The 54,462-nt window shown below is 41.8% G+C and carries 71 protein-coding genes (1 of these 71 only partly in view); 9 read left to right on the top strand and 62 right to left on the bottom strand.

Translation table 11 applies throughout. The annotated features are described in order from the left end of the window. Nucleotides 1-357, top strand: the 3' portion of a protein-coding gene (locus BM243_RS04960) for a hypothetical protein (RefSeq protein ID WP_074911054.1). The gene continues 18 nt to the left of window position 1, outside the view; only the last 357 of its 375 coding nucleotides appear in the window; its start codon lies off the left edge, out of view; it ends in the stop codon at nucleotides 355-357. 37 nt (nucleotides 358-394) lie between these two features. On the opposite strand, the gene BM243_RS04955 is transcribed toward BM243_RS04960, so the two are convergent. Together BM243_RS04955 and tsaD are read right to left on the bottom strand one after the other, a co-directional pair. Beyond that, nucleotides 395-1,390, bottom strand: coding sequence for an alpha/beta fold hydrolase (locus BM243_RS04955; RefSeq protein WP_074911053.1), 996 nt, complete (start codon nucleotides 1,388-1,390; stop codon nucleotides 395-397). 2 nt (nucleotides 1,391-1,392) lie between these two features. Next, the gene (gene tsaD, locus BM243_RS04950) at nucleotides 1,393-2,415 is read right to left on the bottom strand and encodes a tRNA (adenosine(37)-N6)-threonylcarbamoyltransferase complex transferase subunit TsaD (protein ID WP_431602439.1); all 1,023 of its coding nucleotides are present in this window, start codon (nucleotides 2,413-2,415) and stop codon (nucleotides 1,393-1,395) included. Between the two features lie 270 nt (nucleotides 2,416-2,685). On the opposite strand from tsaD, the gene BM243_RS04945 reads away from it, so the two are divergent. The 4 genes from BM243_RS04945 to BM243_RS04930 all read left to right on the top strand — a co-directional run bounded on the left by BM243_RS04945 (nucleotide 2,686) and on the right by BM243_RS04930 (nucleotide 7,392). Beyond that, a complete protein-coding gene (locus BM243_RS04945; RefSeq protein ID WP_074911050.1) occupies nucleotides 2,686-3,321 on the top strand; it encodes a RusA family crossover junction endodeoxyribonuclease in 636 nt (211 codons plus the stop codon). A 119-nt stretch (nucleotides 3,322-3,440) separates the two neighbouring features. Then, nucleotides 3,441-5,141 carry a CapA family protein gene (locus BM243_RS04940; protein WP_074911049.1) on the top strand — a complete coding sequence of 567 codons (1,701 nt, stop codon included), beginning with the start codon at nucleotides 3,441-3,443 and terminating at the stop codon, nucleotides 5,139-5,141. A gap of 194 nt (nucleotides 5,142-5,335) precedes the next feature. Beyond that, complete coding sequence (locus tag BM243_RS04935) at nucleotides 5,336-6,910, top strand: sensor domain-containing diguanylate cyclase (RefSeq protein ID WP_074911047.1); 1,575 nt, start codon at nucleotides 5,336-5,338, stop codon at nucleotides 6,908-6,910. Next, nucleotides 6,910-7,392: a hypothetical protein gene (locus tag BM243_RS04930; RefSeq protein ID WP_074911046.1), complete on the top strand. Its 483-nt coding sequence runs from the start codon at nucleotides 6,910-6,912 to the stop codon at nucleotides 7,390-7,392. The genes BM243_RS04935 and BM243_RS04930 overlap by 1 nt, the downstream gene beginning before the upstream one ends. Before the next feature lie 36 nt (nucleotides 7,393-7,428). On the opposite strand, the gene BM243_RS04925 is transcribed toward BM243_RS04930, so the two are convergent. The 5 genes from BM243_RS04925 to BM243_RS04905 form a co-directional block, all read right to left on the bottom strand. Continuing rightward, complete coding sequence (locus tag BM243_RS04925; RefSeq protein WP_074911045.1) at nucleotides 7,429-8,340, bottom strand: NAD(P)/FAD-dependent oxidoreductase; 912 nt, start codon at nucleotides 8,338-8,340, stop codon at nucleotides 7,429-7,431. A gap of 19 nt (nucleotides 8,341-8,359) precedes the next feature. Next, nucleotides 8,360-9,601 carry an imidazolonepropionase gene (gene hutI, locus BM243_RS04920; protein ID WP_074911044.1) on the bottom strand — a complete coding sequence of 414 codons (1,242 nt, stop codon included), beginning with the start codon at nucleotides 9,599-9,601 and terminating at the stop codon, nucleotides 8,360-8,362. 10 nt (nucleotides 9,602-9,611) lie between these two features. Further along, nucleotides 9,612-10,505 (bottom strand): glutamate formimidoyltransferase, encoded by an 894-nt coding sequence (ftcD, locus tag BM243_RS04915; RefSeq protein WP_074911043.1) that lies wholly within the window; start codon nucleotides 10,503-10,505, stop codon nucleotides 9,612-9,614. Continuing rightward, nucleotides 10,506-12,512, bottom strand: a complete 2,007-nt coding sequence (locus BM243_RS04910; protein WP_431602438.1) for a urocanate hydratase — start codon at nucleotides 12,510-12,512, stop codon at nucleotides 10,506-10,508. Between the two features lie 389 nt (nucleotides 12,513-12,901). After that, nucleotides 12,902-13,417, bottom strand: a complete 516-nt coding sequence (locus BM243_RS04905; RefSeq protein ID WP_074911042.1) for a hypothetical protein — start codon at nucleotides 13,415-13,417, stop codon at nucleotides 12,902-12,904. Between the two features lie 81 nt (nucleotides 13,418-13,498). Between BM243_RS04905 and BM243_RS04900 the strand changes: the two genes are divergently transcribed. Further along, on the top strand, nucleotides 13,499-13,699 hold the full coding sequence (locus tag BM243_RS04900) for a hypothetical protein (protein ID WP_074911041.1): 201 nt from the start codon (nucleotides 13,499-13,501) through the stop codon (nucleotides 13,697-13,699). 40 nt (nucleotides 13,700-13,739) lie between these two features. Here BM243_RS04900 and BM243_RS04895 read toward each other — a convergent pair whose 3' ends face one another. The 52 genes from BM243_RS04895 to BM243_RS04625 form a co-directional block, all read right to left on the bottom strand. After that, on the bottom strand, nucleotides 13,740-13,997 hold the full coding sequence (locus BM243_RS04895) for a hypothetical protein (protein ID WP_074911040.1): 258 nt from the start codon (nucleotides 13,995-13,997) through the stop codon (nucleotides 13,740-13,742). A gap of 318 nt (nucleotides 13,998-14,315) precedes the next feature. Further along, complete coding sequence (locus BM243_RS04885; protein WP_074911038.1) at nucleotides 14,316-14,516, bottom strand: DUF3006 domain-containing protein; 201 nt, start codon at nucleotides 14,514-14,516, stop codon at nucleotides 14,316-14,318. 16 nt (nucleotides 14,517-14,532) lie between these two features. Further along, a complete protein-coding gene (locus BM243_RS04880; protein ID WP_074911037.1) occupies nucleotides 14,533-15,930 on the bottom strand; it encodes a ComEC/Rec2 family competence protein in 1,398 nt (465 codons plus the stop codon). Nucleotides 15,931-16,423: 493 nt separating this feature from the next. Beyond that, entirely contained in the window at nucleotides 16,424-16,759 is a 336-nt protein-coding gene (locus tag BM243_RS04875) for a type II toxin-antitoxin system RnlB family antitoxin (protein WP_074911035.1), read from the bottom strand. A gap of 28 nt (nucleotides 16,760-16,787) precedes the next feature. Continuing rightward, nucleotides 16,788-17,918, bottom strand: coding sequence for a type II toxin-antitoxin system RnlA family toxin (locus tag BM243_RS04870; RefSeq protein ID WP_074911034.1), 1,131 nt, complete (start codon nucleotides 17,916-17,918; stop codon nucleotides 16,788-16,790). Next, nucleotides 17,911-19,053, bottom strand: coding sequence for a hypothetical protein (locus BM243_RS04865; RefSeq protein WP_074911032.1), 1,143 nt, complete (start codon nucleotides 19,051-19,053; stop codon nucleotides 17,911-17,913). The genes BM243_RS04870 and BM243_RS04865 overlap by 8 nt, the downstream gene beginning before the upstream one ends. A gap of 152 nt (nucleotides 19,054-19,205) precedes the next feature. Next, nucleotides 19,206-20,300: an N-acetylmuramoyl-L-alanine amidase gene (locus BM243_RS04860; RefSeq protein WP_074911031.1), complete on the bottom strand. Its 1,095-nt coding sequence runs from the start codon at nucleotides 20,298-20,300 to the stop codon at nucleotides 19,206-19,208. Nucleotide 20,301: 1 nt separating this feature from the next. Next, on the bottom strand, nucleotides 20,302-20,787 hold the full coding sequence (locus BM243_RS04855; protein WP_083422625.1) for a phage holin family protein: 486 nt from the start codon (nucleotides 20,785-20,787) through the stop codon (nucleotides 20,302-20,304). A gap of 46 nt (nucleotides 20,788-20,833) precedes the next feature. Continuing rightward, complete coding sequence (locus BM243_RS04850) at nucleotides 20,834-21,493, bottom strand: carbohydrate-binding protein (protein WP_074911029.1); 660 nt, start codon at nucleotides 21,491-21,493, stop codon at nucleotides 20,834-20,836. An 11-nt stretch (nucleotides 21,494-21,504) separates the two neighbouring features. After that, nucleotides 21,505-23,271 (bottom strand): hypothetical protein, encoded by a 1,767-nt coding sequence (locus BM243_RS04845; protein ID WP_074911028.1) that lies wholly within the window; start codon nucleotides 23,269-23,271, stop codon nucleotides 21,505-21,507. A 10-nt stretch (nucleotides 23,272-23,281) separates the two neighbouring features. Continuing rightward, nucleotides 23,282-24,355, bottom strand: coding sequence for a hypothetical protein (locus BM243_RS04840; protein ID WP_074911026.1), 1,074 nt, complete (start codon nucleotides 24,353-24,355; stop codon nucleotides 23,282-23,284). A 2-nt stretch (nucleotides 24,356-24,357) separates the two neighbouring features. Beyond that, nucleotides 24,358-26,148 (bottom strand): phage tail spike protein, encoded by a 1,791-nt coding sequence (locus BM243_RS04835; protein WP_074911025.1) that lies wholly within the window; start codon nucleotides 26,146-26,148, stop codon nucleotides 24,358-24,360. Then, nucleotides 26,148-26,831: a phage tail domain-containing protein gene (locus BM243_RS04830; RefSeq protein ID WP_074911023.1), complete on the bottom strand. Its 684-nt coding sequence runs from the start codon at nucleotides 26,829-26,831 to the stop codon at nucleotides 26,148-26,150. Before BM243_RS04830 ends, BM243_RS04835 begins: the two co-directional genes overlap by 1 nt. Beyond that, complete coding sequence (locus tag BM243_RS04825; RefSeq protein WP_074911022.1) at nucleotides 26,832-30,383, bottom strand: phage tail tape measure protein; 3,552 nt, start codon at nucleotides 30,381-30,383, stop codon at nucleotides 26,832-26,834. Between the two features lie 195 nt (nucleotides 30,384-30,578). Continuing rightward, on the bottom strand, nucleotides 30,579-30,950 hold the full coding sequence (locus tag BM243_RS04820; protein WP_074911020.1) for a hypothetical protein: 372 nt from the start codon (nucleotides 30,948-30,950) through the stop codon (nucleotides 30,579-30,581). Between the two features lie 12 nt (nucleotides 30,951-30,962). Beyond that, nucleotides 30,963-31,547 carry a hypothetical protein gene (locus BM243_RS04815; protein WP_074911019.1) on the bottom strand — a complete coding sequence of 195 codons (585 nt, stop codon included), beginning with the start codon at nucleotides 31,545-31,547 and terminating at the stop codon, nucleotides 30,963-30,965. Nucleotides 31,548-31,558: 11 nt separating this feature from the next. Continuing rightward, the gene (locus tag BM243_RS04810) at nucleotides 31,559-31,963 is read right to left on the bottom strand and encodes a hypothetical protein (protein WP_074911017.1); all 405 of its coding nucleotides are present in this window, start codon (nucleotides 31,961-31,963) and stop codon (nucleotides 31,559-31,561) included. Further along, a complete protein-coding gene (locus BM243_RS04805) occupies nucleotides 31,960-32,316 on the bottom strand; it encodes a hypothetical protein (protein ID WP_074911015.1) in 357 nt (118 codons plus the stop codon). The genes BM243_RS04810 and BM243_RS04805 overlap by 4 nt, the downstream gene beginning before the upstream one ends. Further along, nucleotides 32,313-32,654, bottom strand: coding sequence for a head-tail adaptor protein (locus BM243_RS04800; protein ID WP_083422624.1), 342 nt, complete (start codon nucleotides 32,652-32,654; stop codon nucleotides 32,313-32,315). Before BM243_RS04800 ends, BM243_RS04805 begins: the two co-directional genes overlap by 4 nt. Continuing rightward, nucleotides 32,638-32,952 (bottom strand): hypothetical protein, encoded by a 315-nt coding sequence (locus BM243_RS04795; protein ID WP_074911014.1) that lies wholly within the window; start codon nucleotides 32,950-32,952, stop codon nucleotides 32,638-32,640. Before BM243_RS04795 ends, BM243_RS04800 begins: the two co-directional genes overlap by 17 nt. A 2-nt stretch (nucleotides 32,953-32,954) precedes the next feature. Continuing rightward, nucleotides 32,955-33,212 carry a hypothetical protein gene (locus BM243_RS04790; RefSeq protein ID WP_074911012.1) on the bottom strand — a complete coding sequence of 86 codons (258 nt, stop codon included), beginning with the start codon at nucleotides 33,210-33,212 and terminating at the stop codon, nucleotides 32,955-32,957. A gap of 18 nt (nucleotides 33,213-33,230) precedes the next feature. After that, a complete protein-coding gene (locus tag BM243_RS04785) occupies nucleotides 33,231-34,352 on the bottom strand; it encodes a phage major capsid protein (protein WP_242943511.1) in 1,122 nt (373 codons plus the stop codon). Between the two features lie 2 nt (nucleotides 34,353-34,354). After that, nucleotides 34,355-35,116, bottom strand: coding sequence for a head maturation protease, ClpP-related (locus BM243_RS04780; RefSeq protein ID WP_083422623.1), 762 nt, complete (start codon nucleotides 35,114-35,116; stop codon nucleotides 34,355-34,357). Then, nucleotides 35,116-36,336, bottom strand: a complete 1,221-nt coding sequence (locus BM243_RS04775; RefSeq protein WP_074911009.1) for a phage portal protein — start codon at nucleotides 36,334-36,336, stop codon at nucleotides 35,116-35,118. Before BM243_RS04775 ends, BM243_RS04780 begins: the two co-directional genes overlap by 1 nt. 20 nt (nucleotides 36,337-36,356) lie before the next feature. Next, nucleotides 36,357-37,994: a terminase TerL endonuclease subunit gene (locus BM243_RS04770; RefSeq protein ID WP_207646166.1), complete on the bottom strand. Its 1,638-nt coding sequence runs from the start codon at nucleotides 37,992-37,994 to the stop codon at nucleotides 36,357-36,359. After that, complete coding sequence (locus tag BM243_RS15025) at nucleotides 37,987-38,484, bottom strand: helix-turn-helix domain-containing protein (RefSeq protein ID WP_083422621.1); 498 nt, start codon at nucleotides 38,482-38,484, stop codon at nucleotides 37,987-37,989. Before BM243_RS15025 ends, BM243_RS04770 begins: the two co-directional genes overlap by 8 nt. Before the next feature lie 102 nt (nucleotides 38,485-38,586). Further along, nucleotides 38,587-38,910, bottom strand: coding sequence for an HNH endonuclease (locus tag BM243_RS04755; RefSeq protein ID WP_074911006.1), 324 nt, complete (start codon nucleotides 38,908-38,910; stop codon nucleotides 38,587-38,589). Next, a complete protein-coding gene (locus BM243_RS04750) occupies nucleotides 38,873-39,196 on the bottom strand; it encodes a hypothetical protein (protein ID WP_074911005.1) in 324 nt (107 codons plus the stop codon). Before BM243_RS04750 ends, BM243_RS04755 begins: the two co-directional genes overlap by 38 nt. Nucleotides 39,197-39,244: 48 nt before the next feature. Continuing rightward, a complete protein-coding gene (locus BM243_RS04745; protein WP_074911003.1) occupies nucleotides 39,245-40,105 on the bottom strand; it encodes a hypothetical protein in 861 nt (286 codons plus the stop codon). 406 nt (nucleotides 40,106-40,511) lie between these two features. After that, nucleotides 40,512-40,937 (bottom strand): DUF1492 domain-containing protein, encoded by a 426-nt coding sequence (locus BM243_RS04735; protein ID WP_074910999.1) that lies wholly within the window; start codon nucleotides 40,935-40,937, stop codon nucleotides 40,512-40,514. Between the two features lie 137 nt (nucleotides 40,938-41,074). After that, nucleotides 41,075-41,242 (bottom strand): hypothetical protein, encoded by a 168-nt coding sequence (locus BM243_RS15210; RefSeq protein WP_177213461.1) that lies wholly within the window; start codon nucleotides 41,240-41,242, stop codon nucleotides 41,075-41,077. After that, entirely contained in the window at nucleotides 41,229-41,588 is a 360-nt protein-coding gene (locus BM243_RS04730; RefSeq protein WP_074910998.1) for a hypothetical protein, read from the bottom strand. The genes BM243_RS15210 and BM243_RS04730 overlap by 14 nt, the downstream gene beginning before the upstream one ends. 11 nt (nucleotides 41,589-41,599) lie before the next feature. After that, complete coding sequence (locus BM243_RS04725) at nucleotides 41,600-41,890, bottom strand: hypothetical protein (RefSeq protein ID WP_074910996.1); 291 nt, start codon at nucleotides 41,888-41,890, stop codon at nucleotides 41,600-41,602. A 185-nt stretch (nucleotides 41,891-42,075) separates the two neighbouring features. Next, nucleotides 42,076-42,336 carry a hypothetical protein gene (locus BM243_RS04720; protein ID WP_074910995.1) on the bottom strand — a complete coding sequence of 87 codons (261 nt, stop codon included), beginning with the start codon at nucleotides 42,334-42,336 and terminating at the stop codon, nucleotides 42,076-42,078. After that, nucleotides 42,326-42,715, bottom strand: coding sequence for a hypothetical protein (locus BM243_RS04715; protein ID WP_074910993.1), 390 nt, complete (start codon nucleotides 42,713-42,715; stop codon nucleotides 42,326-42,328). The genes BM243_RS04720 and BM243_RS04715 overlap by 11 nt, the downstream gene beginning before the upstream one ends. Continuing rightward, a complete protein-coding gene (locus BM243_RS04710) occupies nucleotides 42,705-42,899 on the bottom strand; it encodes a hypothetical protein (RefSeq protein ID WP_074910992.1) in 195 nt (64 codons plus the stop codon). The genes BM243_RS04715 and BM243_RS04710 overlap by 11 nt, the downstream gene beginning before the upstream one ends. Then, nucleotides 42,896-43,255 carry a hypothetical protein gene (locus BM243_RS04705; RefSeq protein ID WP_143093538.1) on the bottom strand — a complete coding sequence of 120 codons (360 nt, stop codon included), beginning with the start codon at nucleotides 43,253-43,255 and terminating at the stop codon, nucleotides 42,896-42,898. Before BM243_RS04705 ends, BM243_RS04710 begins: the two co-directional genes overlap by 4 nt. 56 nt (nucleotides 43,256-43,311) lie before the next feature. Continuing rightward, complete coding sequence (locus BM243_RS04700; protein ID WP_074910989.1) at nucleotides 43,312-45,210, bottom strand: PcfJ domain-containing protein; 1,899 nt, start codon at nucleotides 45,208-45,210, stop codon at nucleotides 43,312-43,314. Between the two features lie 5 nt (nucleotides 45,211-45,215). Further along, entirely contained in the window at nucleotides 45,216-45,695 is a 480-nt protein-coding gene (locus BM243_RS04695) for a Cas9 inhibitor AcrIIA9 family protein (protein ID WP_074910987.1), read from the bottom strand. 11 nt (nucleotides 45,696-45,706) lie between these two features. Next, a complete protein-coding gene (locus tag BM243_RS04690) occupies nucleotides 45,707-46,087 on the bottom strand; it encodes a hypothetical protein (RefSeq protein WP_074910985.1) in 381 nt (126 codons plus the stop codon). After that, on the bottom strand, nucleotides 46,084-46,497 hold the full coding sequence (locus BM243_RS04685; RefSeq protein ID WP_074910983.1) for a hypothetical protein: 414 nt from the start codon (nucleotides 46,495-46,497) through the stop codon (nucleotides 46,084-46,086). Before BM243_RS04685 ends, BM243_RS04690 begins: the two co-directional genes overlap by 4 nt. Further along, nucleotides 46,498-46,914: a RusA family crossover junction endodeoxyribonuclease gene (locus tag BM243_RS04680; RefSeq protein WP_074910982.1), complete on the bottom strand. Its 417-nt coding sequence runs from the start codon at nucleotides 46,912-46,914 to the stop codon at nucleotides 46,498-46,500. A gap of 202 nt (nucleotides 46,915-47,116) precedes the next feature. Next, nucleotides 47,117-47,977, bottom strand: coding sequence for a DnaD domain-containing protein (locus BM243_RS04670; protein WP_074910979.1), 861 nt, complete (start codon nucleotides 47,975-47,977; stop codon nucleotides 47,117-47,119). Nucleotides 47,978-48,004: 27 nt separating this feature from the next. Then, nucleotides 48,005-48,415: a single-stranded DNA-binding protein gene (locus BM243_RS04665; RefSeq protein WP_074910977.1), complete on the bottom strand. Its 411-nt coding sequence runs from the start codon at nucleotides 48,413-48,415 to the stop codon at nucleotides 48,005-48,007. Next, nucleotides 48,408-48,710, bottom strand: coding sequence for a hypothetical protein (locus BM243_RS04660; RefSeq protein WP_074910976.1), 303 nt, complete (start codon nucleotides 48,708-48,710; stop codon nucleotides 48,408-48,410). Before BM243_RS04660 ends, BM243_RS04665 begins: the two co-directional genes overlap by 8 nt. After that, complete coding sequence (locus BM243_RS04655) at nucleotides 48,703-49,254, bottom strand: hypothetical protein (protein ID WP_074910974.1); 552 nt, start codon at nucleotides 49,252-49,254, stop codon at nucleotides 48,703-48,705. Before BM243_RS04655 ends, BM243_RS04660 begins: the two co-directional genes overlap by 8 nt. Continuing rightward, complete coding sequence (locus tag BM243_RS04650; protein WP_074910973.1) at nucleotides 49,254-49,487, bottom strand: hypothetical protein; 234 nt, start codon at nucleotides 49,485-49,487, stop codon at nucleotides 49,254-49,256. Before BM243_RS04650 ends, BM243_RS04655 begins: the two co-directional genes overlap by 1 nt. A 253-nt stretch (nucleotides 49,488-49,740) precedes the next feature. After that, entirely contained in the window at nucleotides 49,741-50,064 is a 324-nt protein-coding gene (locus tag BM243_RS04640) for a hypothetical protein (RefSeq protein WP_074910969.1), read from the bottom strand. Next, complete coding sequence (locus tag BM243_RS15475; RefSeq protein ID WP_278335435.1) at nucleotides 50,065-50,190, bottom strand: hypothetical protein; 126 nt, start codon at nucleotides 50,188-50,190, stop codon at nucleotides 50,065-50,067. It lies immediately after the preceding gene. After that, nucleotides 50,165-50,515, bottom strand: coding sequence for a hypothetical protein (locus BM243_RS04635; protein WP_074910968.1), 351 nt, complete (start codon nucleotides 50,513-50,515; stop codon nucleotides 50,165-50,167). The genes BM243_RS15475 and BM243_RS04635 overlap by 26 nt, the downstream gene beginning before the upstream one ends. Then, nucleotides 50,512-50,844 carry a hypothetical protein gene (locus BM243_RS04630; RefSeq protein WP_074910966.1) on the bottom strand — a complete coding sequence of 111 codons (333 nt, stop codon included), beginning with the start codon at nucleotides 50,842-50,844 and terminating at the stop codon, nucleotides 50,512-50,514. Before BM243_RS04630 ends, BM243_RS04635 begins: the two co-directional genes overlap by 4 nt. Continuing rightward, entirely contained in the window at nucleotides 50,845-51,108 is a 264-nt protein-coding gene (locus BM243_RS04625; protein ID WP_074910965.1) for a hypothetical protein, read from the bottom strand. It abuts the gene before it with no gap. A 66-nt stretch (nucleotides 51,109-51,174) separates the two neighbouring features. On the opposite strand from BM243_RS04625, the gene BM243_RS04620 reads away from it, so the two are divergent. After that, nucleotides 51,175-51,375 carry a hypothetical protein gene (locus BM243_RS04620; RefSeq protein WP_074910963.1) on the top strand — a complete coding sequence of 67 codons (201 nt, stop codon included), beginning with the start codon at nucleotides 51,175-51,177 and terminating at the stop codon, nucleotides 51,373-51,375. Between the two features lie 22 nt (nucleotides 51,376-51,397). Here the strand turns inward: BM243_RS04620 and BM243_RS15470 are convergent, their stop codons facing one another. Genes BM243_RS15470 through BM243_RS04610 form a run of 3 tightly spaced genes read right to left on the bottom strand, consistent with a single transcriptional unit; the run spans nucleotide 51,398 to nucleotide 52,511 of the window. Further along, nucleotides 51,398-51,520, bottom strand: coding sequence for a hypothetical protein (locus BM243_RS15470; RefSeq protein ID WP_278335434.1), 123 nt, complete (start codon nucleotides 51,518-51,520; stop codon nucleotides 51,398-51,400). Beyond that, nucleotides 51,520-52,257 carry a phage antirepressor KilAC domain-containing protein gene (locus tag BM243_RS04615; RefSeq protein WP_074910962.1) on the bottom strand — a complete coding sequence of 246 codons (738 nt, stop codon included), beginning with the start codon at nucleotides 52,255-52,257 and terminating at the stop codon, nucleotides 51,520-51,522. The genes BM243_RS15470 and BM243_RS04615 overlap by 1 nt, the downstream gene beginning before the upstream one ends. A gap of 50 nt (nucleotides 52,258-52,307) precedes the next feature. Further along, entirely contained in the window at nucleotides 52,308-52,511 is a 204-nt protein-coding gene (locus tag BM243_RS04610) for a helix-turn-helix transcriptional regulator (protein ID WP_074910961.1), read from the bottom strand. 144 nt (nucleotides 52,512-52,655) lie between these two features. Here BM243_RS04610 and lexA point away from each other — a divergent pair, with 144 nt between their 5' ends. Next, nucleotides 52,656-53,252: a transcriptional repressor LexA gene (lexA, locus tag BM243_RS04605; RefSeq protein WP_074910959.1), complete on the top strand. Its 597-nt coding sequence runs from the start codon at nucleotides 52,656-52,658 to the stop codon at nucleotides 53,250-53,252. A gap of 60 nt (nucleotides 53,253-53,312) precedes the next feature. Then, nucleotides 53,313-54,326 carry a site-specific integrase gene (locus BM243_RS04600; RefSeq protein ID WP_074910957.1) on the top strand — a complete coding sequence of 338 codons (1,014 nt, stop codon included), beginning with the start codon at nucleotides 53,313-53,315 and terminating at the stop codon, nucleotides 54,324-54,326. Nucleotides 54,327-54,462: the final 136 nt, after the last annotated feature.

The raw sequence follows: 54,462 nt of genomic DNA, 5'->3' as shown, positions 1-54,462 counted from the left end.
TTTTTCACATATGATAGCGAAGTTTTTTTATCTGGAACTGAGGTATATGAAACCTTAACTGTAGATAGTATACTGAATTTCGATACAGAACTACGAAAAGAGGGGCAAGAGGACTCCATTATATATTTCAAAATCTATTACAATATTTTGTGTTTAGAAAAAGATTTTGATAATAACAAAAATGAAATAGGATATCTCTATTATCTTTTGGGGTACTATACAGGCATGTTTTATCATCCAGCGAATGGAAAAGATATCGGATTATCATTTTTGAAGAAAGCCCTTACAATAACAAATGATGATACGGTTTTAAAAGAAGTTTTGGTGACAATTACCATGCTGGAAGGTTATCCATAAAGAAGAAAGCACCCGTTTGGGTGCTTTCTTCTTTATGCTACTTCTCATATCCTTTTCGGATGACTTTATCCACCACAGTATATAGAACAGGAGCCACATCTTTGGGCCGTTCCAGAAGGATGTCCCGGACAGAATCCTGCACATAAAAAACCGAGGCGTCCGAAGAATAGGAGAGATATTTATCCTGACTGTACCGCTCCTCTGACAGCTTTGTAGTCACCAGAGCAAAGGGTTTGTCCTCCAGCAGCATGGACTTCACTGGAAGAGGTTCTCCCTCAGTCATATACTGATACTCTGTCTTTAACGCTGCCATGAAGTCTTTGGAGAGTCTGAGATTGGCATATATGTTCTTCTCTTCTTCCGGAAGATCCACATGATCAAAGAAATCCAGAATCCCCGCATTCTGAAGAGCTCTTGGAATACCGAAAAGACCAAGCCCTTCTTTGGAAGGGAAGGATGCTGTGTGAATTCCTTCATATCTTGCCATCTCGCTGCTTCCCAGAGCTTCTCCCATGGGATTCAGAAACACGGCTCCCAGGACTTCATCCGGGTAAAGATGAAGATACTCCTGCATCACCAGGGATCCGTATTCTTCCCCCATCAGTATGAACTCCATTTTCCAGCCGAACCTTCTGAATATAAAATGAAGATCCTCTGCCACTTCTTTCGGTGTTTTATACTCTCCTTTAGTTCCGCCATAACCCGGTCTGTCATAGAAAAAGAGCCTGGCTTTCCCGTCAAAGGCTTCCACAAGCTTCTGCCTGGAAAGCTCCGATTCTCCGGCTGCACCATCTACAATCACCGTATAGTCCCCGTTGCCCACCACCTGATAGTTGTAGGTCACCTGGTTCACGGTGATGGTCTTTCCGTCAAAGGCATCCAGATGCTGCTTCGCTTCATAGTTTTCATAGAGATACCCAGCAAGGAGCGCTGCTGCCAGTAGAAAAAGAATCGCTTTTACGAGATTTTTTTTGTGGAATATTCTACGGAACCTGTATCTTTCCACACTGTTGGAGTCCTCATAAAACTTCATCCTTATGCTTCCCTCCCTAATGATAAGCCGGGAACCGCATTAAGGCTATTGTCTGATCTTTTCCCTTTTATGTACTGAAAATAGGCAGCGCTGCCGATCATGGCCGCATTGTCAGTGCAGAGGATCATCTCTGGAAAGAGTATTTCCACACCTTTTTCCTCGCCTCTTTTCTTGAGCTCCTCCCGGAGACTGGAGTTGGAAGCTACACCGCCTGCCACGGCAATCTTGTCGAGATGTTTGGTTTCTATGGTTTTCATGGCGTTTTCCACCAGCACAGAGACCACCGCTCTCTGGAAGGAAGCCGCCACATTCTCCACATGGATGTCATTTCCTTTTTGGCGTTCACTGTTGAGATAGTTGAGCACCGCTGACTTTAACCCGGAAAATGAGAAGTCCAAAGTGTCCTCATGGAATCTTGCTTTGGGGAAGGTGATGGCATAAGGGTCTCCTTTTTTGGCCGCCGCGTCAATCTTAGGACCACCAGGATAGCCCAGTCCCAAAGCTCGCGCCACCTTGTCAAAAGCCTCGCCCGCCGCATCATCTCTTGTTTCACCCATGACGGTGAACTTATCATAGTCCTCCACATGCACCACAAAGGTGTGCCCTCCAGAAACCACGAGGGAAACAAAGGGTGGTGTCAGATTTTTATATTGGATGTAGTTTGCCGCAATATGCCCTTCAATGTGGTTCACCCCAAGAAGCGGAATCCCTAGAGAGAATGCGTACCCTTTCGCAAACTGAAGCCCCACAAGCAGCGCACCCACAAGACCTGGTCCATGGGTCACTGCCACAAGGGTAAGATCCTCTTTCTTTACGCCTGCTTCAGACAGAGCCATCTCCACCACAGAGGCGATGTTCTCCACATGTTTACGTGAAGCCACTTCCGGTACGACACCTCCGAATTTCTGATGGATGGGAATCTGGGAAGAGATCACATTGGACAGCACTTCCCGTCCATTTTTCACTACACTTGCTGCGGTCTCATCACAGCTGGATTCTATGGCTAATATGTATACATCTTTCATCATCTATCTTTTATGGCAGTCCTTCTTCTCGTCTGCCTTTCCTCCTGCTTCATGATTGGTTCTTTCTTTGACCCAAGAATCTTCTCTTCTTCTCTGGCCACTTTGGGCATCAAGGACTATCCTCATTGTCACTACCTATGATATTATACATTCTTTAGCGCTTAGATACAAAAAAACTTAATTTCTCTTGAAAACTTTTTTCTTCCACCCAGTTCCATGCTATACTAACTTTAGAATACATGTTCGAAAACAGAAGTGAAGGTGAATGTCATGTCCGATTATGCCAAAGTCGTGGTCCCCGGAACCCCCATCAGTAAATCCAATTTTAAAATGGTCAGTAAAGAAGGCCGCTTTTTTCTGCCCAAAAATACGGGAAGCTACAGTGACCGCTATGATGTCTATGAGTCCACCATAGCCCTTCTGGCAAGAGCCCAGAATCCTGGTATTGTCTTCACCGACGCGCTCATTGCTGTCCTCAAGGTCTTCTACAAAAGCGAGAAAAGACATCCGGACACCAACAACATTACCAAGAGCATTTTCGACGGCATTGAGAAATCTGGCCTCATCATCAATGATGCCCAGGTCACAAGGCTTGTCATCGAAGAATATTATGACAAGGAAAATCCGCGATTTGAACTGGAGCTTTATAAGGAAAGCCAGTTCAATCTGGACTTTACGGTCTACAGAAGAGAAACACCCATTGAGGTGAAAAACTATGAACCTCCAGCGAACACCAAAGGAAAGATCTCAAATAAGCTCCCAGCCAAGAAAAAGGCGGTGGAAGAGGATCTGAAGGACAAAAAGCGCTGTGAAGTCTGCGAGAAGCCCCTCAAAAACGGCAACTTCATCAGTGGAAACGGCGGCAGAACCCTCATCTGCAAAGACTGCTTCGCGAAGCTCCGATAAGGATAAGCACTGAATCTCTAGGGAACTGGAGATTCTTTTTTTATGCTTTTCTCCTCTTGAACCTAGAAATATGGTATAATTTTAAAGATTTTGATTGATAAAGGACGTGACTGACGCCTATGCATTTTAGAAAGTACACCGCACTGTTTCTGCTCTTTCTTCTCCTGGTTTCTGCTGCAGGCTGCCGCTATCTCAAGAGTCCTACTGTCTTTACTCCGCCCGAAGAAGTGGAAGCATCTTCAAAGGATCCCGAAATCGTAAATCCATATGAATCCTTTGAAAGGTTCCGTGTGGAAGATGATGCTTCACTGCTGCCATTTGAGAAGCTGACCCTGAGATCCGGAAACGAAGAGTTTCCCCTTTCTTCAGACACATTGGACTTTCTTCAGCTGAAAGAAGGAAGGAATGAAGATTTTCTCACCCTTTGGAATGTTCCCTACGCTTCCTTATCCGTTCTTTCTGGTGTCCTTCAGTACGAATACGCTGACAGCCCAGACGGCTCCTTCCTTCTGAAAAAAGATCTTGGACAGGGGACATCCTATGTGGTTCTTAAAAAGAATGCCCGGGAAGCAAAGCTCCACTATACAGAAGGGGACCATAATTTTGAGAGTGAAATTTCTCTTCATGGAGAGACCTACCTGAAAAATGGTATCCTGTATCTGCCTGTGGCAGATCTTCTGGAGATCACAGGCCATGTGATTCATACAGAGGATACACCTCTTTACTTCTCCTATGAGAAGAGCCAAAATCTCTATCCAGCCTTGTCTTTCATGGAAACCACCGAGAAAAGAAAAGCCGAAGGATATTATGAAGCGCTCCTGAAAAAAGAGAAAGAACAGGACCTGAGCTTTATTCTCCTGGGGGATACTGCCGTTGCCACAACACTCGGTCGAAAGAACGGTTTTGACAAGCTCTGGCAGGAACATGGAGGCGGCTATTTTCTGGCAGGTCTAAAGGAAGAGTTCCAGAAAGCCGACATGGTCATTGCAAACCTGGAAAATGTCTTCACCCAGGAAACCAGAGGACAGAAAGACAAACTATACAACATGAAAGCGCCACGTATTGAATACATCGATGTGCTGCCTCTTGGGGGCATCACCCATGTGAACATCGTGAACAACCATATGGTGGATTTTCTGGAGGCAGGATTTGAGGAAAGCCTCACCCATCTGGAAGCAAATGGCATTGAATACTTCGGCACCAATGAGACCTTTACCGAGAACATTGAAATCGGCAACGTATTTGTAGAATCCTCTTCGGTTTTTGAAAAAGATGGAATTAAAGTAGGCCTTCTTGGCTATCTGGGCTTTAACACCAGCTCTGTATCAGATGAGAGAATCCAGAAGGACATTGACAGGATGCGTAACGTGGAAAAAGTCGACTACATCGTCACCTCCATCCACTGGGGTGGACAGAACACCCATGAAGTGACCTGGAAGCAGAAAGAGATGGGCAGAAAACTCATCGATATGGGGTCAGACCTGGTGTATGGACATCATCCCCATGTGCTCCAGGAAGTGGAAGTTTATCAGGGAAAACCCATTTACTACAGCTTCGGAAACTTTCTGTTTCTGGATTATAAAGGCGTAAAAGATCCCGACAGCGTTCTGGTGCATGTGACCCTGAAAAAAGACCGTTTCGGAAAACTGCACGCTGAGTTCACCCACAAACCCCTCTATTGGGCCGGACACACGTCGAGAAATCTTTATACCCCCATTCTCATGGACAATGAATCCCACATCCGAAGAGCATTGGATAAACTGAAACTTGATACTACAGCACCCATAGATTTTTCCAAAGGATCTTCGGATCCGAAATAACACCACAGAACATCTGAACTTTCGGATGTTCTTTTTTTCTGAATTCATCAACTTTCATTCAAACTTCATCTGTATATTTTGAAAAAAGAAGCAGGACTGAAAACCTTTAACCTTTCTATGGATTTCTACAGTCCAAAATGATACAATGACCCTAGTTTGTCAAGAAAATCAAGTATTACAGGAGGGATAGAATCTTGAAGAATCGCCCTGTTCTATATGTCATTTTTACTGGGTTCATCTTGTACCTTCTTTATCTTCAGGAAGGCCTGAACCTCCGGGAGGAAGGATCCATTCTTCTCCTAGCCTCAGCATTGGGTCTTACTGTGAACTATATCAGAAGCTATCGGCCGAAATTCCATAGACTGGCAGTGGTCGCTGGTTCATTTTCCCTTGTGCTTTATGCACTGCTGGTTCTCTCGAACACCTCTCCTCTTGCACCGCTTCTTTTCCTTTTCCCACTGACGCTGTCCATCCTGGGGCATGGCATCTACGGTGGTGTGATCCTCTACCTTCTCACTGGAGCGGCACTTTCCTATCACCATCAGATCTTTGGTCTCTCGGAGGAAGTGTATCTGGGAACCATGATCATCCTCGGATGTGCCCTGGTTTCGCTTCTTTATTTTTCCAGAATCCATCATCAGGTGGTGAAAAATAATGAGGAGTGGCTGCAGAAGCTTCATGCAAAGATCAACGAAATGACTCTTTTACGAGACATCACCACCTCCATGCAGAGTGTCAAGGATCTGAAAAAGCTGGATACGATTGTGCTCACAGCCATCACTGCAGGATATGGACTAGGATTCAACAGAGGTCTGCTTTTTCTTGTGGAAGAGGATACACTGGTGGGAGAGTACGCCATTGGACCTTCCAGCCGGAAAGAAGCCTACAGAATCTGGGGAGATGTGGTCATCAAGCAGTCCAATCTCCACGAAGTTCTGGACAGTCCTGAGGAAAAGGACGAAACGCTCCTGGAAGTGGTCAGTAAGGTCTCTCTGCCCTTCTCAGAAAATGAGTTCAATCCTCTCATCCGTTGCGTGCGTGAAAAAACACCGCTTCTCATCCGGCAGGGAAATCCGGAAGACTTCGGCCCCATCCTTGAAAAACTCAGTTTTGAGAATTATGCGGTGGTGCCGATGATTTCCAAGGATCAGGTGGTAGGCGTTTATCTTGTGGATAACTGCTTCAACCAGAAACCCATCCAGGATGAGGATCTGGATGCGCTCATCACCTTTTCCGGTCAGGCAGCCCTGGCTTTTGAAAACATCAGGCTTTATGACAAAATCAGAACCTTGGCCATTACAGATGAGCTCACCAGTGTCTATAACCACAGACACTATAAAGATACCATAGCGCGGTATATGGAATCCGGAATCTCTTTTATTCTCATGGTCATCGATGTGGATGACTTTAAGAGTTTCAATGAGCTTTATGGACATGCCACGGGGGACCAGGTCTTGCAAGAGGTGGGCAGAAGCCTTAAAAATGCTGTGAGGTTTGAGGGAGAAGCCTTCCGATATGGAGGGGATGAGTTTACGATCATCCTGCCGGGAAGAACCCGGGAGAAAGCCTTGGATGTAGCAAAGACAATCCAGGACTCCATTCTTTCCATGGCCCTGCATAAAGTGGACCATCCACTGACCCTCTCCATTGGCCTCGCAGCCTATCCGGAAGACACCACCTGTGAAAAGGAACTGTTCATTCTGGCCGACAGAAAACTGAAGTCTGCAAAAGAATCCGGAAAAAACACCATTCATTGGGAGGTGGTCTGATGCTTACCACAGCCTTGTCCTTTCTTCTGTTTCTCGTCCTCATCTATAAAGTGCCGATTTTCAAGAGAGATGGCGCCATCGAGCGAAACATGCTGCCGGAAGAGGCAGAGTTTTCCATTGCCTCCATGCCCTTTCGTGTGGAGCGCATTGTCTACTATGTGCCCATTCCGAATCCTACCTATGGAAAAGACCCTGATCTCAAAGAACATATGACCGTGGAGTATGTGAAAAAACAGAGCTTTGATGCCTCTCCCTTTGCTCTTCAGGTCTATTATCAGCATGGAAGTGAACGGAAGCTTCTGGCAGAGGTCTTAAGTCACCGGTTTGATGTGCCGTATCTAGATACCCTATATGGTGAAAACCTTCTTTCACATAAAGAATATGAGTACCTTCGCCTTTATAAATACAATCACCCCTCCACTATGGAGCTCCTCAGTGAAGAAGTCCAAAGAAAGCTCACAAAAGGAAACAGCAAAACATAAAAGAAGTTCCAGAAAACCTGGAACTTCTTTTATGTTTTATGCTTCATTCAGTTTTATCAAATAGGCTGCGGCAGATTTTCCTGCCCGCTCTCCTTTTTCCACAACCACAGGAAGATCATAGGAGACTTCTTCTGCATTTCCGGCCACAAACATGCCCATCTCATCCATTCCCCGACGGAACTTCTTGAACAGTCTCTTGGAAGGATCCAGGCCTACAGAAAGAAGAAGACTGTCACAGGAGATATTCTCCTCCTGCCCCTCTATGGTTTTGATGACAACCCCTTCAATACGTCCATTTTCTATGATTTGGATGATCTTGGTGTTATAGAGCATCCTGACATTGGGAAATGCATCCAGATAGGCTTTGTATCCATAATCCTCTTTAAGACTCTTGGTAGGTTCGATGATGGTGATTTCCTTTGCGCCTTCCACCAGAAGCATTTTTGCCAGATACAGGCTGTTCACATCCTGACTGTAGATGACCACATGTTTTCCTGGAAGATACCCCTCATAAACCATAAGCTTTCTAGCAGAGCCCACAGACATGATTCCAGCGGACTTGTTGGAGGAGATATTAAGCTCCCCTCTGGGCCTTTCTCTGGCCCCTGTGGCAAAAATTACGGATTTTCCAAGAACTTCCTGGACTCCTTCACTGCCGGACACATATTTGATCCGCTTGTCCCTTCTCACGTCGAGAACCAAGGTCCCCAGTTTTACTTCAATCTTCTCTTTTTTAATCTTCTCTTTGAGCTCTTCAGAAACCTCCACCCCAGTGATGCCTTCTTCGATGAACCCATGACCGACTTCGATGAGTTCATTAAGAATTCCGCCTAGAGAGTCCTCCCGATCCAGGATGAGAATCTTTTCTATTCCCTCTGCTCTGGCACTTAAGGCCGCACTCATGCCGGAAGCGCCTCCGCCGATGATGATGAGATCATATTCTGTCATGCTTTCTCCTCCTCGATTTCTACTGTTTCATATACACTATCTTACCTTTTTTCAGAGTGGTTGTCACCAGATTCATCCCGAAGTGATAGGTGAGGAAACGGTAAGAAGGTGCGTCGATGAGGATGAGGTCCGCCTCTTTCCCTTCTTCAATGGTGCCGATGCGGTCTGCCCTCTCAAGAGCTGCTGCACTGTTCAGCGTCACCGCCGTCAGGGCTTCTTCCGGCGTCATCCCCATATAAAGGGTGCCTAGGGAAAGCATCAGCGGCACGGAGAAGGAATAGCAGCTGCCTGGGTTAAAGTCTGTTCCCATGGCCACAGGAAGTCCAAGTTCAATCATATGCCTTGCCTTGGCAAACTCTTCTTTCAAAGAAAAAGCGGTGAGAGGCAGAAGCACAGGAATGACACCCGCTTCTTTCATCTTCTGGAGCCCTTCTTCATTGGCTTTCAGCAGATGGTCCGCACTGACAAGAGACAGCTCCGCCGCCAGTGCGGCTCCCCCTAAATCATTGATTTCATCTGCATGGATCTTCAGCTTCAGACCAGCTTCTCTCATTTTTTTCAGATACTCTCTGGAATCTTCCACCGTAAAAACATTCTTTTCAGTGAAAATATCGCCAAACTCTGCCAGGTTCTCCTCTTTTACCACAGGAAGCACCTCATCAGCGAGAAAATCCAGGAACTCCCGGTCTCTGCCCCGGTACTCCAACGGAATATCATGGGCACCCATAAAGGTGGAAACAATCTCGATGGGACTCGTTTCTCTGAGCTTTTTTACCACCCTCAGCTGTTTCAGTTCCGTTTCTTTATCCAGGCCATATCCGCTCTTGGCTTCCACAGTGGTGATTCCAAGTTCTGCCATATTCTTCAGGGTTTTGTCCGCCTGAGAGAGAAGCTCCTCAAAGGAGGCTTCCCTGGTTTTACGCACACTGTACTTGATGCCTCCCCCTTTTTCCATAATGGCCATATAGCTTTCACCGCGAAGCCTCATGCTGAACTCTTCTTCACGGGTACCGCCAAACACCAGATGGGTGTGGGGATCCACAAACCCAGGAAGAAGCGTCTTTCCAGATCCATCCAGAACCTCAGGATCCTTTGCCACATCCTGAAGCTCCTCTCCTCCGATCTTATGAATGATGCCGTCTTTAATGAGCACCCAGGGATGAAGAAGCTCCACAATGTTCCCCATCTCTTTTCCGCCTTTTCCCTTGTTCCCGGTGTTGGTGGCCAAAGAGGCTAGGTTTTTTATCAGTATTTCTCCCATTTCTCCCTCCTTATTCAGACAGCTTGTTTTCCAGGATCTGAGCACTGGAGAAGTTCTCAATGCCCATATAATACTCTACCGAATCAATGAGGGCCTGCTGAGGCACAAGACCGATGATCTCTGTCCCCACAACGCTGACCCCATAGCGTTTGGCTTCAAAACGTACGGTTTCGAGAGCTCTGTAAATGGAGGTCTTGGTATAGTCCGTAAGGTTCATGGACACCTGTGCAATATTTCTGTCTTTCAGGTATACGCCCATGCCTTTCACATACCGGAGGCCTCCTCCGATATGACGGACCTTCTTGGCAATGGCATCTGCGATGGCTACATCCGGTGTGTTGAGATTCACGTTGAACGCCACCAGAGGCATTCTCGCTCCTACGGCCACTGTACCAAAAGACTCGTGTGGCACCCCTGGTCCAAAATCGCTGTACCACTTGTCTTCCTTCATTTTCTCCGCCATACCTTCGAACTGTCCTTTCCGGATGGCAGCAAGATTTTCTCTGTGGGCTGCAGTGGCGCTCCGCTCATAGAGAAATACAGGTATTCCAAGGCTGCCAATGGCTTCTCCTACTTCTTTGGAAAGGGCCACAGCCTCCTCAATGGAATAGTTCTTGATGGGTATGAATGGAATCACATCACAGGCACCCATTCTTGGATGCTCTCCCATATGGTTTCGAAGATCAATCTCATCCACTGCCACTTTTACAGCCTGGATCACCGCTTCTTTCACTTTCTCTGGTTCTCCCACCAGGGTCACCACGGTACGGTTGTGGTCTTTGTCACTGGAATAGTCAAGAAGCTTCACTCCGTCTTTTCCTCTGAAGCTGTCGATGATTTTCTCGATGACTTCAGGTCTTCTTCCCTCACTGAAATTAGGCACACATTCTACGATTCTTTCCATTTACTTCTCCTCCAGCAGTTTTTCAAGAAGTTCCTCTTCCGGAATTCTTGGTATGGTAATTTTTCCTTTTTCTTCCTCATTGAACCGGATACTGGTTTCCATGGCATGGGGGTTTCTCGCCCAGGATCTTCTGGCAACGCCACCCATAACATCCCACAGCATAGCCGTCTTTAAAATCTCGTCCACTCTTTCGCTGCCATCCAGCACCATGCCAAAACCACCGTTGATGGACTTTCCAATACCAACACCGCCACCGTTATGAAGGGCCACCATGGTCATGCCTCTTGCAGCATTTCCAGCAAAGCACTGCACAGCCATATCTGCCATGATATTGCTGCCGTCCTTGATGTTGGCGGTTTCTCTGAAGGGGGAATCGGTGCCAGAAACATCATGATGGTCTCTGCCCAGCATGATGGGACCGACTTTCTTCTCCCGGACCATCTGGTTGAAGGCCAGAGCAATTTTCAGTCTTCCTTCCGCATCCTGATAGAGGATTCTGGCTTTGGTGCCCACCACCAGCTGATTTTTCTCCGCATCCCGGATCCAGTTGTAGTTGTCCAGATCCTGTGCTCTTCGATTTTTGTCGATGCAGCTCATGGCACAGGCATCCGTAGCCTTCAGATCCTCTTCTTTCCCGGAGAGGCAAACCCATCTGAAGGGTCCGTATCCATAGTCAAAGAGTTCTGGACCCATAATGTCCTCCACGTAGGACGGGAAGATGAATCCATCTTTCTCATCGGTGCCATTCTTTGCGATGTCTTTTGCTCCCGCATCGTAGACCGCTTTCATGAAAGAGTTCCCATAATCAAAGAAGTAGGTGCCTCTTTCTGAGAGCTTTTGGATGAGCTCATAATGGTGCAGAAGCGTCTCGTCCACTTTCTTTCTAAAAAGAGCTCTGTCAGTCTCCAGCAGGTGAGTTCTTTCTTCAAAGCTGATGCCTTCTGGACAGTATCCTCCATCATAAGGTGCATGACAGCTGGTCTGATCCGAAAGAAGATGAATGGTTTTATGATGCTCCACAGCATAAGACAAAAGGTCCACAATATTGCCATGAAATGCGATGGACAGCGCCTCTTTTTTCTCCATGGCTTCTTCGGCCATGCGGAAAGCTTCCTTGGGGGTCTCTGCCACTTCTTTCACCCAGCCCTGATCTGTTCTGGTCTTGATTCTCGAAGCATCCACCTCTGCTACAATAGACACAGCCCCTGCAATATCTGCTGCCTTGGGCTGAGCGCCGCTCATGCCTCCAAGGCCTGAAGACACAAAGAGGTATCCTTCCAGATTCTCCTCACCCTTCAGCCCGAGTTTCATACGTCCGGCGTTCAAAATGGTGTTGAAGGTACCATGAACGATGCCTTGAGGTCCGATATACATCATGCCTCCAGCGGTCATCTGTCCATAGTTTGCTACACCCATCTGCATAGCATAGTGCCAATGTTCCTGGGTGTCAAACATGCCCACCATCATGGCATTGGTGATGATAAGTCTTGGCGCCATGGCGTGACTTTTGAATATGCCCAAAGGATGGCCGGACTCCAGAACCAGGGTCTCATCGCTTTCCAGCACTTCCAGATAGCTTTTGATGAGCCTGTACTGCATCCAGTTCTGGCAGACCTGACCGGTCTCTCCATAGGTGACCAGCTCATAAGGATAAAGAGCCACCTCAAAATCCAGATTGTTGTCCATCATGACCTGAATGGCTTTCCCTTCTGTGCAGCGTCCTTCATAGTCCTCAAGAGGTTTTCCGTAGATTCTCCCTTCTGGACGGTACCGGTAGCCATAGATTCTTCCGTAGGTCTTCAGCTCCTCATAAAATTCCTGGGCCATGACTTCATGATGCTCTTCCGGCACATACCGCAGGGCATTCATCAGCGCTACCTTCGTTTCTTTCTTAGAAAGGGTGTATCCACGGTTCGGTGCTCTTCGGATTCCCGGCAGAAACTCCGGCTTCTTAGGCAGCGGTCCCTGTAAAACCACACCCATGGACAGTTCTCCTTGTATTTCCATCATCAAAACTTCCCTCCATTAAAACGTTTTCTATGCATACCTACATTTTAGCCCGAAACCTTTAAACTTTAAACACCTCAAAGTGAAGTTTTCAGAAGCTTTTTAGGGAAATCCGGGGATTTTCTCTCGGGAAAACAATTGTCCGTACTGCATGAAAGAACTGAGCGAAAAATAATGGATTCATAAAATCAACTGGTTTTTTTAACATGGTTTTAATTTATAGCCTTTGACAAGCACAGACAATTTATTTCAATTTATGTCAAACCGTTGATATGCCTCGATTGTTATAAAAACGTAAAATGCATCTACAGATAAAGTAAGACAATATTATTTGACAAATCATTTGACAAAAATAAAAAACCCCGCTGAAATATGCGGGGTTAAAATCCCTAATCTGCGTAATACCATTCTGCCCATCCGAGCTTGTAGTCATACTCGATATATAGTTCTTTATTGTTCTCGGTCTTGGCTGTGATTTCCAAGGTTAATTTTTCCACATCATTTATGTCCATGGTTTGAGGTCCGAAGCTATCAAAGTTTGGAGAAGTTTCTCCAGGTAGAACCGTATCATGAGAGCTTAGATAGGTCTTTTCATTTTTATCTTTTAACAGGATCGTCATGAAGTACCTGGTAATAGGATATTCTGATTTGTTTATATAAGTCGCATCCAGATATACCGTACCTATGGAGTTAGGTTCCCGGATGGATAAAATAATGGGTAGATCCTCCAGGTAAATAGGGATTTCTTCAGATTCTTCCGGTTCCGGTTCTTCCGGCTGCTCTACTTTAATTCCTGAGTTACCTTGCGGTACTGGGTTTGGTTCCATGGGCTTCGGCGCCTGGTCTTGCGGATATGCACAGCCTGTCAGTGCCAATAAAAGCAATAGTATAGCGATTTTTCTCATTGCGTGATTACCCCCTAATATTAGTATCTTTAGTATAGCAGATTAATCAAGAATAATAAGTATTTTGATTGGAGGAAAACAATGATAAAAAACTTTGAAAAACTATCCATCCAAACACAAGAAAGGGTTAAAGAAATTCACAGTCATCAAATGTCAGCATTTGGTTCAGAAAAACCTGAGTACCAGCTTAAAGAAGTATTCAAAAAGGATAATATGCTCTGTGTTCGATTCAAAAATGGTGATTGGTACCATTACTCATTGAACGATGGTACTTGGTTCTAATAAAAAAAGTAAGAGGGAGCATTCAGCTCCCTTCTTTACTTCATAAGTTCCTTAGGTACCAGTTCATTGTGTCCCGCTCGTACGAGATCTTAATTTTACTCGGGTGATCATCTACAGTACAATCACAGAGGTATTCGTACATAACGTTACCATTCCACTTGTTTATCTTCTTGTCCAACACCTTCAGAACTCTTCCCTTGTATTGCACTTCACCTGCGTTAAACCGAAACGTTACAGGTCTAGGCGGTTCACCTGGTTTTGAATAACTCATGACTTCTACTCTCATTAATTCCTGCATCTGTACTCCCCCTTTTTAAATATTATAGAACATTTGTTCTTAGGATGAAAGAGAGATATTCTTCTGGGCTATCAATTAAGACCACACCTTGATTCTCTTGGAACGCCTCTAGGACACGCGGCCTTACGCTCTGCTTTAGTATTTGGGACTTGTTGCAGCACGAAAAATAGACCAAGCCACCAAGGGTATTCAGGTCATGTTCCTTTTCACAGTAAATACATTTCATTTTCTTCACCTCCATAATCTAATTATGCGGAGAAGAGTGAAAAAGCATTCACTTAAACGAAAAAAGCTGCAAGAATCTGCAGCTTTTCATCACTAACCCTTAAACAGGTTGTTCATTTTCGATTTGATTCTGTCTCTGTCTTTCTCTTCAGCGTCTAAATCCAGTTCGATTCTTAGTTTCGAACCTTCTCTAGTTCCAGGTGGTAAGAAATCCTTTGGTAAGTTTAACAACTTCCCATCCTCCATCTCACAAATAGCAAAATTACCTTCAAGTCGGTCAATAGTGATTAACATATTTATTCCTCCTTATTTATGGATTACACCTTTTACATGGCTCATATCCTCTACCCTGTGCATCAGATAAACTAATTTCTATTTTACTCTTACTCAACGAACTACAACCATCTCTGTGATACTTCTCACCAGAATTTGTAATATAAACAACACTACCGATAGCAGGTTGTTGAGGTGCTGGTGCTGGTATAGGTTCCGGAACAGGCGCTGGTGCTGGTGTAGGAGTAGGCTCTGGTTTCGGTTCTGGAGTTGGTGCAGGTGTTGGCGCCGGAGCCGGCGATGGAGTAGGTGTAGGTGTAGGATTTGGTTTTGGTGCTGCTGCAAGTGCTTCTCCAGGGTTCTTATTCATACTAATACTATTTCCATCAGAACTTACAATGATTGTTCCTAGTAAATCCGTTCTATAGACCTTTGCTCCTACGGACTGCAGATTACTGACTACACTCTGGTTTGGATGTCCATAGCTGTTTCCGGCTCCTACAGAAATAATAGCGTGTTCAGGAGTTACTTTTTTCAAGAAACTCAGCCCTGAAGAGGTATCAGATCCATGATGTCCAACTTTAAGAACATCAACATCAATATTCGAAAGTTGGCCTTCAACTTTGGTTTCAGCATCACCCATAAATAGGAATGAATTATTTATGTATACTACTTTTATAACTGCTGACCAGTTATTTAAATCATCACCATAACTAGAAACAGGTGAAAGTATATTAGCCCGAAGTCCATCTATGTTGATAATATCAGTTCCACTTTTTGCCTTAAAAACATTTACACTCTTTAGTGCCAACGCATCAATCATATTCTCGAAAGTCTTGGTAGTATGCTCTTTCTCAGGCATGTAGAATTTACCAATCTTGAGACCATTGATTACTGATGTCATTCCACCAATATGATCTGCATGCGGATGAGTCGCTACTACATAATCTAACTGATTATATCCAAGAGATTTGACATAGTTAACTACTTGGCTACCATTCTTACTATCCCCTGCATCTATGAGTAGCGTCTGACCATTTGGTAATTCAATAAAAACCGAATCTGCTTGCCCTACATCGATATAATGAGCTTTTAGTGGTTTTGATAGTTCTGTATTAACTGGAACTGTAACAATAGGTTCTTCTGAATCTTCATTTTCTGTAGGTGTCTCTGGGCCAGAGGTACCTGTCGAATCTTCTTCACCTTCATCAGATGGCTTTTCTACTACTGGTTTTTCTATATCCTCTGGAGTTTCTGACGGTTTATCATTATCGTCATCAGCAGGTTGTTCAACTACTGCTCCGATTCCTTCCGTACCTTTGTCCGCATCCACATCGTCTTCACCACCAAATGCGCCAATAGCAATAAACGCAGCAAGTAACCAAACCCACCATCTCTTATGCAACGGTTTTTTGGTCTTAAAACTTTTCTTCACAAAATTAACCCCCATTTTTCTTTTTGCCTAAATTATACAATAAAACTACATAAAAGTAATGATGATATCACTTTGAAATATTCAAAATTATAGCCCATATTCTAAGATTCTACATTAATTGTCAGACTAAAATCCTACAGATTAAACTAATAATATGTTATAATTCTCTAAAGATAGACCCCTATCTTCCCCGCACTACGACGTGTGGGGTAAACTTTTATTGAGGAGGAAATTGTGGGAAAAACTGAAAATACAAAGTTACTACTTACGATACCAGAAAATCTTAAAGTGCAGTTACAAGCTGAAGGCAATAAGGTACATAGATCACTCAACAACTACATTCTCTGGCTGCTTGTTCACAGGCATGATTCACAGCAAAAATAAGGTGTAACCCTGCACAATTGCGTGCGGGGTTTTTTGCGCAAAAAAATAAGCCGGGGTTACCGGCTTATAGTCATTAATTAAGTCATTAATTTAGTTATTATTTACATTATTAGAATAACTCAACTTCTACACCAATATCCAATAGTAAGTCTTTATTTTTAATTAATACCCCATTAGATTTTTCCAATAATGATTCGTCATCATCAACATCCACAAAACCTATCGTGTTTTCACAAATCCTTCCTCTACTATAGAAAAAACTAATGAATCTTTTCTCGACGTCATCATTGTGAGCATACTCATCAAGTAATACAACTCCATTGTTTATGTATTTTGATAATTCATTTTCTATATCACCAAGAAATTCAAATGGAGAACTATAAGAAAGAAGAGTCACTAAAACGGAAAAGTTCGAATTTAAAACACTAACTTCGAATTTTTTCATTTCAAATACCTCCTTTATCCTAATGTTACTACATTACTTCACATGCTTCATTAATCAATTCTAAAATTTTTGTTATTATTTTAGGCGCTTTAAGATCGTCCTTTATTACTTTCGTTCCATCTATGGGATTGGTCAGCAACTTATCCCAATGAAAATATACATTACGCTCTTTTCTATATGCCGTATACATCCTTTTATACAGCCCAGTTTTTACAGAACTTCCTAGTTTCTCCTCACATTCTTTTGATAGTTTTACATGTCCATTATCAACATTGAACATAGTTAATTTATCGATATAATTTATCTCATACTTCGCAGCAATCAACTTTATAATGGACTCAAGACCACGCAGAGCATTGAAAATCAAAAAAGTCCTATCAGGTAAATCAATGTTACATTTTAACATATAGATAGCTGTATGTAAATTATTTCTTATTCCTAATCTTTGTTTTTCAACAAGCCTATCCAATTTGGGAATGTACTCATATAATTCTGTTTCTAATTTACTACTATCATAACCAGGTAAGTATGACAACATTAACTTCTTTTTAGTAGACTCACAATCGAATAAGTAAGCAATCTCTCTGATGGCTAAACTATATAAATACGAGTTCTTGCCTCTGATTTCTATTAAATTACCATCTGATTTAATGTTTATGATTTGTTCACCATATCCAAGTGCTACACAATTTGAATCGTTGATTATATGTAAATCATCAATTCCTTCGAAAATCATTTGAATAGCATCGACTACATCATTTTGACCTGGTTTATTATTCAATTTAAGGACAGTCAAGACACCTCCAGCAATATCTGGATTTGTGAGAGATTTCTCGAATTTTTTATTGTCAAACTCCTTTTTACTTATTACAGATTTTTTAACCTTATAGGTTACTATCTTCTCTATACCTTCTCTACAGATATAAGTTTCACAACATTCACAAAAATATATACTTTCATGTGGATATACTTCTTCTGCACATTCTGAACAGTAATATCGCTCAAGCACTTCTAGCATAGATAAAGACATTAACTGCTCAACATCTTCGTTTGTAACTAATAAAATAGAACCGTCTCTATCCTGAAGACTTTTACCTACATAAAACTCTGTAATAGGCTCATGAGTATAATAATCAATAATCCTTTTTGCACTATTCATAATATTTTTGAACGAAATTGCTTACTATTTCATCCATTTCCTCCTTATTTAGAAACTTCTCGAAAGATATAAACCCTTTGAACTTTTCTATTCCATATATAACCTTACATCTTGTGGTTGATATTGTATAAGCCATATGAACTGAATCACACATTTTTTCTTGTTTCAATCTCTTCTTATTATCATGATATGCACTTTTCACAAGAAGAGATTCTTCTTTACTACTTTTTTGAATTAAAGTAGTATTTTCACTATCTTTTAATGAAATATTAAATGGATAGCATTTTATCCCCTCTGTAAAATCTTCTTGTTTTTCCCAATTCAAGCAAATATATTTTTCTAATATATTCATCAAATCTTCTTCGATTTGATTGTCATATCGCTTGCTAATCTCATAATTTGCTTTAAAATTACTAATGAAAGATTTAAGATTATTCTTATCATACTCATCAATTATTTCTTTAATCTTATCAGGCAACTTCGAGCTTTCTTCTAGTATCCTGTAAACAGCACGCCGTAGCTTATCTTTATGAAAATTGTCCTGACACGTAACAATATTTAAATTTACTTTGATATACTCATTTATTTCTTTTAACAACTTAGGCTCAGTAACTTTATCTTCTGATCTGAATAATTTAGATTTATACATTCTATCATTAGGTCTAAATGATATAAATAAATGTTTTTTATTACTGTAATAAATCACTTTTATTGGCAAATAATAGTTTGCTATTGAATTTTCACTAGGACGGTAAAAGTACTGAACACCTAATCCTAGAACATATACTTCCTCAGCTTCTAAAATCTCAACTTTTCGATACACTTCATGAATCTTATTTGATCCATTAAAAGTATTATAATAGTCAATCTTCTCATTTTTATCTAAAGGTAAATGCGTTTCTAAAGTAGAAACTTGACTAAAATAAACATGCTTTGCCCCCAACTCGACAACCTCATTCAACCACTGATTGACAACGATTGCATCTAAGTTCCCTTTTAATACTTGTAGCTCAATTTCTTCAATTAAATCGGCTTTCAAGGTTAAACTTTTGAATTTTATTTTATTTGCAGATAAAAACTCTCTCAATAACGGTACTGTCACATAGTCATAAAGCGATTTTCGAAATTCAAACACCACAAACCTCCATAATAAAACATATTTATTATGATTCTACCTTTATTTGAAATCATTTACAACATTGATCGAATATATTATAGACTTTCTTTATAGAAATGTCTCCTAATTTACTTATTGCTTTTTACATATTTTCAATTGCTTAAATCATTTCAATAACTCTTTATGTATACTTCCGATATCCATTTATCATTTCCAATACGGTACCATGATCCAGACTGCTCGTATATTATAACTTTGGTTCCATGCTTCAACGCTCCAACCTTCGCCCCTCCAGGTGACTTCCGAACATTCAACCCTGCTGTGGCTGTCACGATTCCTTCCTGAAACTTAACCTCCACGGGTGCTGCAACCTTATCCAAAGATATCCAGTCAGCACTGACATAACCGGTAGGTGTTTCCCACCAACCGCCTTGGAGGCCATACAAGGTCACTGGTGCTCCTTTCTTGAGCTTCCCGAGAATTGCATTGCCCACACCTCTGCCAGCTCTTACGTTGAGCACTGTGGCCATGACGTAACCAGTAAGAGACTTCTTGAGATATGCAGTGCTGCAATACCCTTCGATATCTTTAAATCTAACCTTGGCCCAGTTTCCGGAAATCGAGAAAATCTCCACCTTCGTACCTTGTGGCATGGTGGCCAAGATCTTAAAGTTGGTGCCAGGACCATACCGCACATTGAGATTTTCGGAGCATACCTTCTCATCGATAGGCTTATCAGGTGCTGGTATTACAGGCTTGTCCATCGCTTTCTTTACATCATCACGGAACATATCCATTGTGTAGCCAAACTTCGACCACCAATGGCGTGGATCACTGTGATTGGATCCTATGCCTAGAATCCTGGCTTCATAATGGCCTATAACATGATCAATCGGGATATTAAACTCTTTACACCACTGAGCGACTTTCTTGATAGTGTTGGCCAAGACCTTCCGGAAGTAAACCTCCGAATGCTCCTTGTCCTCACACATCTCTATCTGCAGGCTGTATCCATTAGCTTTACCACCGACTCCCCACGCCCACATATTGAATGGAAGCAGCTGCCAGAACTCCAGATCATCAATAAAAGCATGTACCGCCACCATAATGGAAGACTTGTTCCACCGATTGAACCACTCCTTAGCCATGACTCCTGGAGTCGCAGTAGAGTGGATAATGATGTGTGTGGGCTTGATACTGATGTTGTTCTTCTTGTTCCACACATAACAAGCATTCAAAAGAATGAACTGTATAAACTCTTTCATGCTACTTCACCTCTTCTTTCTTCTCAATTTCAACAATCTTACTTGGTCCTTTCTTGCTTCCTTCCTTGAGCTGCACAAGATATTCTTTTAGCGGCTGAAATGCTGGCACTCCCATGGCTGTCAGGTTTTCTACCAGAGATAATCCTTCCATGGCCAGATAAAAAATGACCGCACCGTTTCTAAGTACTCCAGTTTGTCCAAGGACTTCGTCAATTATTGTAGCAAAGGCAATCATCATGAGGATACCAATCTTTTTATGGATCCCCGCAATCCCCTTAGATGAGCTTGTCTGCTTAAGAATTTTTGATAAATAGAACCCTGTACCGATATCTGAGGCCATGGCGAAGAGAAGTGCTTTCATTAACGTGTCATATCCACCCAACATCCCCGCAATCACCCCTCCAATCGCTGCAATGATTCCTCCTGTCGCCCACTCTGCCTTTGAATATCCAAATAGTTCCACGATAGCTTTCTTAATAACTTCCACTTTTTTCACTCCTTTTGTTAAATTAAATGGACCTCCGAAGAGATCCTTATATTACTATTTCTTTCCATCCTTGCGGATAAGCTGATGGTGACCAGGTATTCCCATCAATCAAGCTCTCATATACTTTGCCACTGAAAAGCACCATATCACTTTTATTGTAAGCATCATGCGCCCCGGTTGGCTGCTTCCACTCAGCAATAACTGAAGGTGGTGCTATAGCCTTATAAAGAGCCGGTGTCTGATCTGGCTGCCAGTCTTCCTGAGAAGTATGCGGCTGAAGAACTTGATACAGCTGATTATTTAGACTAAAGATGTCACCAGCTACGTAAAATGAACCTATGGCGTACTCTTTGAAATCATCTATCAGATCCAGCATCTCTTCGGTTGTAATTTCATCCCACCTGATAAGCCTAGCAAATTTCTGTCTCGTTTCTTCTGCTTTCACTTCAGACTGCAAGTCAACTAAACTTTGATCTTCAACTTTCTGCTCGAAGACAAATTTCTTGATGTCTTCAATCCCTATTGATTGCACATTCTTAATAGTTTCAAACCTTCGAAGCTGCTCTTCTGTGAGGATAATATCCTCAGATTGCATATTAGAAAACCCTTGATACGCCTCATCAGACATATCAAAGGTTTCTATTTCTTGTGTATAATTGATTTTCTTTGGAAAGATTTTCCATCCTTCCGGAGTAAAGTAGAACATAAACTTACCTCCTACACTTGTTTCGTTACAGTTACTTCAACCTCTACGGCATCCCAGATGGCATAACCGTTAATTCCTTGTACCCCGTTGTAATATGTTAGTGTTGCACCTGAAGATGTAAACAGGCTTGATGGTACTGTAGCCCATCCAGTCCATCCACCTCTTGTAGCTCCGCTCGAATATGACGCTGAATGATTGTACGGAGCAGGCATCACAGCTCCACTACTACCATGAGAACTGTTTTTTCGTCTCAAGCGCATTCTTATAGAAACATTCGACCCGCCATTCAAAAAATTATTGATTTCAGATCCGAAACGAATTCTACCGTCAAACCATCCTGTCGAGCTATCCCATCTGTTCTGCGCTGCGGATGCTCCATAATAAGTACTAACATTAGATGTGCCATGATGCAGAGAGTCAAAAGTAGCTCCGTTGAATACCTGGACAAACACTTTTGAGGCTATTGGTGGTGGAGAATATGCGCTGTTAACTCTAGCTACGGTGCCATCTGTAAAAACGAATTTATTTGTAGAGTACTCAAGGGGTCCTCCAGCTGGCGCTGAACCGCTGATATATCCTTTTGCACCCTCGACAAGCCTAAGAACTCCACTGACTACGTTACCTTTACAATTTACAACGGTTACTGAGGATGCGTTATTGGCTTGAGCCATATAATTACATCCAATAATATCAGAATTTTCAAAGTGCACGGTAGATCCGTGAGTGACGTCTGTGAGGTAATATCCACCGTTATTATTAAGGTTAAGATTGTTGATCTGCACATACTTACAGGCGGAGATCTGAAACATGTATCCTGATACATTGCCTGGATTTTTAATGACTGCACCAGCTGCACCTATGATGTAGATAGGCAATGTGTTTCCATAAAGTTCGAAGTTTCCGTTAAAAGTTACCCCTGCATTTATCCTGATGATCAGTCTTCCTCTTCCAGATAGTCCGGTTATTCTGACCGTTTCGTTTATATTACCGAAAACCTCTATGTAAATATCAGCTGAGTTGGGATAACCTGCCGGACCAATATGGATTTTATCGTTACGCGTAAATAGGGTGTTCAGGCACTCAGAGATTGACTTGTATGGATAAGCTCCTCCAACATAATAGACGCCAGTTTTGTCCGAAAAATTCAGCACGTTTGATTCTACCTTTGGGATTATTGCACCAGCTTCTCCAAATATTGCCAGTGGTGCATCTCCATCTCGCACTGTTACTCCATCATTCGCTAATTGGGAATTGATTTCCGATGTTGATTTCGATACGGTAATACCATCACGATTCATCGTGACGATTCCTTTTGTAATAGCCTTCGTATCATCTTTTGAATACTCTTCGGTAAATGTATTTACAATGGCTTCTGGAGTTATTTTTTGTTCAGCTGAATATATTCTGTTTTCAAGATTACTTCCATCTGTGGATGGATATGCTCCAACCTCTCCGGGAGATGTCGGCGTGACCTTTTCCCATGCTGAACCGGTGCTTCTCCACAACACATTTGGTACAACTCCCGTCTGAAGCCATAAACGGCCATTGGAATGTGCTGGAGCAGCAGCTTGCTTATATATTGTTGCTTCTGCTCCAACTTGGCTTGCTGAGGTAGGTGTAGCCAGTACCCATGCAGATCCAGACCACCTGGATAATCGATTTGGTGATACAGATGTGTTCAGCCATAGTTGGTCTACGGTAGGATTCGCAGGCGCCGTTGCACCAACCGTAATATCGTTATAGTCCATGATTGTAAACTGTGCAATCGCTGCTGGCATTCTATCCCCCCTAACTTACTTCTACCTGAAATGTGGCCTTCACATCTACATCCGCATCCCCTACTGAGAGAGTCTTACCTGTCTTAAAGTTAATCCCTGTACCGCCAAAGTTCGAGTCCAGTACTCCTGAAGAGTTGAGCTTGAACCATTTGTAAGTATATTTAGTTCCTGCAGCATCTACTTCTGCACCAGCTTGAAATACTTTCGCAGTAAGGGTCGTAGATCCTACCCCATTCTTAAAAACATCTCCACCCGTGGATGTTATCGTCACCTGTACTGGATCCGACTTATCTTCAAAAGTCACATTATCCTCGAATGAACTGTTGTAAGTATTGGAAGATGCATCTGTATCTTTAATCACGCATTTAAATACTGCATAGGTGGGCACAGCTGCAGGAAACACGGTCATTTGTCTTGTAGTTACTCCTGTAGTCACATTGGCCACATTAGTGAGTTTTCTCCAGTTAATTCCTCCACCTGCATCAGTCGTTTGTGCTGTATCAAACTGATACCACTGATACGTAACATTTGTAGAGTCCACGACACTGCCTCTTACAAGATCACATTCTGCGATTAGCGATGTTGTTTCATCGTTCTTAAAAACATTTCCATTAGGTGCCCATGCAATCGCATCAGTGATTCCTGACCCACTGACTACCCTTGAGAATGATATTGGTGTCTTGACGATTAGATCCAGTCCTGTGCTTGGATCTCTGTACACAATCTTGCACATGAATTCCTTACCAGGTAAACCTGCAAGCACGTTCGATTTAATGGTCAGCGCATTTGGTTTTGCTGCACCAATCGCATAACTGGCATTTGCTGAAATAAGTGTTTCTACTCCATTGGAAACGTCATACCACTGAATCGACTGAACAGCTGAACTGGTGATGATGTCATTGGCATTGCCTAGAATGAAAAGTGATGGCGTAAGGATTACATTACTTGATGCCCAATCCGGATTGTATGATCCATTATCTGGATTGAAAATCTGTGTTTTTTGTCTGTTCGAAGCTATGTATGCACTTAATGAAAGTGCATCATTATAATCAATAATTGTAAATTGACCGGTTGCTACTGCCATTTTTATACCTCCTCAAGTATCGTGACATTGAACGTTGCACGTTGATGCACATCGTCAGATGTCACAGAAATTTCTTTCTTTCCGCTAAAATTTGCGGTATTCCACAACTCATCCGCTGCAGAATCTTCAGATACCCTGGTCCACCTGAAGCGGTTCGCATCTAGTGTATCTGTAATATCTTCGGTTCCTCTATAAACCCTTGCAATGAGCATTGTATTGATCTGGTCATTTTTAAATACTCCTCCGTTGGTGGAGAAGATTTGAACAGTCCAGGACTTAATCCCATCAATGTCATCTTGTGTTGCAACTTCTTTCGCATTGATTTTCAGAGATCGAACATTAAGAACGATCTCCCCATTATCCAGGTCCCAATAACTTTCTGATGTGGAGTCTTGTATTTTTCCAGCAGTAACAACTCCAAGATTTGCACTAATAGAAGATAGATTCAAGGCATAAACAAATTTAGCCATTATCTTACCATCCATGGTAATGGCAATCTCGTAAGGTCCATTGATACCAGCACTACTATATCCCAAGCCGTTTAGATTCCATCTCCATACTTTTGTTGCGGTCGCTGGATCTTCCGTATCCATAATCAGAAGTTCTCCTGTTCTTTTGAGCACATAGCCACCAAGTGCTGTAGTCAAAAGCTCCGTGATTTGCTCTATATTGCTTTCCCAGTCTGTTTTGTACTGTTCTACTTTTCCAGCAATCAATTCCAATGTGGGCTTGATGTCGCTGAAAGTATCAATATGACTTCCAAGTTCTAATTCATCATACTCTTTCCGGATAGGAGACCACTCATAAGCCACTACCCTTGAAAGTATCTCTAGATCCTCATCCGTGTGGACTACTTTGATCTCATCTCCGAGATACACCTTTTCGAGTACCGATTTGTTCTTATATTCTTCTGTAGTGCTCAATTCCTGAAACTTCACCTGGTAACTGGCTTTTAGGTCAAACCTGCCACTTTCAAAGTCTGAGAGAACCGCCTGCCTTAGTGCCTCATAGGCATCTTCAAGCGGCAATTCTCCTTCTTTGAGGTTGTCCGGATTGCTGATTGCCCGAATGGAGGAGTACTCCACCTTCAAGGTTTTATAATCCGTCGGGTCCGCGCCAGGCTTCACCACGTACTTTTCCGGAAGAATTAATCCATCAAACCCGATAGGCATCACTCTTGTGGCCACATTGGAATCACTGATATCAGCTTCGTACGATAGTAGGTTTTTTGCATACCTGATTTCCACTGGATTGTTTTCGTAGGTTCTTCCGATTCGATTCATAAGCATCACCGTGAGCTTGTCGCGCTTCAGTTCACCTCCGAATCGAGATATTAGAGTATTATCCTTCCCATGGTTTAAAATCGCTTCTACAGCATTATAACGCACAATTCTGATGTTCTTCGTTGTGGCGATATCAGACACACCAGTAAACTCTGTGTTTTCAAGCACCCTGTTGAGGGCTGCTTGGCCATTCAGATTTACAATATTGATATCCTCAATGAGCTGCCATATGAGGCGATAAAATAAGTGATACGCGGTTACTCTCAGGTACCCGTCTTTCTTTACTATTCTGGATATAAAAAAGGGCTGCTCTCCATCCGGAACAGTAGCCCTGACTATGTTATCGTTTTTGACATCCCTGGAGTGAGGCGCATGAATTGGATACGTAAACTCAAGCTTGTAGATCCCATTCAGTTCTTCCCTTACCTTGTCCTCAAAGGCGTGTTTGTCCAGTCTTCCGATGCCATTGCTCAGAAACTGTCTTTCGCTTTTTTTATAAAGTATCAGCACTACAAATACACCTCTCTAACATCGATCTCAATTTTTGTTATTCCTCCAGTCCACGAAATATCGTTCATCCCAATCTGCAACACCGGGTATTCCCCAATCATCTTATCGTTCCTTGGGTCCACCCCTTTAAAAGCTTGCTGATTCTCACAGTCAATCTCGATGTATTCTGAGATTTCCTGAAAATGAATCACATCACTGTTGAAGGTTAGAGTCCCGTTCCCGGTTCCATATATTTTTATATACGGTTCTGACTCAATGGTTCCACTGTACAAGACTTTACCAGAAGAGTTTAGTGTAACGATTTTACTTTCTGTGAATTGGAATGGATCAGCTACGAAATTTGCTTCAAATTTCCCAAGTAAATTCAACTCATTTTCAATATCCGGAATATTGGACTCTTTAATGCGATAAAAGACGGTGTCATCGCTGAGCTGCAGTTTCTTCGCATTCAGTATCCATGCTCTGATATACCTGAGCTTGTCCTTGATTCCATCGTCTTCCAAAAGGTTCAGGGATACGCTGAAGGAAATGTCTTTGTACGCGTATTTCTTCGTCAGTGACCCATGCCTCCCTCTTATTGGAACTCTTTCCACGTCCCGCTCCGGCGATGGAATAGAGGGCGTTTCCGCAAGGCATAATCCAAAATCTGTAGAACTTTTATTGTCTATGATTAATTCAAGCATTTACGCACCTCCAATCGCGAATGACGCTTCATCGCTGCTCTTTTTCAGGGACCGGTCAATCTTTCTCACCAGTCTATCCTCATCAGCTGAGCCAGTAAGGGTGTTTGTGATGTTGAGAATGATTTGTGGTTTTGTGGATGCATTAGATGCGACTTCATTGTATTCGTTGATTCTTCTGGCCACCGCATCAGCGTATGGATCCATTTCTCTACCGGTAAGCGGTAAGACTGCTTCAGGTCCTTTTTCGGCGAAGCTATGATTTCCGAGAACAGTATAGTCAGGGATGATTCCACCTTTAAAGTTTGGTCTAGTAGCTCCATATCCACTACCCGAAGATCCGCTATATCCACTCGTTGTTCTGCTTGTGTATGTAGTTGTTTGAGTTGTATTGACTTGGGCGTTCTTTGGTGTTGGGTTCCAACCGTCCCACCATTTTTTGATGCTTCCCCAGAATCCGAGAATTTCACCTGTATCAGTATCAACCTTTTTGACTAGTCCACCATATGCATTTTCAAGCTTTTTAATTCCATCGTTTTTAGTCCCTTCAGCCGCGGCTACCACTTCATCATATTGCCTATTGGCTTCTTCTATGATTTCATCGGCCTTATCTGCATAGATTCCACCTTCAAGTGTTCTAAGCTCCTCTGCTTGCCTGACCATCTCATCCCTCTGTTCACCGGCAATTCTGATGGACTCATCCTTTTGGGTATTGAGTTCTTTTATAGTTTCTCCTACCATCTTGGCCGTTATTCTTTCATTTGAACTTGCCAATCTGTTCAGTATCACGTTCTGCTCAGCTTCATTTTTGGACATGGTTTCAACTGACAATCTTTTCATTTCTTCCATGATGGAGTTTATTTCTTGCTGTTGATTCATGGTGATTTCTCCACCCTGACGCCTGATCTCATCGTAAATTCCAACAAGCCTATCTTTTAGTTTTTCAGTTTCTTTGATTCTGTCCTGATGGCCATCATTTACGCTTTTTATAATTTCCATCTGCTCTTCGTCTGTAAGAACGGTCGTATTCGCAAAGAGCTCTTGATACTGTTCGACTACTCCGTTTTTCTGAGTTTCAGACGCTTCAATAATCAGGTTGGCCATTTCTGTAGTCTTTGTGTACATATCAGAAAGACCGGTTTCCGTTTCATTGTTAACATCAAAATACATATCGTGAAAAGTCTGCTTCACAGAGTCCGCCATATCGAAGAATGAGCCGACTTGCTCTTTTGTTTCTTCCGAGATTGTGACTGAAAGATCCTCAACTACAGTTGTGACGTTCCCGAATTCATCCGTCACTGTTTTTGTTGTGTACCCTACGTGATCAGCAAAGAGATCCACTTCTGGAATGACATCCTGATTTAGTATCTTGTAAACTCCGTATCCAGCCGCCGCTATACCAGCGACTGCTAAAACGTATGGGGCCGCCGCTGCAATCACAGTGCCAAGACCTGCAGAAAGACCCGCAAGACCTCCAGCACCCGCTGCAGCTCCAGCTGCTGTTCCGACTCCAGATGCACCTGTTGCCATTACCGCCATGGCTGGTTTAGCCACGGCTATAGCTTTGGTTATTGATCCTATTGTGGAAACAAATTTCCCTGCCACTGTAAGAACTGGCCCAAGAGCAGCCGTAAGGGCAATCACTTTAATCACCATGTTTTGAGTTTCTGGACTTGCCTCGCTAAACCGCTTCGCAAGGTCTGCAATTCTCTCTAAAGTAGGTTTCAGTGCTTCCATCACCTTAGACAGCGCGTCTAAAAGTGGACCACCAAACTCTATGGCGATATCAGTAATCTGATTCTTCAGTATCTTCACTTTGGATTCAAAGGTTTCGTATTTTTTTCTTGCTTCATCCGTGAGTGCTGTGTTCTCTTCCCAAGCTTTGGACCCGATGGAAAGAGCCTCGCTGAACACACCTGAAGCGTTTGCTGCTCTCAATAGTGAATCTCTGAGTCTGACTTCCTTGATATCCATGTCATCCAGTACTTTGATTGCAGATATTCCACGTTCTTCAGAAGACGCAAGACCTTCGATGAACATCATAAGCGCTTCTGTAGCATCTTCCTTGTATGCTTTCGCGAATTGCTTGGACGAAACACCGGCAACTTCAGCAAATTGATCTAGAGACCCTCCGCCTTTTTCAGCTGCCAGCTGCATATTGATCATCACTTTTGAGAATGCAGATCCTCCCGCTTCAGCTTCTATTCCTACGGAACTTAAAGCACCAGCTAGGGATAAGATTTCGGATTCGCTCATTCCCACCTGGGTACCTGCACCGGCAAGCCTCATGGCCATATTGACAATTTCAGCTTCCGTAGTCGCCAGGTTATTTCCTAAATCTACAATGGTAGCGCCTAACCTGCTAAAATCCTTTGGAAGCATTCCCGTGATGTTCGCAAGTCTTGCGAGGGATGTAGCAGCGTCTTGGCTACTCAGATTCGTGGAATCTCCCAGCATCAGCATGGTTTCCGTAAAGGAAAGGATATCCTCAGTCTTTATTCCAAGCTGTCCAGCCGCCTCAGCTACACCGGCGATTTCATTCGCGGATGATGGCATCTGTTTTGCCATATCTCTGATGCCTTTTTCAAGCTTCTCATAACTGTAGGTTACGGTTCCATTTGCATCCACAACTTCATCCACGGTTTTCTTTACGCCGGTAAAGGCTGTTTCAAAATCACTGGCGGCTTTTACGGATGCAGCTACCCCTCCGATAATGGGTAGTGTCACATACTGCGTCATTTTCTTTCCAGTATCCGTCATCACCTTGCCAGCGCTCTCAAGTTTTTCACCAAACCTCTTCAGCCCGTTTTCTGAATCTCGAAGAGAGTTTGTGAAATCCTGATTCTTTATCTTGGCATCCATAAGAGCATCTTCAAGCTTCTTCACCTGCTCGGAGTTTTTTCCGTACTCTTCTTTTGCAAGTTCCAACTGTCTCTCTAGGTTCATTATGGATTCTGATGTGAGGTCCACTTGCTTTCTCAGGTATTCCTTTTCCCTGGTCAATGCACTGGATTTTGATTCAAGCTCTCCGACTCGCTTATTCTCCAGATCATAAGACTTGGAAAGCTTGTCAGAAGCGTCCGTGAGCTCTTCAGAATTTTTTTCAAGTTCGTTTAATTGTGTAATTCTACGTTGGGAATTTTCTATAGAAAGTTTTTCGACGCTGGTGAGCTCTTTTATTGAGCTTTTTTGACTGTTTAGTTCCCCTGTGACATCAGTGATGGCGTTCTTGAGAAACTCTTCATTTCTCTTCGCATCAATGAGGCGGTCACTCCAGGTTTTTGTTTCCTTGGAGTTCTCGCCGGTTTGTTTTTTTGCCATCTCTAAAGCATCGGCGGTGAGCTTCGTTCTTTCCTTGGAAAGGTCCAGCTCCTTGTTTAACTTCTCCAGTTTCCCTTCAAGCTTTTCAGTTTCCGAGGCACTGTTTTTCATGGTTTCTTGCTGCAGTTTAAATTCCTTGTTCAGCGTGGAAAGCTTTCCCGTGATATCTTTTATCCCGGAATTAAACTGCGTATTCAGGACCTTATATTCAACTTGTACTTCTTTCTTTGCCATGTTTCACACCTCCCTACTCTTGGTTAAGGAAACCTTCTATCGCTAATTTATTTGTGGCGATTCTTCTGACTTCCGCGAAAGGTAGCCGCCAAACGGTCCAGGAATCAATCCTAAATAAAAAAGCGTAGATTGAATAAACATCCTCTACGCTTTCCACTTCTTTCCAATATTCCGGGATCCTCTGCCCTCCGCTCTTTACTTTTTTCTTTGAGTGACCCGTCTGAAAGAATTAGCCATAGCGCCACTTCTTTTTTGTTCTCCCTGGATAATGTCTGCGTAAACCACTGAACACATGTCCATGTCGAAAAGAACGTTTGCTTCAAACTCTTCTTTTTTCATCCCATTTGGATTCGCATTTCTGTAAGCGATATAGGGAGAATTAAGGAGATCATCATAGTTCGCTTTCGTCGGGTCCGCTTGTGTCATCACAAGATTTGAAATGAAATTTTTAGATAGAAGATTTTCCTGCTGCATCTTTTTCAGAAAATAAAGAGACAGCGACGTATCAAGCGTCACTGTCTTAATTTCTCCAGCTGCATCAGGTTTAAGGTCTAGTTCGTATAACATAAGCTCCCTCCATTACGGGGTCACGAGTTCAACAAGAGACTGATCAAAGGTCTGTGCCCATCCGGTCTTCACGGATTCATCTGTTAATTCTTTCTCATAAGCATCATAGTAGAAGTTTCCAAGCTCATCCCTCATAGCCTTAAAGTTGATGGATACCTCTGCAATTTCTTCAGCGCCATTCTCGTGAGAAAATGCGTACCCTGAAGTTATTCTCATGTTTGGATATGCCATGAACTTTTTCTGTTCATCGTACAAGTCTTCCGCCTGCCATGTGTAAATTCCTTTCTTCGGCTTAGACTTTCTACCAATAGCGTACACGCCAGGCTTGAGTCCTTCATTTGAGAATCCGTACAGATCTCTGAGAACACCAATTGGCATATGACCTGTAAATGTGACCAGCAGCGCAGTGATGATGGTTACCTCCTCTACAACTTCCCCCTCACATCTCTTGACTACAGTTCTTGTTTCTGATTCAGTGGACAAGCTTCCTAAACATCCAGTGGACTTTGCTGTTCCGTAGGTCTTTGTTGCCTCGTCGTACAGTCTTATAAATCCGTTGGTAATCCGGACTACATCATAACTTTTATCTAGTTCCATTTTTTACCCTCCTATAATTTAACGCCCTCTTCCAGGGCTTCTAAAACGATTTGCGTCAGTTTATCCATCTTGCTTTCAAGACCTTTTTCAAAAAAGCCTTGAGCAACAGGATTCTTTGCTCCTCTTCCATCATTTGGAAATACTAGGTACCCAAAGGAACCCTTATTCCGTGCAGCTCCTCCGCGCGGATAAATTCTGAACCCAAGGTTAAGGTCATCCTGTTTTAAGGAGTTGCTTTCTTTTGCGTGCTTTTTATTTCTTGATGACTTTGGCATAAAGCCAATGATGGCCATGGAGACTTCTTTCCCTCCGGAAGAGTGAAGAGCCTTGTTGATTAACTCCTCTGTCTTTTCTGGAACCTTTTGCATGGCTTTTATGAGATCATCTTGCCCCTTGGGGGTTACATCGTATTTCATATCATGCACCCCTTTACCTGCATGGAGAATTCCATCGTGACCATCATGGCTTCGATGTCGGTTCCTTGGATTTTTCCAAGTTCCTCATCGGAATCCACAAAATAAAGTGGCACGGTCTGTAAATCCTGCGCAAGAAGAGGCACGTTGATTTCTTTATATTCCTTCGTAACGAAAGATACATACACTCTTTGGAGGAGGCTTCTGCCACTCTCACCACGTGTGTATCTATTCGACATCCGGAACATGAAAAAAGAAGGGTTTTCCGCCACTTCTTCTTTCTTGATATCTGAGTCAAATACCGGAATATCCGGATAATGCTTTTTTATTACCGTAGCGATTCTTTCTTTCGTCATACATTCACCCGCTCCAGGTACAGGTACAGGAAGGTTTTCTCATTGTCTGGATCAATCCTGGTGATGTCGTACTTTTCACCTTCAAGTATTACCTTGTGATTTTTCTCTATTCCAGGAACATAATAAACCTTCACTTTCCTAGCGATGACTTTATCTATCGCCTCGTAAAGGTTGTAATCACTTTCCCGAAGAGACATGTTCTTAAAGTTCAGAATCCCTGCAATTTCAAAAGTGCTTCCGGTTCGTTTTCCGGCGGCATCTCTTGTATGCTTGTCGCATCCATAGGATAGCTGGCCTGAATTCAGTTCGTCGTGAGTATATTTATTTCTTCTTATCACGCTTGGCCACCTCCATCTGTAGTGTCAAGATTGCCGGCCGGTGTTCCTGCATAAAATACTGGCCAGATCCATTCCACTTGTAGCGCACGTAATCGAGCAGCATTTCATTGGCAAGGATTCCGACGGTGTCAGAAACATCCGATTCTGGATCAAAATCTATTTGGCCTACCCATGCTCTGATTTTCACCATGGCTTCCGCAATCATTCTTTTTATATCCTCATCTCTATGGCTAAAGGTCACATTGATTCTATCTTTTGCCATGGGAAGATACTGTATAGGTTCATTTTTCAGGGACATTTTTATCCCTCCGTTTCCTCTTCAATGAACGGCCTATTCATTCTGTTCTCGCTTGTGAGAAGCTGGTGGATTCGTTCATTCTTCGCTTTTTTACCCTCAGCCGGGTAATTGGACCCCTTTGTATAAATGTGGCCATCTACATCCTTAAAGGTTTCAATGACTTTATATGCCTGGGTCTTCTTAGCTTCAGCAGTAGGGGCGTCAACTTGACGCTCCACTGCCGGCTTAGCTGAGGATTTAGATGTGGTTTTAGCTGCCATTTCCATATCCTCCCTTTGTTATGGGGTCACAGGGTTTACGCCTGTGATGTCAAAGATCGCAAAGGAGTCATTGTCTACAGGCTTTCCGTGACCGTAAAGTCTCGCGATGTAGACTCTGTCATCCTCCAAGAATCTGTATTCATCGGATACGTCAATCTTGGTGTTCATACCAAGACCGAAGAAGTAGTTCTTCGCTTTTCCGACGATCATCTTTCCGGCTGGGACTGCTGCAGACTGTACAAGAGTAGCTCCGATGGAGGTCTTATCCAGTACATAGTTTCCTTCAGGGGTTCTGAAGGCCAGTTCGGAGAAGATGGACTGCCAGTAATCAAGTGGGTTTACCATAAAGAGGATGTCGGCAACATCAACCTTCACGGTACCGTTCTTGGTCATTGGCGCAACGATTGTTCTTCCGATGGTCGCTGGAGTTAGATCAGTGATTGCGGTTGCAGCTTTATCAGCGTATCCAGTGACTGGATCTACTGGAGCGGCAAGATTCTTCATCATACCGATTGGCTGATCAAGACCGTTACCTGCAACGACTGCGTTCTCAGCGCCCAGCTGTACGGATTCCATGAGCATTTCTCTCACGAATCTGTCAAGCCATACTGGACCAAGCTTGATCATCGCTTTGCACATGTTGACGAAAGCGGAAAGCTTATTCAGGGTGATGTTTTCAACCTTGAAAGCCATGTCCAGCTGCTTCTTGATGGAATCGCAAAGCTTACCCCACTGAGCTGCCTGAACATCCCCATTTCTCATGGACCATTCTGTAACTCCTGTAACATTTACGAACTGAATTCTAGAAAGAAGGGAGTGGTCTTTTCTGAGGTCTTCAAAGACTCTATCGAAAACAGTCTTGGGCATTGGAGTATTGGCAAAGGTGTTTCCTTCAACCGCCATGTAGAACTTCTCTTCTTCACTGGTCAGCGGTCTCAGATTGTACTCCTTGTTCATGTACAGCGCGTTCATAGAGAGGTTTTCTCTGCTCGCCATCTTTGCATCTTCGATGATGCTGTTCTGGATTTCTTTGGCGAAATCGTCCATAGAAGCGGTAAACCCTTCAGTGTCTCCGTTGGCGATAGCCGCTTGCATCTTGTTCTTGATTTCCATAAATTTCTGATTGTCTGGATGGTTCATTTTTATTCCTCCTTAAATTTGGCAAATAAATTAGCAGCCTTTCGAGCTGCTTCTTGCTTTTCTTTATTGATTCTGTGTAGTTCAAACAAGGATAATGGCTTTACTGGTTCTTCCGGCTTTGCAGATGCTTCGGGTTTTGGATCGCCTTCAGAGGCTTCGATTACCTCATCATAAAATCCTTTTTCAAGGGCTTCTTCAGCGGTCAAGTAAGTCTCATTTCCGATAAGAGCAAGCAGCTCTTCTTTCGTTCCATTAAACTTTTTCATGTATGTCTCATCTGCCGCAGCGTCGATTTTCTCAAGCATACTTGCAACTTTCCTGAGTTCGTCTGCATTTCCACGGGTCCAGGTCCATCCTTTATGGATCATCAGCATAGTGTTGGATCTTCCCTTGATAGTCTTTCCGGCCATGGCCACGATTGACGCGGCTGAAGCGGCGATACCGTCAATCTGGACATCAACATTTCCGGGGTAATCCATTAATAGATTAAAGATGGCAACACCTTCAAAGGTCATTCCACCGAAAGAATTGATGTGGATCAGCAGATCTTCGCCGTCAAGATTATCCAGCTGCTCCCTCACCTTTTTGGAGGAAATATACTGTTTGGTCTTGTCCCACACGTAATCATCTTCAATGATGTCCCCGTACAGGTAAAGCTCCGCTTTGTTATCACTCTTCTTCAGTTCCAGTCTTGGCTTGATGTCTATCTTCATGCCTGCGTTTTCCAAGGACTTCATGATCTGTTCTTTTTGATATAGTTTCATTAAGTCACCTCCCCTTTATCATGGTTACGCTCATAGTTTTTCGTGAGCGCGTAATCTTCCGCCCAGTCTTCGTCAATAGGTTCCTCGTTGATCAGCCATCTGATGTAGTTCACGTTTGCAACTCCGATTCTATATAACGCCTCAGCGCTGGAAGCAACATCCACTGGATTATGAGCTTTTATTCTAGTTGTTTTCACTGCAAGCTTTTTTCCGCTGATTATTTCTTCTTGGGTATAAAGCTTTCTGTTGAATTCGTCTTCGATGGCGTTCGCAATAGTGTTGACGCAGAAAGCAATGAAGTTATCCGTCATAGCCTCAACATCGGCCACATCACCTTTTAAAAGACCTCTCGGAATTCCAAAAGCATCCGCAACTAAATTTAAAATGTCATCAAAGAGATCCTTAACATCTCTTGTGGTGACTTCTTTTCCTTGCTGCTTGTTCTCTTGCGATTCCTGTACTTCAAGCCCTTCTTCTAGAGGTGTTGCTGAGTCTCTTTCGTCAAAGTATCCCTTGAGTCTATTCGTAAACAAATCATCAAGTATCAGATCTGCTTGCGTGGTTATCGTTCCATCTTCATTTTCTGTAACCACTTGATTAAGCTGGTTAAACATGGTCCCCATCTTGATCCATAACTTCTTTGAGTTGTTACGGTTATAATTCTTGATTGCTCCACCTATGAGCTTACCGTATTCTTCATAAACTCCATCCACGATTTCTTTTACCTTGGAGTTATTGAGCTTTATTCTCAATACTTGAGTTTCATTGTACGTTTTATCCATAAGTAGATTACCGATTTTTATATTGCTATAAATATTAGGTACAAAAGCGAATTCTTTTACATCGTAGCTATCCGCCACAACGAAACCTTTCCCGCCATCCATTTGTATAATCAGCGCCCCGTTTTTATCGTAAACTGCTTGACTGATGACTTTTTGCCAAAAGTCTGAAGAGGATTGATTCGGGTTCGGCGATACATTGAGTTGATACCAGAGATTACCCTTAAAAACTTTATCGGTTTTCTTTCCCTTCGGGTCATAGGTAATGTAATCGCACATGCTCAAAGCGTTCGCAATTTTGTTAATGCAAATTTGAATTGCATACTCCTTAAAGGCTACCTTCGTTTGAAGCGTTTCAAAGTAGCTTTTATTCGTGTGGGATGATGGGTTGTCGCCGATCCCGAAAAACCATTCTCTTATTCCTTGTAAAATACTTGCCACTCGTTCACCCCCTTTCAGCGTTAGTAGTTTCTGGTCTTAAACCTCTTTTGATATTTAACCGGTTCAGCTGGCAATTCCTCTTCTTTCACAAGAGCGTGGATGAGTGCATGGAAACCGTCGGTTTTTCTCTTTATAGGTTCAATCTTGTGATAGGTCTTGTTTCCTTTTCCATCTGTAACAACTTTTGTATTATTGACGTACCATCTCATCATCGGGTTGTCTCCCCATTTTATGAGGCCTTTCCCAAAGAGCGTGTCTATTGTAGGGGCTAATAAGTTATGAGTGGCTGGACCAGCTCTAACTTCTTCCATTGGCAGTCCAGCTTTTTGAAATCCTTCTTTCAGAAGCTTCAATCGGAATGTGTCTCCCGCAATTTTTCTGATTCTGTATTTCTTGGCCATGCTTAGGAACCAATCGATGATATACTTTTCATCGGCTATTTGGCCTGGGATGATTGTGTAAAGATTCTTCTCTTTCGCCACCGCAAGAAGATCTTGATTGTAGTTCGTGAGTCTCAAGGATTCTTCAACAATGAAGGTATGGCTTAGCCAATATCTTATAGGTCCTTTTCTAAACAAAAGGCCAACTCCAATAAAGTCTCTAACGTCCGCATAGTCAACGGCGCCGATACATTCCCACCCTTCGAGATCTGGAAGTGGTTCTGAAGCATCAATAAGCTGCTGATGTGTGGCCACAACAACAGTTGTATCCTGGAGTGGAAAGTTCAATCTCTTTGTCAAAAACTCAATCTTGGAGGTTTGGCTATCTTTCGCATCGATAAAATACTGTTCCATTTCCTGCTGCAGATTTGGAAGCCATGGAAGGTTTGGATTCGCCTTGATCCACATTTCTGGATCTTCCCATTCTTCCATACTTTCAATTCTACAAATCAGCGGAAACATTCTTCTTCTCTTTTCTTTCCCGCTGAGGATCTCCAAGGCCACTCTTTTGAAATGGTCCAGCACTCCTTCTCTCAGATATCCATCCGTGGTGATATAAAAGATTCTTGGGTTTGCTACTTTACCCAACGCGGAAGTGAAAACATTGAGGATCTTCGTGTCTTCATATTCATGGATTTCGTCGAATACAATAGCTCCAGGCCTTAACCCATCCTTTGTCTTCGCGTTAGAAGTCCAGAACTTGATAACAGCATTCAGCTTCCGGAAGGTTATTTTTTCAAGAGTTCTTGTAAATGCTGCCTGAAGCTTTCGGTGGTTTCCTATAGTCTCATGCACATCCATGAAAGATGTCTTTGCCTGCTCCTCAGAGTTGGCCACCATATCCACGTTGTATCTTTTGATTCCGTGTCGGTTGCTTGATAGGTAAAAAGAAATGTCTGATATCAGCGAATTTTTCCCGAATCCTCTACCGGAATAAATGAAAAACTCTCTGAATACAACTGATCCATCGGTATAGAAAAGCCCCGACACACACGCATGGATAAAGCGCTGTATCGGGGTTAATTTGTATGGTCTGTAAGTCTCAATAAAATCGATGCAATCATTGATTTTATCTATATCAACAATTACATCTTTTTCCTGCAGCTTTTCTTCCACAAGTGCGATAAGCTGCACCTGTTCAATGTTTACCGGCTGCTTATGATTTTTTACAATGTCAATCCAGTCGTCAAGATGAGCACATGAGCCTTTTTTATACATCTGCTCCATCCTCTGGCTTTATGGTATTGGCATTTAAGCCTAGCTTATCCAGAACGATCAGCATCTGCTTATTCACATTGACAAGCAGTGCAACGCTATCATTTTTCTTTGGGCCAGTGGCGCCCATCACAGAGACTCCATTTTTATTGATGTCATGTTCGAGCTCAATTGATGTTTTCCACATCTGCATGTATCGATTCACTAGATCAACGAATACTGGTTTCAATGCTCCTTTTTCATCAAGAGCATTCAGAAGGTACTCCTTTATGTCTTCTTCTGAGTAAGTAACTGCCGTGTCCATTTCATGGTCACGTGCCTCTTGATAGTCACGTAATAGACACTCCACTTTTTCAACGATTTCTTTCGGCGGTTTCCGCTTTGCGGATTCATAGTTTTTCCAAGTGGTCAAGCCAATCCCCAGCGTTTCCGCCATACCCTTTTGAGTGAGGTTTAACTCTTCTCTGACCTGTCTCAAATCCACCAAAACCACCCCTCTCCCTCATGATAAAATTTAAAAAATCTCCGTTGCGTCCCCCCCCTCCCGTTGCATGGTCCCCCCGATAGAAGGCCGTTTGATTCGACCCGGGGGGATTTAGAACCATTCTTCGTTCATGAAGACTGGCGTTGCATTGAGCTTCTCAGGGTGAACAATATTGTGATGGTACTTACAGAGTATCTCTACGTTACTGAGCGTCAGCGCGAGCTCAGGCTTCTCTCTGACCTCTTCCTTATGGTGGCACGCACCATACTGTCCGTGCTTGCCTTCTCGCTTGCACATCTGGCATTCATTGTTGTCTCGTATCTTAGCTTTAGATCGCAAGAACCTGTACTCTTTCCAGGTGTAGAACTTCTGAACTTCGTCGTCTTCTATGAGCTTATTAAGCTTTCGTAGCAGTTCCGGTTTCATTAAGTCCATTTAAGTACTCCTTTATCAATAGCTTCTGGATCTCCACTACTACCTCAGTATTGAGTTGTCTCGGATTGATTCCAACCTTATCCAAGAACTCACGGTTCCTTTCATAGAGCAGCACGTTTCGCATGACAGTAAAAAGAACAGCCGCGATTTCCGATGTGTTGAACCCATTGAGAATAAGCATCTCTCTGATTTTGAGTTCAATGGCATCAATATCTACATTTGCTCTATTCTTCTTGAGTTGCTCATTGATCTTCTTGTTCTGATAATAATTCACATTCTTTGGCATTGGTACCCCCTCCTAATTCATAATGTACAGAATCACACACTTCTATTCTCAACTTTCATCTTCGTACTCATGAATCCATAATAAAATTGGCAATGCTTCTTTGAGGTAAATTAGAAATGATAAACTCTTTGCTGCGTTTAGTTCATTCCCGTAACTACAATCTATTCCATGTAGAACTGAATGCCTACTAAACTTTGAATGGATTTTGCATTCATTAAATAGTGATTCAATATCGTTTGAACTTGCAGTCATGCTTACACTGAAATTATCAAATACAGTTATATTAGCTATAATCATTCTTGTAATTATATCTTCTTTATCTGTTAAATCTTTATTAAACTGACGATGAACAGCAGAACGGATATTTTCTTCGTAATTTCTCTTTGTGAAAACACTTAACCTACTGTTCAATCTAAGAATATCACGGCTAAGACCATCCAATTGAATTAATAGCAATGGGATGCTAGCATCATAATTTTTTTGCTTATATAAATCAATGGCTTTACTAAGTAGAATCTTACGATCTGGATTCAATTCTACAACTTCATTAATCTTGACTAAATCAAAGTCCGTGATGAACTTTAATAATGTACTATCAACTCTTTCAATGTATTCATTTCTTTCTATACATCCATTGTAATATGAGTTGATTAACACATGTAATTCATCGATGTATGGATTCTTATATGATACAGTCCATCCAAATTTCCTCATTTCCTCACAAACAAATATATATTTTTCAACGTCTTCCAAAGAATAATATTTATCTAGCTCAGCTAGAAAATCTCTAAACTGTTTGATGAGTCTCTGAATTGAGGCATTTACTATGTTTTGGTATCTAGCACTTACTTCGCGCATTTTTTCTCTAAATGGTTCTAACATTGCATCAAAATCTGGAATATTATACATATTGAATCCACCCTTTCATTTTGTTTAAGAATAACAAATATATAAAGAGTAAACAATATCTGAGAATTTATAGTTTTGTTTGCTTAAGTGAACCATTAACCCTCTTGTAACAGCGCTCTCTCATACAGTCTTTCACTCCATTGTAAGGATACTTGAGCTTGGTTTTACAATGCATGCAAGACAAAGCGCGTCCCTCTCTGATGGTGTACTCTATCTCTTTTATGATGCCCGTGGTTGCTTTGCCACAGTTTTTGCAGATCATTTTAATATCATTGTCAGCCATATGCTCACCCGCCTTATGCGTAACAAAAAGCCCCTACACGCTGTGCAAGGGCTTTCTGTCATATTGAAAGGAGTAATCTACTGGGAAAATCGCTTGATACCATATTATCATGAATCATTCGGACTAATTCGGACTATCCTCAAAGAATTTATCATGTATTCTTCTTGGATAAGATTCATCTGTAACCCCAATCTTGTAGGCAATTTGCTGCCACGTCATCAGGTCATAGTATCTATATTCGAATATCGTCCTAATTTTTACTGATTCGATGTTGCATATGAACTCAGCTATCTCTATCGATCTATTCATGGACTTCTCCACCCTCTTTGAGAGAAGCTCCTTAAACCTTGATATTGATGCCTGTTTCTTTTCTGCATCGAATCCCTCAATCAGTATCGGATGTTGTGTGTAAGGAAACTCTATACTGGATCCTTTCACAACATCAGCAACGTAACCCTCGTTCTTATCTTTCAATTTTTCAATCCTTGCTTGCAATCTTTTGATTTCTTTTTGTAGTTCTCGATATTCACACAGTTGCTCTTTAGTCATTCACTACCTCCAAACACAACTTACCTAATGCAGTCCAGCTCCACCGTAGCATTCGATCAGATTCTGTTTCTTTCAATTCTTCTGTTTCATCTTCATTGTTGAGTTCTGGTTCAGGCTTCTTGAATTGAGCTTTATATCTATACCTTCTTGGTATTTTCCTCTTCATTCAGCCTTCTCACCTCCACCTCATACCCTTGCTTAATAGATTGTCTTTTGTAATGTAAAGCCTCTTGAGCGTTATCGCATATGATGGAGATGTTGTTTTCCGGATCCTTGTACTTGAGCAGAAGCTTATACTTTCCCATGCTTATGATTCCTTTCCATGCGCTTAATGAGCTCCTCAGCAGTTTCTCGTGAAATATCCCTTACGAATACCGTTGTATCAGCGCCTTTACCCATATCCGCTCCCACGATAATGTCATCATTAGTGTTTTCTTTGATAACACCTGACTTCAAATTCTCATCTTCAATTATTTCCTGCAGAACAGTTCTTCTTTTTTCAAGCTTGTCTTCATAATCGTATAGTTTTCTAAGCGCTTGGAAATCAATTTCCCTTTCAACTTTTAGCTTTTCTGTACTTTCATTAGCCAGTTTTAGCTTTCGATTTACTTCATGCAGCAACCGATTTAGAACTTCAATCTTGTTATCCATTTTTCTCCCCCTTAATTTCCATCAGCGTCTAAAAGCTTGACCCAGGCTAGTGCATCTTTCAGTATTGCTTTGGCTATGAGCTGTGCTTGTTCAGAGCGCTTCTTTTCTTTAACAAGTGTTTGTTCTGTTCCATCTACCGGAAGGTAACTTCTTACCTGGTGAAGGGCGTCGATTCTTCTTTGACATCTCAGCCCGTCGAATGGATCCATGAATCTGTAACCTTGCATTCGGAGCTGGACCGCTATATCCTTCATGATGTCAATCTCCAGCTCCTCCTTATCTTTAATAACCTTTATTACCATCTACAATCTCTCCTTGTCGAACCAATCCGGTTCACTTCTTCGATCCTCTTCTTTTAGTACCTCTTTGATTTCTAAGCATCTGGAGCAGTAAAATCTATCAAGTCTAGTGTACGTATTCGAATATGTGTAGCTTATATATTTAGTCTTGTAAATTGTATCTAGGTGTCTAAAGTCATGTTCGCAGCTCACTCTTCACTCCCCCAATCAAGCTTATGGCCACAATTACCGCAATAATTATCAGTTGCTGACTTATCACAAATAGGACAATAGTCGTAATGCTCGCCATCATCTCCACCTTCACTCACTGTAGGCTTCTTCGCTACCTGCTTCTCAGTGGCTGCAATGGCGACATTTAAAGGTTCAAGCACTCTTATTCCATCCACTCTAGATGTGGCCAATGCCACTCTCATTCTTTTGAGCACATCCAGTGCTTCTTCAGGCTTCATCATGCTCCTCCAACTCATATTTCATTTCTTCTGGGACCTCTACCTTCACTTCATCACAATAGTTTCCGTGGTTTGCGTATTTTTCATTGTATTCTTCAAAACATTTTTTAAGATATTCTTTTCCTTTCTCCGGCATTTCATAATCTTCTCCCGCGAAGTCATGGTCCCACAAAGATTCCTCAATGCGGTCAACTTCAGAATCTGTATCTATCGTTATTTTCACCAGAACCAACCCGGAAACTATATCTGGACACTTTATATGCTTATCTTTTAGGATTTCAAGAAGTTCTTCTATTTCACCAGTTGCCACTTCTCCATCTAAATAAGCATTGCTAGAAAAACCAACACCATACTTTTTCATATATTCATCATGTTTCATTCTTTGCAGCCTCCTTTAATTCTTTAATTTCCTTATCCTGTCGGTTCACAGCCGATACGAGCTCATTAATTTTTTCCTGGAGTATGTTGCTATGCTCCGTAATCGTGAGTACATCTTTCCTTGAGTCGTGGAACAGCCCTGTGTTTCCGGATCTCCTCAATCGCTTTGTGATTTGTTCAATCATTCATGCACCCCCATTATTTTCACGATGATTTTCAATCGCTTTGAATTCACTCTTTCCGCCTGCTCAGTTTTGTAAAAAGACAATTCATTATTATGTGCATCGCAGTAGTCCGTGTCACTTTCGTAGCTATTTGAACACTTTTCGCACATAGGCTTATCACATCTTTTTAGAGCTGCAATTTCTATTGGAATTTCCTTTCCGTATTGATCAATAATCGTATCTTTTTTATAATTTCTAAAGTCACAGAGCTTCGTCGCTTTTTCGCCACACTTGTAACATCGGCGTTTCATTCCTGCACCTCCCGCTCCATGGCTTTCCATTTCTGGCGACTGTTTTTCCAGTTTCTGTTTCTCCATAGCCATCTAACGCAACGGACATAATACCTGATCATCTTCATTTTCTTTCCCCCTTCTTAAGCAGCTGTTGTAGCTTTCTTTTTCTTGTTTTTATTCAGTCTTACCTGATGCTTTGAAATCATGGTTTTAACCATCTTTGGTACACCCGCATTGTTAAGCCCTCTCACCTGAATCAACATGTATGTCTCCGGTTCAAGCTCCATTGTGTATAAAGGATCATGAGGTTTATCTTTCTCCCTGATAAAGAGGATGAGTCTTTCACCGGAAGCGACTCTCTCAATGTATGAACCTACACAATGATGGAGGACCTTTCCTTCTCTTGCTATCTCCTTCGCACTCATTGGAAGCCTTATCAAGTATTTTTCAGAATCAAAATTGAATTTCTCGCTGTTTGCCTTGAAGAACTCTGCAATTGATCTGTTATGAGCAGCTTGGATTTTTATATCTAGCAATGCTGAAGCTTGGTCATGGGCCTCTTTGAAATGTCTAGGAAATTGCACGAACCGGTCTCTCATATTCCAGTTAAGTTTTTCAGCCATGTCTATATAGTCCATGTAGTCTCCGAAATTAATGTCCTTGGTGTATTTGAGTACCTGGTGTACTGTAGATAATTTAGCAACTCTGAAGAAGTCTTCATATTGATGTGAATATCTGTCCGAGTACCTACTTTCAATTTCCAGAAGATGCTCATCTTGGATATGTAAATTTTCTGACTCTGAAAGCTGCAGTATTTTCAGCATATTTAAGCTTGCAGACAACTTTACAGCACGGTTGAAATTGTATTTACCAATACCAAGTACTTCTGTTGGGGTTTTCCCATGTAGATTGATTTTCGGCCACCTAGTTCTCTCATACATGTAGTACCCATCCCCGTTTATCTGAACTATTGCTGCCAGTGCTAATTTATGTAGTCCAAGCTTTGCAAGGTACTCAATCGCGGATCCTTTGAGGTAAGTGTTTAGGTAATCTTCTGGCCTGAACTGAGCATCAGAATTTATCATTTCCCACAATCCGGAATATTGGAATCTGGTCCCTTTTAGCTCCTCTTGAATGTTTCCAGGATATATTGGAGATTCGTAAGAATCGAATAATGCTCCATTATTCCACCTGACTTGATCAGTAGACTTGAAGGTCCCGTAATGGAAAATCTTATACTCATCAGTTATGATTTTGCGGTGATACTCATTCTTTGATTTATCAACCCTTGGGCCACCTGAGAAGTTTTCGTGTCGGTACCATATGCTAAATTCTCTCACGACAGCTCCTCCAGGATAACTCTGAACTAATCGAGCACGCCCTTTATCGTTTGCCAGGCTGAATTTTCCACTTGCTTTAAAGGTGATCACGCTGTTGCAGCTTGGACATTTGCCTTTTACATTATGCTTGGCTCCGCTTACCATCACATCACTTTCACAGTGAGTGCATCTGCCTTTCATGAGCTTCGCCTTTCTATACTGATAAATGATGTACCTGGACTCTTTCATGACTTCATCATCAATCCACTTATAAAAATCTTCTGGTATAGGCTTCACGTGCTCCATATAAGTATCTATTTCGTCCATTTCCTTTTTATGCACAATTGCTAGTCTTCGCTTTCTAATCTCTTCCTGGAGCTCCACCAGCTTCTCTATGGGGTCATTCTCTGTCTTCAAGTACTTTCGCATTACTTCCATGGATTCTTTGCCTGCAATGAGGGTATACCTTGGCCAGTAGTAAAACAGTCTTTCGATTCCTGATTTTCTCCACTTGTTTCCCTCAAGGACAATCCAGTCTCCCAAGGTGTGAAAGATTCTGAAGCCGAGCTCGTTTTTATTGTTGTACAAATCAAGTACCAGGATCTCCTCATGCTGGTATGCATTGACCAGGTAATATCTTTCAGAATTCAAGGTATTTAAAACTTCCGCTGCATTGATGTAGTCCTTGACTGGTATTTTCTTTAACACTTTCTTATCCACGCGAATCACCCCATCAGGTCAAACAAAGATACCTGGTTATCGATGGCTGGATCTCTATGCTTTACTTCGCTCTTTTTGGTAAGCATGCTCTTTTCTTTCTTGACTTCTACTTTTGGAGGAGCATCCACTTTTGCATAGGTCGTTTCTTCTGCAGCTTTCTTTTCTGGAGGAGCTTGAGTATCCACTCTGATGATATGATCAATCTTTAGCTCCTCTTTGCTGGACTTGTAGTAAGTATCTACAAACTGGTAAACTTCTTCATCTGTTGCGGCCGCTGCTTCTGCTCCCTTTGGAGCTTTATTCTTAATCACCGTGTAGATGTACTGTATGCAGTCTTTCAGCGACTTTTCTTCCAAATCTACCCTTGCCCTGTAGGCGTCATCGACCTCGCACATTTTGTATATGTGTATTGCGATGGCCATGGCAAAGTTCTTTCCATACCTTTGGGTTTTGATTTCCGCGATTTCCCGATTGATTTTCTCCATGATTCTCCTCCCTATATTGCTCTTGCCTCTACTCCAATGCCTTGCATGATGGCCATGAATTTATCAGCCCTGATATTTTCTCCCTTGCAGAGTTTTTTGATGTGTATCGGCTCTACTGAGCACCTCTTGGCTACCTTATCAGCCTCAATTTTGTGTCTTTTTAGAAATTCCAGGATATCCTGATGACTTTGGATGACCTCTTCATTTAGTCTGAGTTCTAGTTTCAGCTCATCTAGCATGTCCAACATGGTGTACAGTGTTCCATCTTGGTGTAGGGCCATTCTCCTCACGGTATGTCCACTCTTCAGCACCTGAGCTCCCAGATACTCATAGCAGTATCCCATTCTATTTTTCTTCTCTCTGATCCTTGCGGTGATTTCATCTAAACTCATTTGACTGGTCTCCTTTCGACTAATCTCCAATACGTGTATTCTCCATGAGTTTTATTTGCTTCTTTTACGCGCTGCAGTTCCTTATGACAGAATTCTGAATAAAGATCCTCTGTATATCGCGGAAGCGAGAAGAAATCCAAAGGCTTGCAGAAAACTTCATGTAGTTCTTGAACTGCTTCAGAGAAATCCTCTCTGCTGAATCCATCTCCATCACTTACGAAAAATCCAGAAGAAGTGATTTCACCGGCTACTACCTCACAGTACTTACATTCATTCCAGGTATAAGGCTCATCAATCTTGAGCAGTGACCTTCTATATGGATCTCCGATTTTGATATCTCTTCCGCAATAGCTGCACTTATGCTCTTTACGAGCTTTCTTGATTGCTTTTGTTCTGATTACTTCTACCATCTATTCTTCTCCTTCCAACTCTTCCAATGTTACTTTCACAAATCCCATGTCTGCATAAAGCTTTTTCATATTGAGTTCCACGATTTGAGAATCATCCCTGTATGCTATCCCGTTGAGGCTATCCAGGATGGCTTTTGCAATGTTATCCACATCAGGTTTCTTTGTGGGCCTTTCCAACTGTCGAAACATCCGCTCTCTTACCCTCTTGCTTTTACTCTTGGGTATAGTGTAGTAAGCTTCTATCGTGGCCCTTATCGGTCCATAGAGGAGCTTTTCTCCAACTCTATTTATGTACACTGATTTCACCCAGTTTTCATACATTGCGGTTTTTCCAGGTGTGTAGTTTATTCCCGCTTTAGTGGTTCTGTGTCTGCCTTTTCCTTGCGGTTCTCCCTCAATCAAAAATGTTACGATCATATCTTGTCTCCTCTGCAATAACTGCCGGTGGTCTCCATGTAGGTCTTCATTGGCTTGTAATTCTCATTAGCGTGCCTATACAAGTCCTCTCTGTGTCTCCAGCATGATATTTCATCGTAAGACTTGCCTTTATCATCACTGGAGATCACTCTGTGATTGCACTTCCTGGAGTAGCAAAACAGGCATTGATCTTTTCTCATACTCAACCTCCTTTTTTATCCCATCCAAGGAGCTGTCTTTCTAATGCATCGTAGTCATATTCCCGCTCCGTAAAGTCTTTCTTTATTTCCTTACCCTTTTTGTCGTATTTGGGCTTCTTCGCATTTCTTCCATTTGCTTTCCAGTTCTTCAGGATCCCTTCCACGTAATTTAGATTAAAGGCATTGCTGAGCGCGGCCTTTTTTATTGCGTCTGATGTCCACTCATACCCATAATGCTTTTCAAGCTCACTGAGTTTTTCAGCCTGGAAGGAACTGGCCAATCCAAAACCCGCTTTTTCAAATTGAGAAAAAATATTATCCGCATGAAGGTTATCCACAACAACAACCGACACTTCTTTTTCTTGTTGTTGTTCTTTTTCTTGTTCTTCTTCTTGTTCTTCTTTTTGTTCTTGTTCTTGTTCTTTTTGCGGATGTGTATCCATACTGTATGGATACTGTATGGATAGGGGTTTTAATTTCAAACCTTGGCTTGTGCATGTGTCATGATACAACCTCGCAAAGCCTTGATTCTTAACGATTGCAAGCTCCTTGTCTACAAGACTGAGCACCTTTGGTGAGGATGATTTGTTGTACTTGATCCAATTGAGAAGATAAACCTCATTTGTATCCTCAGAATAGAGTATTTTCTGTCTGTCTATCATGGTTTTTATCAGTATTGATACTGTATCGATACTGTATCCGAGCTGCATGGAGATCATTTTCTTGCTTATCTCATAGATGCCAATTTGATTCGTGTACGGATTCGTCATGAGGTAAAGATAGAAGTACTTCTCTTCCGGGGACCATTCGAGGAGGCACGGATCAGTCCAAAATGTTATATGGACTTGTCTATATATAGCCATTTAGCAACCCCCCTTTCATTTGTGCTCTTAAAATGGGATATCCCCATCATCTATAGGCGTCATGTCCTCGTAAGATGCTCCATATTCTTCACCGGATGTGTATGAAGCATCAGCGGATTTTTTCGCGAACTCCAGGAACTTGACCTCTTCAGCGACCAATTCCGTGACATATCTCTTCCCGCCATCTTTAGCCTCATAAGATCTTGTCTGGATTCTTCCGGATATTCCTATGAGTCTTCCTTTTTCTGTGTACTGCGCTGTACTTTCAGCGGCTTTTCCCCAGATAACTACCGGGATGAAGTCAGCTTCTTGATGGCCGTCTTTCTTAAATCTTCTCTCTACCGCCACGGTGATCTGCGTTACTGCAGTTCCATTTCCCGGTGTATACTTCAGCTCCGGGTCCTTAGTTAATCGCCCGATAATCACCACTTTATTCATCTTGATCCTCCCGTATGTCTACTTCTGTGATTTTAGATAAAAATTTAAAACCCTCTTTTGATAGGTGAAACAACCAACCTCGAGAACCATCTTGTCTGCTTAGCATCAATCCTTTGTCAGTTAAATCGATAAGAGATTGGAATCCATCACAATTCTCTGCTGTTGCAAAATAATTCCGATAAGCTTTATATTTAGGGTGCTTTCGGCCTGTGACCATACTTCTTTCGAAGCCAATAGTGTGTTTCATGTAATCAATTTGTCTGGGAGTTACAGAGTGGTCCAAGGCTTTATTCATCGGATTTTACCCCCTTGGCAATCAGGAATTTTTCATTTAAGGGTTTCATGATCGCGGTAGATTCGCCATCATTTGGAAGAATAAAGCCTAAGCTTATGAGATATTCCTCAGCCTTAATAGGTGGCATAAATGCTGTGTTTTCCCTTAAAGCGCTGTAGTTGACTCTGACTGACTTCAATGATTCTTCTTTAAATTTTTCTAGAGCTCTGTAAGCATCATCTTTTGATGGATCAAATTGATTATTATAAAAATCTTGTGAACTCATCATGTTTGCCGCCGCCATAACAAGACCTATCGGGGTTCTCCAATAGTCATGCTTAATGACACCGTCATTTGAAAAGTCTTTGATGATTGCATTAATCTTTTCCTCAACTTTGAAGAGGTCTTCTCTGATATCTTCAACCCTGTTCTTAAGATCATACTTATTCATGAGGTTCTGTTTCCTTGATTCATGCTCTGATTCAATATGTTCCTTAACGTTGCGCTGCGCTTCCTGCATCATCGCTTCGATGTACTTATTGATTTCCTTTCTTGTCATTCCCATTATTTTCCCTCCTCAATTTCCTCTTCCATTACTTCTTCCGGAAGCTCCTCCAGCTCCTTTTTACACATGGGGCATACATTGATTCTCATGGCTGAGAAATCATCCTTATCATTGCGGTAATTGATAGCCTCCGTCACAAGGAGATTACCGTGTATATACGTCTTGATGGAGATGTCTCCAAACTCTGAGATATTCATTGCCTTTCCTTTTTGGCAATATAAGCAGATTTCCATTAGATTTCCTCCAGTACCTTTCTAAATGTTTCTTTGATCCATTCGTCTGAGTATCCGTTCTCGCGGAACTGATTGATTAGCCTCATGAGCTCATCGTGAAGTGAGTTGTTTTTCATCTTCTGCCACCTCCCACTTATCCATGCTGAGGCACTCTATTTGTTTCATTTTTTTGTCTTTATCCGGGACCAGTACATAATGCTGGTCTGTCTTAAAATCAACATCAAACTCCAGGATCTCACCTGACTCTTTACACCTAAGCTTTGTTATCATTGCCCATGTACCCCTTTATATAAGCGATTGCTGCAAGGTAGATTGTTGAAACAATGAGGGCAATGATAGGTAGATAGCTTTCTGAGTCCAAGGAGCTGACAGAGAAGACCCATACAAAGACCATGATGATGTTAAAAAGACTAATCACAACTGATAGGATGTGCTCCAGGTTGATGACAACCTTTTGGACCATCTGAGCTTTCCTTCTTTGCTTTCTTCTCAGCTCCGCTTCTCGTTTGAGGCGGTTCTGCTCCATCTGATGGAGCTTGTACTTATGATCAGCGGACCTTCTGTAGTACTCTTCCATTTATTGCACCCCCAGCAGTCTCAAGATATACACAAGGATGGCCATAAAGGCGGCAAATACTGACATGCCAGCGAAGAATATCACGAAAAGAACGGTGTCCTTAAATGTCTTCTTTTTCTTCTGCATCTTCTTCTCCTTCCGAGGTGACAAATTCAATAACCTTCCTTTCGTCATTAAGCTTAAAATATCCAGAACCCAAATCTAACGTTGTCGCAGCACGCGGAATAATCACAGTGGATAGTTCACTTTCAAAGACTTCTGAAAGTGCATCGGCCACATTTGGCATGTTGCTGAAGACCAGAGACTTCTTGTAACGCTCTACAGATTTGTGTAGTTGCCAGTAGGTTTTGCAATAGAGTTTAAGATCCTCATGGATTTTCATTGCAAGCGCCTTTATAGCGTCGTCATGTTCCTTTTTATACAGTTCAAACTGTAGTAATTCTTCGTTCATTTTGTTTCCTCCGATTTTCTAAAAGATTTAGTTGCGTGATGGAGATCTGCTTTAAGGGATTCGATGTCCTTTATCAATCTCGCCATATCTTTGTTTCGAATTACTGCACGGGCATGAGGGTCAGATGTGAAATAATTTATATTTTTAGGCTCGTGAGTTTCCTCTGTGTAATCGAAGGTCCTACCAAGGACAACAATCGGTATATCTCTGGAGACTGAAAATGTAAGAACTATCCACTTCGCTTCAAGGTAAGCGTTGATATCGGTTACTGTTTGAGGATCGAGATAGAACTCTTTTACCTCTTTCACCTTATAAAGTACGTTGTTCATTTAATTAGCTACCTCCCTTATCGTTTTTAGCTTGCTTTCCAGCTCAATAATTTTTAGACTTTGTTCTTTTATGATTCGATCTTTTTTCATCAAAAGATTGTCGACACCGTCGCACTCAATTTTCTCAATGCTGGTGAGTGAAAAACGGACACCCGGTATTCCGGATAATCTTCTTATGATGCCTTCCTCTTCATATCTAGCGATGGTTCTGGCATCTACTCCCCATCGCTCGCACAGGTCTTTCACTGTAAGGACTGTTTTCATGTGTATTTTTCTCCTTTCTTTTCTCTCTCCTTTCGATATACTGGTTATAGAAAGGAGGTGAATAATATGGTTAGTGTAAAAGTCCACCTGAAATCAGGTAAACAATTTATGATTTCTAACTTTGTAGGTATCTTTGACATTTACGAAAAGGATATTGGAAATTCGATTCCCGTAAATTCAATTTCCATCAGGTTTAAAGGGGAAGCAGAGGAAGCAGTTGTCCCATCTGATCAGATCGAGTATTTTCTAATAACAGAGTCAAAATAGTTCTTAAAGGGCATAGTTGGCGCTATGCCCTTTCCCCTACAACGATTTCGATAAGCACGCCTGAAATTTTCTCAAAAAGCTTGTCTGCCTCAAGGGCAACATCTTCAAGTTCTGCCATTGTCTTCACATAAATAGTGATTTTCATTAGTTCAATTCTCCTTTCAAAAATTTATTTACGAAGTAAATTTGTCCTTTTCCGGTGACCTTTGGTGTCCTCGTGATCCTTACTGAACCATCAGGATTATTCACTGAGCTTTTTTTAATATCCATGATTTTGAGATCCATGGAATACTGACTAGGAATGTTATAGTCTTCACCGCTTTTAAGAAGATATCCCTTATCTCTCAAGACTTGGAATAGTCTTTTTTGCCCTATATCAATACCATTTTGGTTCAATAGTTTTGCTAGTTCACCAACCAGGATGCTGTTCCGGGATGATGCTACACTATCGGCAAAGAGTGCTTTTGGCTTCAGCTCCTCAATGTGTCCTTCAAGGGCTTTCTTTTCTTCCTGTTCTTGGATCCAAGCTTTGGCTCTTTCGATTGGGTCAGAAATCTGATAGGATGGGGCCTTTTCCATCAGCATCCTTTCCATTCTATTGAAGGCTTCGATGTACTTGAGCTTCCACTCCAGTGCCTTTTGTCCGGTGAATCCCATAACGAGTAGAGAAAACCCGTCACGGTTCATCAGGTATTCAGAGTAATCTCTTCCTCTCTCATTCTTGTATGAGGACTCATAGAACATCGATTTCACGGTCGAATTTTCGGCAGTGAGATTTCTTATGGTTTCAAGTACATGGCGATGCTCTTTTTCAAAGTTATCAGCAATCTGTCTGCTGCTGACCACCACCTGACCATTATTAATTATTGTTAGATTATTCATCTTAATTACCCCCTTCATATTACTTAAAGTAAAGTGATGAGCAAAAAAAATTACGCCTTTATGTCATCTATGTCAACATCGTACAGTTTAGCCAAAGCGTAAATCACCAAACCGTTATTTTTAGCGTCTTCTTGTTCCCATTTAATTACAGTTGGCCTACTCACCCCGAGCCTATCTGCAACATCTTGCTGACTCATCCCTTTGTTTACCCGCCAAGCCTTTAGGGTTATTGACTGAGAATTTTTGTTTTCCATGAAATATCACCTCCTCTGATTAATTTTATACTACATTACTTAAAGTAATATTGCAACCCATTTTGTAAAAATAATTTACTTAAAGTCATTGTAATAATAATTTACTTATAGTAAAATTAAGTTACATATAAAGGAGGTGATTAAATGAAAAGCTCAAGAGAAATACTTTCTGAAAATATTAGGTTTCAATTAGACAAGCACAGCATGGAACAGTCAGATCTGGCTGATAAGCTGGGCGTATCTCAATCATCAGTATCTCATTGGATAAATGGAAATAAATATCCGAGGATTGACACGATAGAAAAAATGGCTGAAATATTTAACGTTAGAAAGTCAGACATTACAGACGAACCTCGGTCAAGGTCAAACTCAAAACGAATACCATTGATAGGTACAATAGCCGCGGGTCAACCGATACTAGCCGAACAGAACATTGAAGATTATTTTAGTTTAGATAATAAAATCAAAGCGGATTTTTGTTTGAGAATAAAAGGTGACAGTATGATCAACGTAAATATCATGGACGGAGACATCGTGTTTATTAGAAAACAAGATGATTTAGAGGATGGCGAAATTGGTGCTGTTCTAGTAGATGATTCTGCAACTCTTAAACGTTTTTTCAGAGAGAATGGTTCTGTTATTCTTCAGTCTGAGAACTTTACTTATAAACCCATGGTTATATCAAAAGGAGAAGTTAGAATCCTCGGGAAAATGGTGGCAAGTTTAAGACAGTATAAGTAGACAACAGGGAGCAGTCGCGAAGCTCCCTCTTGTTTTATACTTTTGAAAGGAGAATAGAAGATGAACTACACGGTATCACTAAGAAAGCGTGGAAATAAATGGAGTTATCAGATATTTACTGGCAACAAGTACCACTCCAGCAAATCTGGTTTTAAAACTAAGTCAGAAGCAAAGAGAGCTGGTGATCAAGCTGCTCTTAAAATCAAAAATCCGGAGAGAAAAAAGAACACTTTTAAGGAAATTGCTGATCTTTATATTGATGATGGAACTAAGGAAGAAACCACTAAAAGAGCATATAAGAGCTGGTTGAAAAACTTTGAACCTATTTACGATGTTGAGATGCTAAAATTAACCTATGTGGATGTTGCTCCGATCATACATGATTATTATAAGGACCATAAATATAATGGCACCATGAGCCTACTACGCTTTGGAAAGAGTATTATGAACTATGCGATTCATAAGCTTGACTATGACATGAAAAATCCTTTTGAAAAAGTGACGATAGAAGAGAAAGCTTCCAAGTCAGTTAAGAAACACCAGATACTAACTGAAAGTGAAATGCTTGAACTGTTTGATAAAATAGAAAATCAGGATATAAGATTCTTGACTATGTGTTTCGGACTAGCGGGTCTGCGAATATCTGAGGCGAGGGGCCTCACCAGGAACAGCTTCAAAAGCCAGTTTATCCACATCACTCAACAGAAGCAGCTTGATAAAACTGTAAAACCTGACACTAAATCAAAAGACGGACACAGAAAAGTTCCATTGGATCCTAGGCTAAAAAATGAGCTAAAGAAAATGCCTGTGTCGCTAGATAAGAATCAGGTGATCGTACAGAAACTTTACCAAAGCAATGATGTGATTAAGGTTTATAGAAGCCTTGGTTATTCGATCACGCCTCACAGTTTAAGACATGCATACGCAACAATGGCGATACAAAAAGGTGTGGATCTGAAGACAATATCTTATTTTATCGGCGATACTTTAGAAGTAGTAATTAAGACATACGCCCATGTTAATACAGACATGATTGAGCAAGGAAGAAAAGTTTTGACAAATTCTTTGACATAGACAGTACCTATCTTGTTAAATCAACGTCTAAGATATTTTCATTTTTTAACATGGTTTTAATTTATAGCCTTTGACAAGCACAGACAATTTATTTCAATTTATGTCAAACCGTTGATATGCCTCGATTGTTATAAAA

The organism is Proteiniclasticum ruminis, assembly GCF_900115135.1.
Lineage (GTDB): Bacteria > Bacillota > Clostridia > Clostridiales > Clostridiaceae > Proteiniclasticum > Proteiniclasticum ruminis_A.
This window is presented reverse-complemented; position numbering and strand designations above follow the sequence as displayed.

What these genes read in the sequence shown, in the direction of transcription:
- BM243_RS04955 (WP_074911053.1), bottom strand. Translation starts at nt 1,390, where the DNA reads ATGAAGTTTTATGAGGACTCCAACAGTGTGGAAAGATACAGGTTCCGT.
- tsaD (WP_431602439.1), bottom strand. Translation starts at nt 2,415, where the DNA reads ATGAAAGATGTATACATATTAGCCATAGAATCCAGCTGTGATGAGACC.
- BM243_RS04945 (WP_074911050.1), top strand. Translation starts at nt 2,686, where the DNA reads ATGTCCGATTATGCCAAAGTCGTGGTCCCCGGAACCCCCATCAGTAAA.
- BM243_RS04940 (WP_074911049.1), top strand. Translation starts at nt 3,441, where the DNA reads ATGCATTTTAGAAAGTACACCGCACTGTTTCTGCTCTTTCTTCTCCTG.
- BM243_RS04930 (WP_074911046.1), top strand. Translation starts at nt 6,910, where the DNA reads ATGCTTACCACAGCCTTGTCCTTTCTTCTGTTTCTCGTCCTCATCTAT.
- BM243_RS04925 (WP_074911045.1), bottom strand. Translation starts at nt 8,340, where the DNA reads ATGACAGAATATGATCTCATCATCATCGGCGGAGGCGCTTCCGGCATG.
- hutI (WP_074911044.1), bottom strand. Translation starts at nt 9,601, where the DNA reads ATGGGAGAAATACTGATAAAAAACCTAGCCTCTTTGGCCACCAACACC.
- ftcD (WP_074911043.1), bottom strand. Translation starts at nt 10,505, where the DNA reads ATGGAAAGAATCGTAGAATGTGTGCCTAATTTCAGTGAGGGAAGAAGA.
- BM243_RS04910 (WP_431602438.1), bottom strand. Translation starts at nt 12,512, where the DNA reads ATGGAAATACAAGGAGAACTGTCCATGGGTGTGGTTTTACAGGGACCG.
- BM243_RS04905 (WP_074911042.1), bottom strand. Translation starts at nt 13,417, where the DNA reads ATGAGAAAAATCGCTATACTATTGCTTTTATTGGCACTGACAGGCTGT.
- BM243_RS04900 (WP_074911041.1), top strand. Translation starts at nt 13,499, where the DNA reads ATGATAAAAAACTTTGAAAAACTATCCATCCAAACACAAGAAAGGGTT.
- BM243_RS04895 (WP_074911040.1), bottom strand. Translation starts at nt 13,997, where the DNA reads ATGCAGGAATTAATGAGAGTAGAAGTCATGAGTTATTCAAAACCAGGT.
- BM243_RS04885 (WP_074911038.1), bottom strand. Translation starts at nt 14,516, where the DNA reads ATGTTAATCACTATTGACCGACTTGAAGGTAATTTTGCTATTTGTGAG.
- BM243_RS04875 (WP_074911035.1), bottom strand. Translation starts at nt 16,759, where the DNA reads ATGAAAAAATTCGAAGTTAGTGTTTTAAATTCGAACTTTTCCGTTTTA.
- BM243_RS04870 (WP_074911034.1), bottom strand. Translation starts at nt 17,918, where the DNA reads ATGAATAGTGCAAAAAGGATTATTGATTATTATACTCATGAGCCTATT.
- BM243_RS04860 (WP_074911031.1), bottom strand. Translation starts at nt 20,300, where the DNA reads ATGAAAGAGTTTATACAGTTCATTCTTTTGAATGCTTGTTATGTGTGG.
- BM243_RS04850 (WP_074911029.1), bottom strand. Translation starts at nt 21,493, where the DNA reads ATGTTCTACTTTACTCCGGAAGGATGGAAAATCTTTCCAAAGAAAATC.
- BM243_RS04845 (WP_074911028.1), bottom strand. Translation starts at nt 23,271, where the DNA reads ATGCCAGCAGCGATTGCACAGTTTACAATCATGGACTATAACGATATT.
- BM243_RS04840 (WP_074911026.1), bottom strand. Translation starts at nt 24,355, where the DNA reads ATGGCAGTAGCAACCGGTCAATTTACAATTATTGATTATAATGATGCA.
- BM243_RS04830 (WP_074911023.1), bottom strand. Translation starts at nt 26,831, where the DNA reads ATGCTTGAATTAATCATAGACAATAAAAGTTCTACAGATTTTGGATTA.
- BM243_RS04825 (WP_074911022.1), bottom strand. Translation starts at nt 30,383, where the DNA reads ATGGCAAAGAAAGAAGTACAAGTTGAATATAAGGTCCTGAATACGCAG.
- BM243_RS04820 (WP_074911020.1), bottom strand. Translation starts at nt 30,950, where the DNA reads ATGTTATACGAACTAGACCTTAAACCTGATGCAGCTGGAGAAATTAAG.
- BM243_RS04815 (WP_074911019.1), bottom strand. Translation starts at nt 31,547, where the DNA reads ATGGAACTAGATAAAAGTTATGATGTAGTCCGGATTACCAACGGATTT.
- BM243_RS04810 (WP_074911017.1), bottom strand. Translation starts at nt 31,963, where the DNA reads ATGAAATACGATGTAACCCCCAAGGGGCAAGATGATCTCATAAAAGCC.
- BM243_RS04805 (WP_074911015.1), bottom strand. Translation starts at nt 32,316, where the DNA reads ATGACGAAAGAAAGAATCGCTACGGTAATAAAAAAGCATTATCCGGAT.
- BM243_RS04795 (WP_074911014.1), bottom strand. Translation starts at nt 32,952, where the DNA reads ATGTCCCTGAAAAATGAACCTATACAGTATCTTCCCATGGCAAAAGAT.
- BM243_RS04790 (WP_074911012.1), bottom strand. Translation starts at nt 33,212, where the DNA reads ATGGCAGCTAAAACCACATCTAAATCCTCAGCTAAGCCGGCAGTGGAG.
- BM243_RS04785 (WP_242943511.1), bottom strand. Translation starts at nt 34,352, where the DNA reads ATGAACCATCCAGACAATCAGAAATTTATGGAAATCAAGAACAAGATG.
- BM243_RS04780 (WP_083422623.1), bottom strand. Translation starts at nt 35,116, where the DNA reads ATGAAACTATATCAAAAAGAACAGATCATGAAGTCCTTGGAAAACGCA.
- BM243_RS04770 (WP_207646166.1), bottom strand. Translation starts at nt 37,994, where the DNA reads ATGTATAAAAAAGGCTCATGTGCTCATCTTGACGACTGGATTGACATT.
- BM243_RS04755 (WP_074911006.1), bottom strand. Translation starts at nt 38,910, where the DNA reads ATGGACTTAATGAAACCGGAACTGCTACGAAAGCTTAATAAGCTCATA.
- BM243_RS04750 (WP_074911005.1), bottom strand. Translation starts at nt 39,196, where the DNA reads ATGCCAAAGAATGTGAATTATTATCAGAACAAGAAGATCAATGAGCAA.
- BM243_RS04745 (WP_074911003.1), bottom strand. Translation starts at nt 40,105, where the DNA reads ATGTATAATATTCCAGATTTTGATGCAATGTTAGAACCATTTAGAGAA.
- BM243_RS04735 (WP_074910999.1), bottom strand. Translation starts at nt 40,937, where the DNA reads ATGACTAAAGAGCAACTGTGTGAATATCGAGAACTACAAAAAGAAATC.
- BM243_RS15210 (WP_177213461.1), bottom strand. Translation starts at nt 41,242, where the DNA reads ATGGGAAAGTATAAGCTTCTGCTCAAGTACAAGGATCCGGAAAACAAC.
- BM243_RS04730 (WP_074910998.1), bottom strand. Translation starts at nt 41,588, where the DNA reads ATGGATAACAAGATTGAAGTTCTAAATCGGTTGCTGCATGAAGTAAAT.
- BM243_RS04725 (WP_074910996.1), bottom strand. Translation starts at nt 41,890, where the DNA reads ATGGTAATAAAGGTTATTAAAGATAAGGAGGAGCTGGAGATTGACATC.
- BM243_RS04720 (WP_074910995.1), bottom strand. Translation starts at nt 42,336, where the DNA reads ATGAAGCCTGAAGAAGCACTGGATGTGCTCAAAAGAATGAGAGTGGCA.
- BM243_RS04715 (WP_074910993.1), bottom strand. Translation starts at nt 42,715, where the DNA reads ATGAAACATGATGAATATATGAAAAAGTATGGTGTTGGTTTTTCTAGC.
- BM243_RS04710 (WP_074910992.1), bottom strand. Translation starts at nt 42,899, where the DNA reads ATGATTGAACAAATCACAAAGCGATTGAGGAGATCCGGAAACACAGGG.
- BM243_RS04705 (WP_143093538.1), bottom strand. Translation starts at nt 43,255, where the DNA reads ATGGAGAAACAGAAACTGGAAAAACAGTCGCCAGAAATGGAAAGCCAT.
- BM243_RS04695 (WP_074910987.1), bottom strand. Translation starts at nt 45,695, where the DNA reads ATGGAGAAAATCAATCGGGAAATCGCGGAAATCAAAACCCAAAGGTAT.
- BM243_RS04690 (WP_074910985.1), bottom strand. Translation starts at nt 46,087, where the DNA reads ATGAGTTTAGATGAAATCACCGCAAGGATCAGAGAGAAGAAAAATAGA.
- BM243_RS04685 (WP_074910983.1), bottom strand. Translation starts at nt 46,497, where the DNA reads ATGGTAGAAGTAATCAGAACAAAAGCAATCAAGAAAGCTCGTAAAGAG.
- BM243_RS04680 (WP_074910982.1), bottom strand. Translation starts at nt 46,914, where the DNA reads ATGATCGTAACATTTTTGATTGAGGGAGAACCGCAAGGAAAAGGCAGA.
- BM243_RS04670 (WP_074910979.1), bottom strand. Translation starts at nt 47,977, where the DNA reads ATGGCTATATATAGACAAGTCCATATAACATTTTGGACTGATCCGTGC.
- BM243_RS04665 (WP_074910977.1), bottom strand. Translation starts at nt 48,415, where the DNA reads ATGAATAAAGTGGTGATTATCGGGCGATTAACTAAGGACCCGGAGCTG.
- BM243_RS04660 (WP_074910976.1), bottom strand. Translation starts at nt 48,710, where the DNA reads ATGAATAAAGCCTTGGACCACTCTGTAACTCCCAGACAAATTGATTAC.
- BM243_RS04655 (WP_074910974.1), bottom strand. Translation starts at nt 49,254, where the DNA reads ATGGGAATGACAAGAAAGGAAATCAATAAGTACATCGAAGCGATGATG.
- BM243_RS04650 (WP_074910973.1), bottom strand. Translation starts at nt 49,487, where the DNA reads ATGGAAATCTGCTTATATTGCCAAAAAGGAAAGGCAATGAATATCTCA.
- BM243_RS04640 (WP_074910969.1), bottom strand. Translation starts at nt 50,064, where the DNA reads ATGGAAGAGTACTACAGAAGGTCCGCTGATCATAAGTACAAGCTCCAT.
- BM243_RS15475 (WP_278335435.1), bottom strand. Translation starts at nt 50,190, where the DNA reads ATGCAGAAGAAAAAGAAGACATTTAAGGACACCGTTCTTTTCGTGATA.
- BM243_RS04635 (WP_074910968.1), bottom strand. Translation starts at nt 50,515, where the DNA reads ATGAACGAAGAATTACTACAGTTTGAACTGTATAAAAAGGAACATGAC.
- BM243_RS04630 (WP_074910966.1), bottom strand. Translation starts at nt 50,844, where the DNA reads ATGAACAACGTACTTTATAAGGTGAAAGAGGTAAAAGAGTTCTATCTC.
- BM243_RS04625 (WP_074910965.1), bottom strand. Translation starts at nt 51,108, where the DNA reads ATGAAAACAGTCCTTACAGTGAAAGACCTGTGCGAGCGATGGGGAGTA.
- BM243_RS04620 (WP_074910963.1), top strand. Translation starts at nt 51,175, where the DNA reads ATGGTTAGTGTAAAAGTCCACCTGAAATCAGGTAAACAATTTATGATT.
- BM243_RS15470 (WP_278335434.1), bottom strand. Translation starts at nt 51,520, where the DNA reads ATGAAAATCACTATTTATGTGAAGACAATGGCAGAACTTGAAGATGTT.
- BM243_RS04615 (WP_074910962.1), bottom strand. Translation starts at nt 52,257, where the DNA reads ATGAATAATCTAACAATAATTAATAATGGTCAGGTGGTGGTCAGCAGC.
- BM243_RS04610 (WP_074910961.1), bottom strand. Translation starts at nt 52,511, where the DNA reads ATGGAAAACAAAAATTCTCAGTCAATAACCCTAAAGGCTTGGCGGGTA.
- lexA (WP_074910959.1), top strand. Translation starts at nt 52,656, where the DNA reads ATGAAAAGCTCAAGAGAAATACTTTCTGAAAATATTAGGTTTCAATTA.
- BM243_RS04600 (WP_074910957.1), top strand. Translation starts at nt 53,313, where the DNA reads ATGAACTACACGGTATCACTAAGAAAGCGTGGAAATAAATGGAGTTAT.